The sequence below is a fragment of the Streptomyces sp. NPDC054961 genome, assembly GCF_053609145.1.
This window is the reverse complement of sequence record NZ_JBSGWY010000015.1, coordinates 89770-145706: the sequence shown is the minus strand read 5'-3', so window position 1 is coordinate 145706 and position 55937 is coordinate 89770. Positions and strand designations below refer to the sequence as shown.

Sequence of the window (55937 nt, the reverse complement as noted above, 5' to 3'; positions counted from 1 at the left end):
CTCATGCTCCGGAGCGTCCACGATCACCCGGACGGCCGCAACAGGACGGTTCCCGCCGTCCGTGCCCTCCGTCACGGTCCCCTCCCCGGCCGCGGTCCACAAGGTGGCCGCGGATTCCATGTCCACCCCGATGGCGCCGGTGGCGCGCAGCTGCGCGCGCTCCTGGCCCCGGACGACGTGGTCGGATCCGGTCAGCACACCGAGGTGCACCGTCCGGCCGGGTACGGCCCGGGCCAGCGCCTCGGCCAGCAGAGCGGTACCGGCGCAGGCGACTGTGCCGCGCGGGTCCCGGGTCTCCTCGGCGACGATCAGGTCGCCGGGGCGCATGCCGGGCAGCAGCCCGGCGCAGAATCCGGTGGCGAGCACCGCGGCCCCGCGCAGTCCTGGTGCGTCCAGGGCCCGGCCGACGGCGCGGTCGGCCGCGCGCGGGCCCATGCCGGTGCGCAGGACCTCGTACCGCTCGGGCGCGCCCGCCCCGCGGCCGCTGCGCAGGGCCGCCCGCTCGATGCGCAGCGCGCAGGCGATCAGCAGCGGCGCGGCCCGTCCGGGCCCGGGACCGGACGGAGAGCCGGAGGCGGACGCGGAGCCGGATGCGGAGCCGGGGCCCGGACCGGGGTCCGGACCGGAGCCGGTGCCGGGGTCCGGGCGCATCAGGCCTCCTCGGCGGCCGCGCACACGGCCCGGTCCGCGTACCGGCCGTCGGGGCCGAACGGCTCTCCGTAGAGGTAGCGCCCGAGCGCGGTGAGCGGGAACACCTGCCGGTAGAGGTGGTAGTTGATGGAGAAGTCCCAGGGGAAGCCGGTCCCGGTGAAGTACGGCTCGTCCCAGGTGCCGTCCCCGCACTGGGTCTCGACGAGGTACGCGATCCCGCGCCGGACGGCGCCGCTCTCGCGCTCCCCCGCCGACAGCAGGGCCATCAGCGCCCAGGCCGTCTGCGAAGCGGTGGAGGCGCCCTTCCCGGCCCAGGACGGGTCCTTGTAGGAGCGCTGGTCCTCGCCCCACCCGCCGTCCTCGTTCTGTACGGATTCCAGCCAGCCCACGGCCCGCCGGATCGCGGGGTGCGAACGGGCGAAGCCGGCGGCGGTCAGGGCCGGGATCACCGAGCCGGTCCCGTAGATGTAGTTGGTGCCCCAACGGCCGAACCAGCCGCCGTTCGCGTCCTGTTCGGCGAGCAGCCAGGCGATCCCGCGCCGGGTGCGCGCGTCGCCCGCCTTGCCCTCGACGGCGAGCATCTCCACGACGTGGGCGGTGACGTCGGCCGAGGGCGGGTCGATGACCTCGCCGAAATCGCAGAAGGGCAGCCGGTTGGGGAGGGGGCTGGTGTTGTCGGCGTCGAAGGCGCCCCAGGCGCCGTTCTTCGACTGCATCCCGAGGTTCCAGGACACGCCGCGGGCGATGGCCCCCTCGACGCGCGCCGGATCGGGGTGTTTGACCCGGCGCAGGGCGAGCACGACCTCGGCGGTGTCGTCGATGTCGGGGTAGTTGTCGTTGTGGAACTCGAACGCCCAGCCTCCCGGGGCCAGTCCGGGCCGGCGCACGGCCCAGTCGCCGGTGCGGACGATCTCCTCGCCGAGCATCCAGTCGGCGGCCTTGACCAGGGCCGGGTGGTCGGGGCGCAGCCCCGCGTCGGCCAGCGCGATGGCGGCCAGGCAGGTGTCCCACACCGGGGACTGGCAGGCCTCGATCATGCGGGCGCCGTCCGCGCGCCAGACGGCGAACCGGTCCAGGGACTCCAGTCCGGCCCGCATCACCGGGTGCCCGAGGTCGTAGCCGAGCAGGTGCAGGGCGATGACGGAGTACACGGCGGGTGGCTGGATCCCGCCCCAGCAGCCGTCGTTCTCCTGGCGCTCCACGATCCAGCGGCCGGCGCTCGCCATCGCCGCCTTGCGCAGCGCGCGCGGGGCGAACCGGCGGTAGACGTGCAGGGCCTTGTCCATCCGCTGGAAGGCGCCGCCCCAACTGGTCACCGGGTCGAGCCGCTTGGCCGGGTACGGGTCGCGCGCGTCGGCGTGGAGCTCGTCCAGCGCGAAGGGGGCGGGGCGGACCGGGCGCAGGGCGGAGACCACGGTGAGCGGGACGATGGTCTGGCGGGCCCAGCAGCCGAAGTCGTAGATGTTCAGCGGTACCCAGGGCGGCAGGAAGACCAGCTCGGGCGGGAGTTCGGGCAGGTGGTCCCAGCTCCACCAGCCGAACAGCGCCAGCCAGATGCGGGTGAAGACGCGGGCGGCGGCGATCCCCCCGTGGGCCCGGATCCACGCGGAGGCGCGGGCCATGTGCGGGGCGTCGGGCGCGTCCCCGGCCAGGCGCAGGGCCAGGTAGGCCTCGATGGTGGCGGACAGGTCGGGGGGGCCTCCGTGGAACGTGGCCCAGGTGCCGTCGTCCTGCTGCTCGCCGCGGATGAACAGGCCCGCGGCCCGGGTGGTGGCCTCGTCGCGGATCCCGAGGAACTGCCTCAGCAGCAGGTCCTCCGCGTCCATGGTGACGTTGGTCTCCAGGTCGCCCTTCCACCAGCCGGCCTCGTCCTGCCGGGCGAGCAGGTCGCGCACGGCGCGTGCGGTGGCTTCGTGGACGCCGGGCGGCCCCTGGGCCGCACTGTCGTCCGGGTCGGTGCCGCGCGCATCGGCTCCGCCGTCGGTCGTCGCTGTCATGGCTTTCCCCTATGCGTGCAGTGTCCTCTGCTGTCCTGGGGTTCGCCGTCGGCCGGTACTACGGGATGGCAGTACCGGCCGGCGACTCGCGATTCATATCTGCGAGCGGGTGGCGGTCACCTCTTGCGCACGACGACGAAGTCGGCGAGGGCCACCAGCTGCTCACGCACCCGCTGGTCCATGTCCACGTCGTCGAGGGCCTTGATCGCGACGGCGTGCTGGCGGCGTGCCTCGTCGGCGGTCCACTGGCGGCCGCCGGCGGCCTCGATGAGCGCGGCGCGGGCCGCGAACTCCTCCTCGGAGAAGTTCTCGAAGTCGTTGCTCTTGGCGTCGGCCGCGAGCAGTTCGGCCAGCTCCTCGCAGGCCGGTCCGCCGGCCGCGAGGGCGGCGACGACGGGCAGCGACTTCTTGCGCTGGCGCAGGTCGCTCCAGGTCTGCTTGCCGGTGGACTCCGGGTCGCCCCAGATGCCGAGGAGGTCGTCGACGGCCTGGAAGGCGAGGCCGAGGTGGTAGCCGTACTCCTCCAGCTTGTCGGCCGTGCGGTCGTCCGCGCCGCCGAGCACGGCGCCGATGGAGACGGCACAGGCGAGCAGGGCGCCGGTCTTGTTGCCCTCCATCTCCAGGCATTCCTCGACGCTGACGCGCTCGCGGTGCTCGTAGGAGATGTCCTGCGCCTGGCCGTCGATGAGCTTGCGGCTGGCGGTGGTCAGCCGGCGGGCGGCCCGGCCGGCCTCGACGGTCCCCAGCTCCAGGAGCACCTCGTTGGCGAGGGCGAAGAGCGCGTCGCCGACGAGGATCGCGAGGGCCGGTCCGTGGACCTTCCACACCGTGTCGCGGTGGCGGCGCTGCTCGTCGCCGTCCATCAGGTCGTCGTGGAGCAGCGAGAAGTTGTGCACGAGCTCGACCGCGACGGCCCCCGGGATGCCCACCTCGGCCGCGGCGCCCGCGGCTTCGGCGGAGAGCAGCGCGAGGGCGGGGCGGACGGCCTTGCCGCCGTCGCCGTCCGCCGGGTTGCCCAGTGCGTCGATCCAGCCGAAGTGGTAGGCGGCGACGGTGTCCATGGGCGCGGCGAGCCGGTCCACGGCGGCGCGGAGCACGGGCGTCGAGAGCGTGCGGCCGCGCTCGAGGAGGGCGAGCGTGTCCGCCTTCTCCCCGCCGGCCGGGCCCGTACTGGCGTCCGTGTACTCGACGGCCGGATTCCCCGGATTCACTGGTTCTCCTCTGGTTCCTGTACGTACGGCGGTGCGTGCTGCGGTGCCGCGTGTCGCGGTGCTGCGTGCTGCTGTGTGGCCGGTGCTGTCGGCCACGGTGGTGCCGGTCGTGGTCATACCGCCTCCTGCAAGGGGTGTTCGCGGTGGCGGCCCAGCATGGTGAGTGCGGCATGAGCCGCGCTCAGTCCGCTGCGGACGGCGCTCTCCATGGTCGCGGGCCAACCGGTCGCGGTCCATGCACCGGCGAGGTAGAACCCCGGCGTGTCGGTCCGCGCGCCGGGGCGCAGGCGTCCGACGCCGGGGGTGGGGGCGAAGGTCGCGGTGCGCTCCCGGGTGACGAAGAAGTCCCGTACCTTGGCGCCGCGCGCGGCGGGGAGCAGCCGTTCCAGTTCGGGCAGGTACTTCCCGCGCAGCACCGAGACGGGTTCGTCGATGTCCTCGTGGGCGACGGACTGGGACAGGGCCAGGTACTGGCCGCCGTCGGGGAGTCCGGAGGAGTCGGTGCGGTCGAAGACCCACTGGACCGGGGAGCCGAGGGCCGCGAAGAACGGCGCCTTGAGCACCTTGCGGTCGTAGACGACGTGCACGTTGAGGATCGGCGCGGTGCCGATGTCCAGGAGCTTGTCGGGGTCGGCGAGGGCGCCGGCGGGCAGCAGGCCGTGCGCCTCGCGCTGGGGCACGGCGAGGACCACGACGGCGGCGTCGAGGGATTCGCCTTCCGTGCCGACCCGCCAGCCGCCTTCCGCGGTACGGGAGATGTCGGTGACCCGGGTGCGCAGTGCGGTCCGTACGCCGGCCGCGTCGAGGGCCTTGCGGGCGAGGGTGTCGTGCAGGTCGCCCAGGGGTACGCGGGCCCAGCCGATGTCGGCCGCGCCGTTCTCGGAGAGCAGGCCGGTCTTGAAGACCATGGCGGCCAGGCCCAGCGAGGACTGCTCGGCGGTGGCGTTGAGGGTGGCGATGCCGACGAGGTCCCACAGCGCTTCGATGGTGCGCGGGGACTGCCCGTAGCGGCCGAGCCAGGTCGCGAAGTCCAGGCCGTCGAGCGCCGGGTCGGCGGGGTCGAGGCGGCGCAGGGCGAGGGCGGCGCGTCCGACGCTCGCCCGTTCGGCGAGCGAGAGGTGCGGGTAGCGGGCCAGCGAGCCGGCCAGGTGCAGGGGGACGGGCAGGACGCTGCGGCGCAGCCGGCCCAGGCGCGGTCCGCCGGGGTGGGCCACGTCGAGCACGGGCACGTCGAGGCGGTCCTGGAGGGGCGCCAGGGCGGCGGCGTCGATCCGGTCGAGGAACCACCGGTAGGCGGTGCAGCAGCGCAGGTAGACGTGCTGGCCGTTGTCCACGGTGAGGTCGCCGCGCTTGAAGGAGAAGGCGAGGCCGCCGAGCCGGGGCCGGCCTTCCAGCAGGGTCACCCGCAGCCCCGCGTCGGCGAGTTCCAGCGCGGTGGTGACGCCCGCGAGTCCGCCGCCGACGACCACGGCGTGGTTGGCGGTCATCCGTCCTCCTCCTCGGTCACCGCGACAGGTGTCACCGCGAAGGACGCGGTGGCCGCGCGGGGGGTTGCTCCGGTGCGCCGCGCGGCCGTGTCCGGCCCGTTCGGCCGGCCGGCCGCGGGCATCAGAGCCGCCGCCTGGTGCTCTGGCGTGAGATGGTCCGCGCGTCGAGTCCGGACAGCCCGCGGACGGCCACGTACGCCTTCTCGTGCGGCGGCAGCGAGACGCGGCCGCGGAGCACGGCCTCGGGCTCGCGCTCGATGCGGTCGAGGAGGCGCCGGTAGATGCCGGCCATGGCGGCGACACAGGCGCCGCTGCGCCGGTCGAGCATGGGCAGCAGCCGGTAGCCCTCGACGAACAGGGCCCGCGCGCGCCGGACTTCGTGGTGGACGAGCCCGGCGAAGTCGGCTCCGGCGGGCATCCGCTCGCTGCGGAACCCCTCCGAGCAGCCGAACTTGGCGAGGTCCTCGGCGGGCAGGTAGGTGCGCCCGTTGGCCGCGTCCTCGGTCACGTCCCGGAGGATGTTGGTGAGTTGCAGCGCGAGGCCGAGGGTGTCGGCGTACTCCCCGGCGCGGGCCGCGTCGTGCGCCCCCGGGGCGGTGCCGAACACGCCGAGCGAGAGCCGGCCGATGGCCCCGGCCACGCAGCGGCAGTAGACCTTGAGGTCCTCCCAGGTCTCGTACTCCTGGCCGCGCACGTCCATCAGGACGCCGTCGATGAGTTCGTCGAGCCCTTCGAGCGGGATCGGGAAGCGGCGGGCGGCGTGGGCGAGGGCGACGGCGACCGGGTCGGTGTCGTCCTCGTCGATCTTCCCGGCGCGGATCCGGTCGAGCAGGGTGCGGGTCTCCTCGAGCCGGACCAGCTTGACCTCGGGCGGCAGCGCACCGTCGCCGATGTCGTCGACCCGCCGGGAGAGGGCGTAGAGCGCCGACATGGCCTGCCGCTTCTCCACGGGCAGGAGCCGGATGCCGTAGGCGAAGTTGCGCGCCTGCGCGCCGGTGACGGCCTCGCAGTAGCTGTAGGCCGCAGAGACCGGTGCGGACATTGCGGACGGAGCGCCGGGTGCGGACGCGTGTGTGGGGCCCTCCACGGTCGGGCTCACCCCTTTCTCGGCGCTGTGCGCAGTACGGCGGCCACCTCGCGGAGCAGGCCGCTCCTGGTGGGCTTGGGCGGGCCGGGAAGTACGTCGAAGCCGGCGGCGGTGACGGCGCGCAGGGCGGCACGTCCGCCTCCGACGAAGCCGGCGAGCAGCAGCCGGAGCCTTCCGTGGACACTGCCGACGAGCGGTGTGCCCTCGTTCAGGAGGTCCCGGGCGCGCTCGGTCTCGAAGGCGATCAGGGAGCGTACGGACGCTCCGGCGGACGGGGCGGCGAGATCGGTCTCGCTCACGCGGAACCGGTGCATGTCCTCGCCCGGGAGGTAGATCCGGTCCCGGCCGAGGTCCTCCGCGACGTCCTGGAGGTGTTCGGCGATCTGCAGGGCGGTGCAGATCGCGTCGGAGCGGCGGATCCGCTCGGGGGTGCTGGTGCCGGTGAGTTCGAGGACGAGGCGGCCGACCGGGTTCGCGGAGAGCTCGCAGTAGCCGAGGAGGTCCCCGTACGTCGCGTAGCGCGTGATCCGCTGGTCCTGGCGGTTGGCCTCGATGAGCCCGAGGAAGGGCTCGACGCTGAGCGCGTGGCTCCGCACGACGGGCTGCAGGGCCAGCATCAGGGGGTGGCGCGGGGGGCCGTCGGTGCCGCCGAAGACGCGGTGCAGGTCGGCCTCGAAGGCGTCGAGCATGGCGAGCCGGTCGTCCGCGGCGGCCGGGTCGAGGCCGAGCAGGACGGCGTCGCGGCCGCCGGGGGCGAGATCGCCGTCGCCGATGTCGTCCACCAGGCGGGCATAGCCGTAGACCGCTTGCAGGCCCTCGCGCCAGGCGCGGGGCAGGAAGACGGGGGCGACGGGGAAGTTCTCGTCGCGGGCCTTGCCGAGGGTGGCGCTCGCCTCGGCTCCGCGGATGTCCGCGAGGACGGGGGCGATGGCGGCCGCGTGCGGCCGGGGGCCGGCGCCGTGCGCCCGGGTCACCACCCGCCGCCCGTGGCGGGAACGGCCGTCGTGCCTGGGGGCCGGAGAATTCCCGTAGCCATTGCCGTCACATCTCCCGTTCTACACTGCCGACCCAATACATCCTATTTCGGACACGCCCCGGATTTCCCCCCGGGTCGACTCAGGCTATTCACCTGTGGTGAAACGTCCCCTCTTGCCCGCGATTGGGGACTGGCCCAGCTTACGCTGTACAACGCCGCGACGGCTCGACGGGTATTCGGTTCCCCGCTGATGTCGCCCCGCGAGGGGCGCGCCGGGCATGCGGCGGCCCCCGCCGCTCGACGCTGCGGGGGCCGCCGGTGAAGATCGGTCAGCTGGTGGCCTTCTCGTAGGCCTGGACGACTTCCTCGGTGGGGCCGTCCATCAGGAGTTCGCCGCGCTCCAGCCACAGCACCCGGTCACAGGTGTCGCGGATGGACTTGTTGTTGTGGCTCACCAGGAAAACGGTTCCGGCGCTCTTGCGCAGTTCCCGGATGCGCTCCTCGGAACGCACCTGGAACTTCCGGTCGCCGGTGGCCAGCGCCTCGTCGATCATCAGGACGTCGTGGTCCTTCGCCGCGGCGATGGAGAAACGCAGGCGCGCCGCCATGCCGGAGGAGTAGGTGCGCATCGGCAGCGAGATGAAGTCACCCTTCTCGTTGATGCCCGAGAAGTCGACGATGCTCTCGTACCGCTCCTTGATCTGCTCGCGGCTCATGCCCATCGCGAGACCGCCGAGGACCACGTTGCGCTCGCCGGTGAGGTCGTTCATCAGCGCCGCGTTCACGCCCAGCAGCGAGGGCTGGCCGTCCGTGTAGACCTTGCCCGCCTCGCAGGGCAGCAGCCCGGCGATGGCGCGCAGCAGCGTCGACTTGCCCGAGCCGTTGGAGCCGATGACTCCGATGGCCTCGCCGCGGTACGCCGTGAAGGAGACCCCGCGCACGGCGTGGACGCGCCGGACACCCGGTGCGTCCCCCTTGCCCCGGCGGACTATCTTGCTCAGCGCCGCCGTGGCACTGCCCTTGCCCGAGCTGCCGGTGTTGACGCGGTAGACGATGTGCACGTCGTCGGCGATGACGGTGGGGACGTGCCCCCGGTTGTTCTCAGCCACGGCCGTAACGCTCCTCAGCCTTCCAGAAGTACACGAAGCCGCCGAGACCGATCAGCACGGCCCAGCCGACGGCGAAGGCCCAGACGTGCGGCGGCAGGTTCTCGCGGCCGTACGAGTCGATGAGCGCGAAGCGGACCAGGTCCATGTAGATCGCGGCCGGGTTCCACTGCAGCACGTCCGCGATCCACTCGGGCTTGCCCTTGAGCATCTCGCTGATCGAGAACATGACGCCGGAGGCGTACATCCACGTACGCGTCACGAACGGCATGAGCTGGGCGAGGTCGGGGGTCTTGGAACCCATCCGCCCGAAGATCAGCGCGAGACCGGTGTTGAAGGCGAACTGGAGGATCAGCGCCGGGATCACCAGGAGCCAGGACGCGCTGGGGTAGTTCCCGAAGGCGATCGTGACCACGAACACGACGATCATCGAGAACAGCAGCTGCTGGAGCTGCTGCAGCGAGAAGGAGATCGGCAGGGAGGCGCGCGGGAAGTGCAGCGCGCGGACCAGGCCGATGTTGCCCGGGATCGCCCGGACACCCGCCATCAGCGAACTCTGCGTGAAGGTGAAGACGAAGACGCCGATCACCAGGAAGGGGATGTAGGCGTCCTTGTCGATGCCGCGGCCGGCATCCAGGATCAGGCCGAAGATCAGGTAGTAGACCAGCGCGTTGAGCAGTGGGGTCGCCACCTGCCAGATCTGGCCGAGCTTCGCCTGGCTGTACTGCGCCACCAGCTTCGCCCGGGAGAAGGCGATGATGAAGTGGCGCCGGTCCCACAGCTGGCGCACGTATTCGGCCAGACCCGGCCGGGCGCCGCTGACGGACAGGCCGTACTTCCTGGCGAGCTCCGCGGGGCTCAGCCCCGCGTCGTCGGACGGCGACTTGCTCGTGGCGAGGGCGCCGTCCTGGGTTGTGTCACTCACAAGATGAAACTTTCCGTCTTCATGATGCGGCAGAAGGTGGCATCGGGCCTGAGGCACTCGGATCGTGATCGCGCCATGTTCTCAGACGCGAGCGGGTCAGATGACAGGCGGTCGGCCCAGCCGGGTCAGTCGCCAGACCGTACGCCACTTCATGGGGCGCCGGGGACCACAGGAGGTGGTCCACCCCTCCTTGAACCCGCCGAACCAGGCCTTGAGCGCCGGCGCGGACGGCCTGCGCAGGAGCGTCAGCAGGAGCCAGACGCCCACGTAGACGGGGACCAGCGGAGCGGGGAGGTTGCGGCGGGCCAGCCACACCCGGTTGCGGGCCACCATACGGTGATAGACCGCGTGCCGGGAGGGCGCCGTCGTGGGATGCAGCAGCACCATGTCCGCGCGGTAGTCGATCTGCCAGCCGGCGTCGAGCGCCCGCCAGGCCAGATCGGTCTCCTCGTGGGCGTAGAAGAACTCCCCCGGCAGGTCTCCGACCTGCTCGAACACCTTCGTGCGGACGGCGTTGGCGCCGCCCAGGAAGGTGGTCACGCGCGAGGAGCGCAGGGGGTCGGAGGCGCGCAGCCGCGGTACGTGCCGGCGCTGGGTCTCGCCGGTGTCCGGATCGGCGATCCGGAAACTGACGATCCCGAGCTCCGGGTCCTCCGCGAAGGCCTGCCGGCACAGCTCGGCGGTGTCGGCGCGCTCCAGGAGCCCGTCGTCGTCGAGGAAGAGCAGGGCGTCCACCTCGCGGCCGCCGGGGCCGAAGGCCTCGATGCCGACGTTGCGCCCGCCCGGGATGCCCAGGTTCTCGGGCAGCTCGACGGCGCGCACGCCCTCGGGCAGCCCGGTGAGCCGCACTCCCTGGCCCACCACCGCGACCTCGACCGGGTCGCCGTCCTGCCGGGCCACCGAGTCGAGGAGCGCCTTGAGCTCGTCGGGCCGGTTGCCCATGGTGATGATGACGGCGCCCAGCCGCATCGGCGTCGTCACTTGAGCCTGCTGGAGGCCAGGATCGACACCAGGTGCAGCACGGTCTGGAGCATCGCGATGCCGGCCAGTACGGCGACCCCGACGCGGGACCAGTACAGGTCGCCCTGGACCTCGTCCACGATGGCCAGCACCAGGATGAGCATCGAGGCCTCGATGCCGAGGATCAGGCGGTGGAACTTGAGCGCGGCGGCGGCCCGGCGGGCGAACGCCATGCCCTTCGCGCGCGGCTCGGCGGCCGCGTCCTTGACCACGGGCTTGCCGGCCTGGTGGCGGGCGACGCCGACCAGGTCGGTCTCGGCCTTGATCAGGATGGCGCCGAGCGCGGCCAGGGTGCCCAGGAAGGCCCACAGCCAGTCGACGCCACCGGGGCCCCACAGGTCGGCGGCGCGCAGGCCGAAGCCGACCAGGACCGCCGCGTCGCAGAGGTAGGCGCCGACCCGGTCCAGGTACACGCCGGAGAGCGAGAACTGCCTCTTCCAGCGGGCGACCTCGCCGTCGACGCAGTCGAGCAGCAGGTACATCTGGACCGCCACGACGCCGAGGACGGCACCGAGGACGCCCGGCACCAGCAGCGCCGGGAGGGCGAGGACTCCGGCGAGGGTCATCAGGTAGGTCAGCTGGTTCGGCGTGACCTTGGTGGTGACCAGGTAGCGGGTGATGCGCAGGGAGATCTCGCGCATGTAGAGGCGCCCGCCCCAGTGCTCGCCGCTGACCCGGTCCTTCACGCCCGCCGGGTGCACGACGGGCCTCAGTTCAGCTACGGATGGTCTTGGCATAGTCGGCGTAAGCGTCCCTGATCTCGGCTGCGGACAAGTTGAGGTGCTCCAGGATCGTGAAACGTCCCGGACGGGTCTGGGGGGCGTACTCGACGGCCGCGACGAACTCGTCCACGCTGAACCCGATCTCTTCGGGCAGCACGGGCAGTCCGTGGCGGCGCAGGACCCGGACGAAGAGCCCGGAGTGCTCGGCGGCGCCGCGCAGGTGCATGGCGAAGGCCGCGCCGAGGCCCACCTGCTCGCCGTGGAGCGCGGAGCGCCCGGGGTAGAGCAGGTCGAAGGCGTGGCTGATCTCGTGGCAGGCGCCGGACGACGGGCGGGTGTCCCCGCTGATCGACATGGCGATGCCGGAGAGGACGAGCGCTTCGGACAGCACGGTGAGGAACGCGTCGTCGCCGACCCCGCCGGGGTGGCGCAGTACGGACTCGCCGGCGGTGCGGGCCATGGCGGCGGCCAGGCCGTCGACGGGCTCGCCGTTGAGGCGGTGCGAGAGTTCCCAGTCGGCGATGGCCGAGATGTTCGAGATCGCGTCGCCGATGCCGGCGCGGACGAACCGTGCCGGGGCCTCCTTGATGACATCGAGGTCGATGACCATCGCGATCGGCATGGGGACGCCGTAGGAGCCCCGCCCGTTGTCGTTGTCCAGGATGGACACCGGCGAGCAGATGCCGTCGTGGGACAGGTTGGTGGCGACGGCCACCATGGGCAGCCCGACCCGCGCCGCGGCGTACTTCGCCACGTCGATGATCTTTCCGCCGCCCAGGCCGACGACGGCGTCGTAGCGACGGCCCTTTATGTCGTCGGCCAGCTTGACCGCTGAGTCGATGGTGCCGTCCACGACCGGGTACCAGTCCGCGTGCGGCAGGACGGGCTCCAGCTTGGTGCGCAGCACCTGGCCGGAGCCCCCGCTGATCGCGATGGCGAGCTTGCCGGACGCGGAGATGCGCTGGTCGGCCAGGAGGCCGGCCAGATCGTCCATCGCCCCTCGGCTGATGTCGACGACAACAGGCGAGGGGATCAGCCGCGTCAGTACAGGCATGCGATCGTCCGGCCCTTGGCGAGGTCGTCGTGGTTGTCGATCTCGACCCACTTGACGTCGCCGATGGGAGCCACGTCGATGGTGAAGCCGTCGTTGACGAGCTGCTGGTAGCCGTCCTCGTAGTAGAGGTCGGGGTCGCGCTCGAAGGTGGTCTTCAGCGCCTCGGCCAGCGCCTCGGCGGCCTCCGGCTCGATCAGGGTGACGCCGATGTACTCGCCGGTCGCGGTCGCGGGGTCCATCAGCTTGGTGATCCGCTGAACGCCCTTCTCGCCGTCGGTGATGACCTTCATCTCCTCGTCGGCCAGCTGCTTGACCGTGTCGAGGGCGAGGATGATCTTCTGGCCCTCGCCGCGGGCGGCGAGCAGGGTCTTCTCGACGGAGACGGGGTGGACGGTGTCGCCGTTGGCGAGGATCACGCCCTGCTTCAGGACGTCACGGGCGCACCACAGGGAGTAGGCGTTGTTCCACTCCTCGGCCTTGTCGTTGTCGATCAGCGTGATCTTGACGCCGTACTTGGCCTCCAGGGCCTCCCGGCGCTCGTACACGGCTTCCTTGCGGTAGCCGACGACGATGGCGACCTCGGTGAGGCCGACCTCGGCGAAGTTGCCGAGCGTCAGGTCGAGGACCGTGATGCTCGCCTCGTCGCCTTCGGGGCCGACGGGCACGAGGGCCTTGGGCAGGGTGTCGGTGTAGGGACGCAGGCGGCGTCCGGCACCGGCAGCGAGGACGAGGCCGATCATGCTGGTTCTCCTTCGTCATGTACGGCGGGTGCCCCGGAGGAAACCCAGAAGCGGATGCTCTCCACGAGCACCACCAGTGCCACGAACACGGCCAGGGCCGTGAGCGCGACGGGGAAGTCGTTGGCGCGCGACGCCAGGACGGCGGCCAGGACCGCGGTCAGCAGCACCCGGCCCTCGTGCCCGCCGGCCGTCCGCACCAGCCAGCGCGGAGGCGCGCCGGTGCCACCGCGGATGCGGTACACCGTGTCGTAGTGATGGTAGGCGACCGCCGCGACCAGTCCGAATGCCGCCGGAAGGGCCCCGGGGACGTCCGCCTTGGCGGCGAGGATCAGGACGGTCGTGTACTCGGCGGCCCGGAAGACGGGCGGCACGAGCCAGTCGAGGGCGCCCTTGAGGGGAGCCATGACGGCGCCGCCGGCGAAGAAGGCGTAGATCCCGGCCGCGACGACGAAGGTCCAGCTGCCGAAGGGGAGCTGCCAGGCGCCGAAGAGGAGCTGCGCCGAGGCCAGCACCGCGAGCCCGAGGGCACCCGGCGACTTGGCCCGGACGCGGATCAGTGCCCCGCTGACCAGCTCGGCGACGGGACCCGAGTCGGTGAGGTCCGCGAGCGCCCGGGCGGCCCGGTCGGTGCGGGTGGCCTTGCGGGTCAGCGAGCGCAGGACCCGGCCGGCGGTGGTGTAGAGCGCGCCGAAGGCGCAGCCGACGAGGAGGGCGTAGAAGACGATCCGGGGGGTGGCCACGGCGGTCAGCACCGCGATCATGGCCCAGCGCTCGCCGATCGGAAGGATGATCATCCGTCGTACCCACACCGTCCAGCCGACGCTGTCCAGCTTGTCGGACAGGGCTGCCGTGGGACTCGTATTCGCCGTGGCGTCGTGGTTGGCCTCGTTGAAGGAGAAGTCCACGACGTGGCGGCAGGTCATCAGGATCATCGCGCCGAGCGCGAGGGCCCAGACGTCGTCGCCGTCGCGCGCCGCGCCGAGCGCGAGGCCCGCGTAGAAGGAGTACTCCTTGGCGCGGTCGAAGGTCGCGTCGAGCCAGGCGCCCATCGTCGAGTACTGGAGCGCGTAGCGGGCCACCTGCCCGTCCACGCAGTCCAGCACGAAGGAGACGAGGAGCAGCACACCGGCCGCGACGTAGCCCCCGCGCTCGCCGGTGGCGGCGCACCCGGCCGCTATCAGCGCGGTGATCAGGGAGGCGGTGGTGATCTGGTTCGGGGTCAGGCCGCGGCGCGCGCACCAGCGGGCGATGTAGCGCGAGTACGGGCTGATGAAGAAGGTGGTGAAGAACCCGTCGCGGGACTTCACGGCGGTGCGCAGCCGCACGGCCTCGCCGTCCACGGCGGCGACGGCGGCGGTCGCGGCCGCGCGCTCGGCGGCGGTCGCGGGGACGGCGGCCACGAGGGTGCCCAGGTCCGGGCGCTGGACGGCCGTGCCGGCGGCCTCGACGGCGGCGGCGAGCCGGTCCGGTTCGGGGCCGGCGGACGCGCCGGGGGGCTCGGCGGCCCGGCCCGCGGCCCGGCCGGAAGCCCGGTCGGGCGCCTGGCCGGAGACCCGGTCGAGGACCTCCTCGGCGGCCCGGTCGAGGGCCGCGCGGGCGCCCGGCTGGACGGCGAAGGCGCCGGTGACGGCGCAGGCCTCGAACCGCGGGTCGGTCAGCGCGAGCCGGAGCGCGTGCGTGTGCCCCACGAAGGCGCTGTCCACGACGGCCACCCGCTGGTCGGCGGGTACGAGGGCCAGTGCGGCGGCGGTCTCCCGCGGGGTGGCGGCGGGGCGGACGTCGAAGCCGAGGGAGCTCAGCTCGTCGGCGAGCGGTGATCCGGGCACCGGCGGGCCGGTAAGGATGACGGTCGGCAGACGAACTCACTCCTTGCGGTAACACGGAACGCGCGCCCAGGGGGGCAGCGGCACGTCGGCAGAGGCTATCGGATGAACGGAAGCTGGGATTCACCACCCGTTTGCGCCCCGATGAGCCAAGGAATCCAGGGCCGGGGGTCCTGTCGCGATCATCATTGACGAGAACTCCGGGGGACTCAAACCGCCCCGGTGCTAGGGTGCTCGCAGACGCGTACGAGTGCCGTCAATACGTTGCATATCGTGCGGTATCAGGCCGAACGAGGAAGAGGTGGGTTGATGACCGTCGCAGAGGTCGCGGCCATGGGCGGCGACGAACTCCGGTACGTCCCCACTTCCTCCCGGGCATCCGGCCCGGCCTGATCCCACCGGTCCCGCCCCGCGTCCAGGACCGGCGGGCGGGCGGGCCACGGTCCGGCCGGAGCCCCCGTTCAAGGGTTCACGTTGACCGACACCACCGGTACCACCGAAACCAACGGCAGCACCGAGACCAACTCCAGCACCGACGACACCTCCTTCTTCGACGCCTTCATGGAGCTGCACCGAGGGCTGCCCCGGCAGTCCCCCGGCTCCGGGGCGACCACCCGCCGCCTCCTCTCCCTGTGCGGACCGCTGCCCGAGCGGCCGCGCGTCCTCGACCTGGGCTGCGGACCGGGTGCCAGCGCCCTGCTGCTCGCCGCCGAGGCGGGCGGGCCGGGTGCCGCCCCCGAGGTCACCGCCGTCGACCTGTACGACGGCTTCCTCGACGAGCTCCGCGCCGCCGCCGCGGCACGCGGGCTGGCCGGCCGCGTCCGCGCCGTCAAGGCGGACATGGGCGAGCTCCCCTATCCGGATGGTTCCTTCGACCTCGTCTGGGCCGAGGGTTCCGCCTACAACATCGGCTTCGCCGCGGCGCTCACCCGGTGGAAGCCGCTCCTCGCTCCCGGCGGCACCCTCGTCCTGAGCGAGTGCGAGTGGACCGTCCCGGACCCCTCCGCCGGGGTCCGCGCCTTCTGGGACCCGCACTACGCGCTGCGCTCCACCGCCCGCAACCTCGCCGCCGTCCAGGCGGCCGGGTACCGGGTGCTCGCCGTCCACCGCCAGCCCGACTCCGACTGGGCGGCCTACTACGGCCCGCTCGGCGAGCGGGCTGCCGCCGCCCCGGAGCCCGCCGGACCGCAGGCCGCGGCCGCGCTGGCCTTCGTGCGCGAGGAGATCGACGTACGGGAGCGGTACGGGCACGAGTACGGGTACACCGCCTACGTCCTGCGCCCGGTAACGGCCGGCGACGCGGGCCCCTGGCCCACCCGGCCGGAGACCGGGGCGGACGCGGCCGCCGTGCACGCGCTGCACGCGGCGGCCTTCGGGACGCCCGCCGAGGCGGACCTGGTGGACGCGCTGCGGGCGGACGGCTCCTGGCTGCCCGGCCTCTCCTACGTGGCCGAGGGCCCGGACGGGTCGGTCGCGGCGCACGCCCTGCTGACCCGGTGCCGGGTGGACGGGGCTCCCGCGCTCGCGCTCGCCCCGGTGTCCACAGCTCCCGCGCTCCAGCGCTCGGGCGCCGGCAGCGCGGTCGTGCGCGCGCTGCTCGCGGCGGCGGCGGAGGGCGGCGAGGCGCTGGTGCTCGTCCTCGGGCATCCGTCGTACTACGCGCGCTTCGGCTTCGTACCGGCTTCGCGCTTCGGGATCCGGGCGCCCTTCGACGTGCCGGACGAAGCGATGATGGCGCTGGTGCTGGACGACTCGGCGCCGCTCCCGCGGGGCACGGTCTCCTACCCGGCCCCCTTCGGCGTCTGACGCCCGGCCTCCGCCGGGCGCTCTGCCCCCCGTCGCTTATCACGCGACGGGGGGCAGACATGCTCGGATCGCCGAAGTGGGGACAAACCCCTTCCGTACGGCAGACTGAAGGCCGAAGTCCGAAGCGAAGGATGGGTATGCCGACCACACCAGCCACCGCCGCGAACGGCGCGACCACCGGCACCGGCGCTCAAGAACCGATCATGCTCGAACTGGTCGACGAGTCAGGCAACACCATCGGCACGGCGGAGAAACTCTCCGCCCACCAGGCGCCCGGTCAGCTGCACCGCGCGTTCTCCGTGTTCCTCTTCGACGAGAAGGGCCGGCTGCTGCTCCAGCGGCGCGCCCTCGGGAAGTACCACTCCCCCGGAGTCTGGTCGAACACGTGTTGCGGTCACCCCTACCCCGGAGAGTCGCCGTTCGCGGCCGCCGCCCGGCGGACCCACGAGGAGCTGGGGCTCTCGCCCTCGCTGCTCGCCGAGGCGGGGACGGTGCGCTACAACCACCCGGACCCCGCGTCGGGGCTGGTCGAGCAGGAGTTCAACCACCTGTTCGTGGGACTCGCGCAGTCGACGCCGCGGCCGGATCCGGAGGAGATCGGGGACACCGCCTTCGTGACCGCCGGGGAGCTGGCCGAGCGGCACGCGGAGGATCCGTTCTCGGCGTGGTTCATGACGGTGCTGGACGCGGCCCGGCCCGCGATCCGCGAGCTGACGGGCGACGCGGCGGGCTGGTAGCCCGGCCCCGCGTACCCCGTGCCCCGTCGATCCGGACCCCGTACCCGCGGGGAGCGGGAGCGGGCGTACGGGGTTCAGACCGCCGGAACCGGCGGGGCGCAGGCGGCGGGTGCGACGAGCGGCAGGGCCGCCCAGATCACCTTGCCGCCCGTCGAGGTGTGCTCGACGTCGCAGACCCCGCCGGCCTCCCGCGTGACCTCCCGGACGAGGAGCAGGCCCCGGCCGCCGGTCTGGCCGAAATCGGCCTCCAGAGCCTTGGGCCGGTAGGGGTGGTTGTCCTCGACGGCCACCCGCACCCACTCCCGGCCGATGGCGACCTCCACCGCGACCTCCGGGGAGAGCAGGGCCGCGTGCCGGACCGAGTTCGTCACCAGTTCGGAGACGATCAGCAGCAGGGAGTAGACCAGGTCCCGGTCGGCCGGCACCCCCTGGCGGCCGAGCAGGTCACGGACCGCACGACGTGCCTGCGGAACGGATTCTTCTACTGCGGGAGCCGTGAATCTCCACACTCCCTCGTAAGCGAGGGGAGCTGCCGCGCCCTCCGGCTCGCCCCCCATGACTGGCGGGACGCTCCCGCTGACATCCATCTTCCGGCCCCCGTCTTCGCGCTCGATCGTCTCCACGCGTCCAGAGTGGGGACCGGACCGGTGCGGACCGGACCGCTGACCAGAAGTCAGCGTCAATCGGACACCTTTTGACCGTTGGCGTATGACGGAGTCAGTTGTTGGTCGGTTCCTGATCTTCCGGCCGGTGCTTCTCGGCCGTCTGGCGCATCGTGCCCCTCTCCCCCGTCGCCGAGCCCGCAGCCACCGGCTCCCCGTCGTCCCTGACCAGACCCAGGATGCGGCGCGCGCCCAGGCCCACCGCGATCAGGCTCAGACCGTCGAACAGCAGGGCGAGGGAGAAGAAGGTTCCGATCACGTACAGACTGTTGCCGGGCCAGTTGGAGAGGATCAGCAGGCCCAGCAGGATGCCGAAGGCGCCCTGCACCAAGGTCAGCCCGAAATGCGTACCGCGCACCACGAGGCCGCCCACCAGCCGGAACACCCCGCCGGTGAGGAACAGCAGCGCGGCGAACATGGTGAGCGCCTCGGCGCTCGCCTCCGGGCGGCGCAGGATCACGAAACCGGCCGCGATGTTGATCGCGGCGACGATGACGGCGAGCCAGAAGTAATTGCTCTTGCGGGACTGGAAGGCCTGCAGCAGGCCCACCACCCCGCCGGCCAGCAGGAGCCAGCCGAAGAGGAACATCGTGGTCAGGGTGGCGAAGGCGGTGTAGACGAGGCCCAGGAGCCCGGCGAGCACCAGCAGCACTCCGAGCAGGGCCATCACCCCGAAGCCGCGGCTGACCTTCTTCTTCTCGCCCTGACCCTGGGGACCTGTGCGGTCCGCGGGCCCGGTACGGTCTGCGCCCATCAACGCGCCACCTTTCGCACCCCCCGACGGACTCCCCTGCTCCTCTGGATCTCTTGATCATAGGTTTGCCGGTCCGGGATAGCATCCGGCGCATGGACGCAGCCCCGGGCGCAGCCCTCCTCTCCTCGGTCGCCGACGGCGTCGCCACCGTCGTGATCTCCCATCCCGCCAAGCGCAACGCCATGACGGCGGCGATGTGGCGGGGGCTGCCGGGGCTGCTGGCGGAACTCGCGGCCGACCCCGCCGTACGGGTGCTGGTCCTGACCGGGGCCGGCGAAACCTTCTGCGCGGGGGCGGACATCTCCTCCCTCGCCGGGGACGACGACCCGCAGGCCCTGGCCGTCGCGGCGGAGGAGGCCCTGGCCGCCTTCCCCAAACCCACGCTCGCGGCGATCCGCGGCTTCTGCGTGGGCGGCGGCAGCCAGCTGGCGGCCGCCTGCGACCTGCGCTTCGCGGAGGAAGGCGCCTCCTTCGGCGTGACGCCGGCGAAGCTGGGCATCGTGTACCCGGCCTCGTCCACCCGGCGGCTCGCCGCACTGGTGGGCCCTTCGGCCGCCAAGTACCTGCTCTTCTCGGCCGAGTTGATAGACGCCGACCGGGCGTTGCGCACGGGCCTCCTGGACGAGCTGCTGGCGCCCGGTGAACTGGCCAAGCGGGTCGCGGAGTTCACCCGGATCCTGGTCACCCGCTCGCAGCTCACCCAGGCTTCGGCGAAGGAGTTCGCGGACGGCCGCACGGACCGGGACGCGTACTGGGCGGCTCAGGCCGCCGGGAGCGGCGACATCGCGGAGGGTGTCGCCGCGTTCCTGGAGCGGCGCCCGCCCTCCTTCACCTGGACTCCGCCCGGGGGGTGAACTCGCGCAGCCGCGCGACGATTTCGGCCGGCGCCTTCTCCGGAGAGCCCGCGTCGTAGGGCGGCTGCGGATCGTACTCGGTCATCAGCTGCACGGTCTGCGCGTACTCGTCCCCGGCGATGCGGCCGAGCAGCGCGAGCCCCATGTCGATCCCCGAGGACACCCCGGCGGCGGTCACGTACTTCCCGTCGAAGACGACCCGCTCCCCGGTGGGCTCCGCTCCGAACGGGGGCAGCCGGTCCAGGTACAGCCAGTGGCTGGTGGCCCGGCGCCCTTCGAGCAGGCCGGCGGCGGCGAGCAGCGTGGAGCCGGTGCAGACCGAGGTGGTCCAGGTGGTGGTGGCGTCGACGGTCCGCAGCCAGTCGAGGACGACGGGGTTCTTCATCTGCGCGTCGGAGGCCGGGCCCCCGGGCACGATGACGACGTCCGGCCGCGTCACCTCGTCGAGCCCCTTGTCCGCGACGAGCGCGAGCGAGCCGTTGTCGGTCCGCACGGGCCCCGGCCGTTCGGAGACGAAGACGATCTCGGCCCCCTGGAGCCGGCCGAGGGTGTCGAAGGGCCCGATGGCGTCGAGGGCGGTGAATCCGTCGTAGAGCAGTACGGCGATCTGCATGGCTCCTCCGGAGCGTGGTCGGGAGGGACCGGGCCGTGGACCCGGCCCCCGGACCCCGGGCGGTGGCCCGGGGTGCGTCGTGGGACGGAGAGAAGGACAAGGGGACGGACAGGGGTTCCCCGGAGCGGCGGACGGCAAGCCGGAAACGCGGCACACGGAGCACACCGAGCACTCCGAGCACACCGGACGAGCGGCCGGTCCCGACGCGGCACCAGCGCGGCACTAGCGGGGCACGCCGAACCTCCGGCGGTACTCGGCCGGCGACTGGCCCAGTGTTCTGACGAAGGCCCGGCGCAGGGCCTCCGGGTTTCCGTAGCCGCACGCCCGCGAGATCTGGGCGACGCCCTCGACGCCCTCCTCCAGCAGCCGCCGCGCGTGCTCCACCCGCACCCGCTCCACGTAACGCCCCGGCGTCACCCCGGTCTCCGCCTGGAAGGCGCGCGCGAAGTGCCTCGGCGACAGCGCGGCCCGCGCCGCCAGCGCCTGCACGCCGAGGTCCTCCGCCGGATGCTCGGTGATCCAGTGCTGCACGTCCCGCAGCGGCTCCCGCCGCGCCGTCTGCGCCGCGAGCTGCGCGCTGAACTGTGCCTGGTTGCCGGGCCTGCGCAGGAAGACCACCAGGTGCCGGGCGATCGACAGGGCGAGCTCCCGCCCGTGGTCCTCCTCCACCAGCGCCAGCGCGAGGTCGATCCCCGCGGTGACCCCGGCCGAGGTGGCCACCGGCCCGTCCCGGACGTAGATCGGATCCGGTTCGACGGTGACGGCCGGATAGTCCCGGGCCATCTGCTCGCACACGTACCAGTGGGTCGTCGCGCGCCGCCCGTCCAGCAGACCGGCCTCGGCGAGGAGCAGTCCCCCGGTGCACACGGACACCAGACGCTGCGCGCCGCCCCCGTACGCGCGCAGCCAGCCGGTGAGCCCGGGGTCGAAGTCCCCCGAGAAGCGGCCGCCGGGCACGAGCAGGGTGGTGCCGGCGCCCGGCCGCTCGCTCTCGAGGTCCCCGTCCGGGGTCAGGGAGAGCCCGCTGCTCGTGCGGATCGGCGTACCGCCGGGCGAGACGGTCCGGATCGCGTACCGGGCCGGGCCCGGGTGGCGGTCGGCGCCGCAGAACACCTCCAGCGGCCCCGTGACGTCGAGGCTCTGGACTCCGTCGTAGAGGAGGACGAGCACGTTGCGCAGTGGCATGACGTCATCGTGTGACACCCGGCGCCATGGCCGCAATGACGGGCTTCCCACCTATCCGGCCACCGCCTGCCCCGGCGCGGCCGCGCCCCGGCCGCGGTGCGATCATGTCGGGGCCCCGGGCTCCCGGGGCCCGACACCCGCTGTTTCCCCGCCCCGGAGCCTGCCCTGAACGGCCTCGCCGCCACGTGCCTGGCCGCCGCCCTGCTGCTCGGGGTGCTGGCCTTCGCCGTCGTCCGCCCGCGTGGTCTGCCGGAGGCGGCCGCCGCCGTGCCCGCGGCCGGTCTGCTCGTCGCGCTCGGCGTCGTACCGGCGGCCGACGCGTGGGCGCAGCTGCGCGAGCTGCTGCCGGTGGTCGGATTCCTCGCCGTGATCCTGGCGCTCGCCCGGCTCTGCGCGGACGAGGGCCTGTTCCGGGCGGCCGGGGCCGCGGTGGCCCGGCGCGCCGCGGGGCGCGGGCCCGGGGCGCTGCTCGGCGGGGTGTTCTGCGTGGCCTCGGTGGTCACCGCCGTGCTGAGCCTCGACGCGACGGTGGTGCTGCTGACCCCGGTGGTGCTGGCGACGGCCGCCCGGCTGGGGGCCGGGCCGCGGCCGCACGTCTACGCCACCGCGCACCTCGCGAATTCGGCCTCGCTCCTGCTGCCCGTCTCCAACCTCACCAACCTGCTCGCCTTCGCCGCGAGCGGTCTGACCTTCACCCGGTTCGCGACGCTGATGGCGCTGCCGTGGGTGGCGGCGGTCGCGGTGGAGTACGCGGTGTTCCGCCGTTTCTTCCGGACCGAGCTGGCCGCCGCGCCCGCGCACTCGCCCGAGGCCGGGGAGGCGGCGCCGCTGCCCCGGTTCGCGGCGGGCGTGCTCGCGCTGACCCTGGCCGGCTTCGCGCTCGCCTCCTTCGCGGGAGCGAGCCCGGCCTGGGCGGCGCTCGCGGGCACGCTCGTCCTGGCCGTACGGGCGCTGCGGCGCCGGGAGACCACGCCGGTGCGGATCCTCACCTCGGCGGCGCCGGCCTTCTGCCTGTTCGTCCTGGCCCTGGGGGTGGTGGTCCGGGCGGTCGTGGACCACGGGCTCGGGGACGGGCTGGAGCGGGTGACGCCGGCCGGGGACTCGCTGCCGGCGCTGCTCGCGGCGGCAGCCGTCGCCGCCGTACTGGCCAACCTGATCAACAACCTGCCCGCGGTGCTCGCGCTGCTCCCGGTGGTGTCCGCGGGCGGCGCGGGGCCCGTCCTGGCCGTGCTGATCGGGGTGAACATCGGTCCGAACCTGACCTACGCGGGGTCCCTGGCCACGCTGCTGTGGCGGCGGATCCTGCACGCGGACGGGTACGCGGGCGTCACGCTCGGGGGCTTCACCCGGCTCGGCCTGCTGACCACGGTCCCGGCCCTCGGCGCCGCGGTGACGGCCCTGTGGGCGGCCCTTCGCCTCGGCGGTGCCTGACCGCGCGGGCCGGTGGCCGCTGCGCGCCGGCCCCGGAACCCGCGGGGGCGGGGCGCGGATAGGATCGGGGCATCATGACTGCAACCCTCGTCGCCAAGAACCTCACCGCCGCGCACGGTGAGCGCACGCTCTTCGCCGATCTCGGCCTCGTCGTCGCACCCGGCGACGTGATCGGCCTCGTCGGCGTCAACGGCGCCGGGAAGTCCACCCTGCTGCGGATGCTCGCCGGGCTGGACGCCCCCGAGACCGGCGAGGTGCGCCTGTCCCCGCCCGGCGCCGCCGTCGGGCACCTCCCCCAGGAGCCCGAGCGGCGCCCCGGCGAGTCGATCCGCGCGTTCCTGGCCCGGCGCACCGGCGTGGCCGCCGCGCAGGCCGAGCTCGACGCGGCGACGCAGGGCCTCGTGGACGGCACTGCGGGCGCGGACGACGCGTACGCGGACGCCCTCGACCGGTGGCTGAACCTCGGCGGCGCCGACCTCGACGAGCGGGCCCAGGAGGTCGCGGACGACCTCGGGCTGTCCGTCGGCCTCGACCTGCCGATGACCGCGCTGTCCGGCGGACAGGCGGCCCGCGCCGGACTCGCCTCGCTCCTGCTGTCCCGCTACGACGTCTTCCTGCTCGACGAGCCGACCAACGACCTCGACCTCGACGGTCTGGAGCGCCTCGAGCAGTTCGTGAAGGGGCTGCGCGCCGGCACGGTGGTCATCAGCCACGACCGCGAGTTCCTGACCCGCACCGTCACCAAGGTGCTCGAACTGGACCTGGCCCAGCAGCAGATCAACCTCTACGGCGGCGGCTACGACGCCTATCTGGAGGAGCGCGAGCGGGCCCGCGACCACGCCCGCGAGGAGTACGACGAGTACTCCGACAAGCGGTCCGCGCTGGAGGGCCGGGCCGCGATGCAGCGCGGCTGGATGGACAAGGGCGTCAAGAACGCCCGCCGCAAGGCCACCGACAACGACAAGATCGGCAAGAAGTTCCGCAGCGAGGCGAGCGAGAAGCAGGCCTCCAAGGCCCGCCAGACGCAGCGCGCGATCGAGCGGCTCGAAGTGGTCGACGAGCCGCGCAAGGAGTGGGAGCTGCGCATGGAGATCGCGGCGGCGCCGCGCTCCGGCTCGGTGGTCGCCACCCTGCGCGAAGCGGCCGTCCAGCGCGGGGACTTCGTCTTCGGCCCGGCCAGCCTGCAGATCGACTGGGCGGACCGGGTCGCGATCACCGGCGCCAACGGGGCCGGAAAGTCGACCCTGTTGGCGGTGCTCCTCGGCCGCCTGGCCCCGGACTCCGGCGCCGCCACCCTCGGCTCGGGCGTCCTGGTCGGCGAAGTCGACCAGGCCCGTGGGCTGTTCCTCGGCGATGAGCCGCTGCTGGAGGCCTTCTGCGCGGCGGTTCCCGACACGGAACCGGCCGAAGTGCGCACCCTGCTGGCGAAGTTCGGCCTCAAGGCGGCCCATGTGACCCGCCCGGCGGCCACCCTCTCCCCGGGCGAGCGCACCCGCGCGGCCCTGGCGCTGCTGCAGGGCCGCGGGGTGAACCTGCTGGTCCTGGACGAGCCGACGAACCACCTGGACCTGCCGGCGATCGAGCAGCTGGAGTCCGCCCTGGAGGCCTACGAGGGCACCCTGCTCCTCGTCACGCACGACCGCCGGATGCTCGACGCGGTCCAGGTGACCCGCCGCCTGGAAGTCGCGGACGGCAAGGTCACCGAGCTCTGAGCCCGGGCGGCCGCCCGCGCCGCGGCCGCCCTCGGGCCCGCCCGAACGGCCGCCCGAACGCCCGCCCGGATCCCCGGCCGAACGCCCGCCTAGACTCCCGTTCATGGACGGACGGGGGGCCGAGGTGCCCTGGCACGTGCTCGAAGGCGTGCCGGAGGGGCGGGAGAGGGTCCCGGGTCTGCTGCGCGGACTGGTGACGCCGGGACGACGGCGCACCTCCTGGGCGAAGCTGGAGGCGCTGATCGGGTGGCAGCGCGACGAGCCGCTCTTCCCGCGGGTGACGTCCCGCCTGTTCGAGCTGCTTCCGAGGCTCGACGAGCGCCGGCGGATCCTGGTCCTCGCGTACCTGGCCCGGCGCGCCTGGCTCGTCTGTGACCGTTCCGTCGGCGTGCACCGCCCCGCCTTCCTCGCCTTCACGACCAGCGGGCACCACGTGGTCCCGCTGGTCTCGGACCGGTCGGCGGAGGTACGGACCCGGGCGGCCTGGGCGCTGCGCGAGCTCCGGCGGAACGATCCGGCGACCCTGGACGCGCTCCGGCGGCAGGCGGCCGAGGAGCGCGACCCCACCGCGCTGGTGGCCCAACTGCTCGCGGTGGGAGCCCTGTCGGGATCCGGCGCCCCGGAGGCGGGAACCGCGCGGTGGGCGCGTCCCTGGCTGGACCACCGGCACGTCCAGGTCCGGCTGGCGGCCGCACGGGCCGTGCTCCAGACGGCTGCTCCCGGTGACGCGCGCGGGACGGGCCGCCGCGTGGCCGAGGCCTTCGCCGAGATCGGGAACGGCGCCCTTTCGGAGGTGCCGTGGTGGCCCGCCGGCTACGGGCCGATCGGGCGCTTCGCGGAGCTGCTCACGGCTCAGCCGCAGGAGGCCCGGGCCATGGTGGACGGCCTCGCCCGGCACCGGGACCCGCGCCTGCGACGGGAGGCGGTGGCTGCGGCGGGCAGGCAGCTGCGCCACGGGCGGATCCCGTCGGCCCGCCTGTGGGAGACGGTCGCCGCGGGGCTGGAGGACGATGCCGAGGTCGCCGACGAGGCGGCGGCGGTCTTCGCCCGGGGCGGGAACGCCGCGGCACCGTACGCGGACCGGCTCGTCCGCTTCGTCGAGGGGTTCGGACTCCGGGCCCCCACCACGTCCGGCAACCACGCGGTCCTGGCGCTGGCCGGCATGGGGGACGACCGGGCGACCGCCTGGTACCGGGAGCGCTTCGGACACTTCCGCACGCCGGTCGGGTCACCACCCGAGCGGTGGGCGCCGGCCTTGCTCCCGGGCTTCCGGGAGCGGCTCGCCGCGGACCCCGGGGCCCGCGGGGTCCCCGAGGTCCTGGAGATCCTCACCCGGTGGGGTCCGGCCGCGGCTCCGGCGGTACCCGAGCTGTCCGGGCTGCTGGAGACCGCGCTCGCCCGGCCGGCGGCCGAGGCGCTGGGACGGATCGGGCCGGCCGCGTCGGCCGCCGGGGACGTACTCGCCGGGCTGGCCCGGGGCGGTACGGGCCCGTGGGGTCCCGACCAGCACACCGGTCGCCCGCCGAAGCCGTGGCAGGGCGCCCAGACCGCGGCCTGGGCGCACTGGCGGGTCACCGGCGATCCCGAGCTGGCGCTGCGGCTCTGCGAAGCGGCGGCCCAGGCGGGACCGGGGCGCCCAGTGCTGCGCTACCTCGCCGATCTGGGGCCCCTGGCCGCGCCGTACGCCGACGCCGTCCACGCCCTGCTCGGCTGCCCCGGCGAGTGGACCAGGGTCGGCGCGGCCGAGGCGTGGTGGGGCATCACCGGCGAGGCGGCCCCCGCCCTGGCGGCCCTGCTGCCCGAACTGCGACCGCTGAACGAGCACCTCGTCCCCCCGCTGGTCCTGCGGACGGTGCGGGCCCTGGGCGCGATCGGCCGGCCGGCGGCCGCGGCCCTGCCCGCGCTCCACGCGGTGATCGCCTCGGAGCGCCGCTACGGCGCGGACATCCTCCGGGACGAGGAGCTGTGCCGGACCGCGCGGGAGGCGCTGGAGCGCGTCGAAGGCCCCTGACGGCGCCCGGCGGCACGGGGCACCACCGGTCCACGCGCCGGTCCACGCGCCGGTCCCCGCCCCGGTCCCGCTCCGCTAGCGCGCGTCCGCCGGGGGACGGCGGGTGCGGGCCATCGTGCGGGCCACGAAGGTGCGCGGGAGATGGCGGGCGGCGAGCGCGTACGCCTGGTAGCGCCGGCCGGTGATGCTCACCGGGCGGCGCCTCGCCAGGTCCTTCAGGGCCCGGGCCACCACGTCGGCCGGCTCCAGCCACACCGCGTCGCTCAGCGCGCTGACGTCCATCCCGGCGCGCTCCTGGAACTCGGTGCGGGTGAAACCGGGTACCACCGCCAGCACGCGCACCCCGTACGGCTCCATGTCGACGCGCAGCGACTCGCTGAAGGCCGTGACCCAGGCCTTCGCGGCCCCGTAGGTCCCGGTCGGCAGGAGGCCCGCGACCGAGGAGACGTTGAGCACGGCGCCCCGGCGGCGCTCGCGCAGGCCCGGGAGGACGGCGTGGGTGAGCCGGAGCGGGACCTTGACCAGCAGGTCGAGCATCCGCTCCTCGTCCTCGACGGGGCTGTACGGGAACGGCGCGGGCAGGCCGAAGCCGGCGTTGTTGACCAGGATGTCGACGGGCCTGGCCCGGTCGGCGAGCCGCTCGACGACGATCCCGAGGCTGTCGGGGTCGAGGAGGTCGGCGGGCAACACCTCGCAGACGGCGCCGAATTCCCGGCCGAGCTCTCCGGCGACGGTTTCGAGGCGGGCCTTGTCGCGGGCGACGAGGACGAGGTCGCAGCCCTTGGCGGCGAAGCCCCGGGCGAAGGCGGCGCCGAGCCCGGCGCTGGCTCCTGTGATCAGTACGGTGGTCAAGAGACGTTCACTTCCTGGCGGTCGAGCACGCGGTGCGGTGGATCCTGCTCACGGGGTGAAGGCGGTGACGGCCGGCGAGGCGTAGGCCTGGGCGACGTCCACGAGGAAGCGGGCCTCGCTCTCCAGGCGGTCGTCCCCGTCCGAGGACGTGATGGCGTCGGGCAGTTCCAACGCGCTGACCTCGCCGCCCTGTTGCGAGATCCCGGCCAGCTTCGCCGTTCGCGCCTCCTTCAGCACGCAGGCCAGCGCGGCCGCGGAGCGCCGCGGTTCGGGAACCCCGCTGCCCGCGACGTGGCTGCGCGCCAGCTCCGGCAGGCCCGGGGCCACGTACTCCCCCAGGATCAAGATGGCGTCGCGGGTCTCGATGACCTTGCGGTAGACGAGCAGGTTGCGCGGGACCGGCGGCCACAGCAGTTCCAGCACCCGGCCGGCGCGCGGCTTGTTGAGGGCCACGTGCGGGACGGCGTGGACCAGGTCGCGCCACAGCGGCCAGAGCCGCCAGGCGGTGGCGATGTCGGTGGCGGTGCCCCGGACGGTGAAGAGCGTCGGGACCAGGATCGCGGCGGCGCGCAGGAACCCGTGGGCGTTCATCAGCAGCGGGTTGGCGGGCATCGCCCAGGTGGCGCCGAAGAGCGCCTTGAGCAGGTACACGAACCAGAACACTCCGGCGAGCGCGGTGCCGAGGCCGAACAATCGCAGTCCGGCGGCCAGTCCCCGGCTCTCGGTGCGGCAGCCGTAGCGCCAGCAGACGGACACGCAGATGGTGTTGGCGAGCAGGTGCGCGGAGATCAGCACCAGCCAGTACGCGAGGGAGGGCACCGGATCGCCGGCCGGCGGGATCGTGTGCGTGCCGTGCTCCGGGGCCGCCGCGTCGAGTACGACGAGGACCGCCAGCCAGACCACCGTGCCGATGCCGGAAGCCATCTGGAGGCGGCGGCCGCGGGTCGCGGCGGCCACGAAGTAGAGCACCGCGCCCGCCGAGAGGACGCCGATGAGGTTGCGGACCAGCCCGATGGTGTGCGCGTAGCCGGGGTCGCGGCCCATGGCGTAGGCGACGACGTCGGGCAGGTTCAGGGTCATCGCGGCGGCGGCCGTCGCGACGGCGAGCCACAGGCCGCGCTGGTGCCGGGAGCGCAGGGCTCCGGGGGCCCGGAGCAGGACGGCGATCCAGAGGCAGACGACGCTGGGGACGGCGAGGGCGTCACCGAAGGCGGTGAGGTCAGAAGCCATGGCGGCCGTGCCCCCGTCCCCGCCACTCGTAGCCCATCGCGGATTCCAGCCGGGCGAGGGTGTCCGGGGCTTCGGTGCCGTGGGCGGGGTGCGGGCCGGTGGTCGCCGTGCGGATGCGGATCATGCTGGCGAGCATCTCCGCCTCCTGCTCCTGGCGGGTGGTGTAGTTGGTGCGCCCGAGGACGGTGGGGACCTGTCCGTCGCTCCCGTCGGGCTCCTCCGCGTCCAGCGAATGGTGCCCGAAGAGGATGTGGCCGATCTCGTGGAGCACGATGTGCTCCTGGTGCAGCGGGGTGGTCTGGGCCTCGTAGAAGACGAAGTCGATGCTGGCGGTCCCGACCCACAGTCCGCACACCCCGGACTCGGCGGCCTCCTTCGGCAACGGGTGGAGCCGGATGGGGCGGCCTCGCTGCTCGGCTATCCGGTCGCACAGTCCGTCGAGCGAGAACGGATGCGCCAGCTCAAGACGACCGAGAATCGCCTCGCACCGTTTGCGCAGACTGGGTTGCGGGTGGCGCATGTGTTCCCTCTTCGGAGCCTTTCTCGGGCAGCGTCGATAGGTGTGCGTGGGCAGGGGCATGACGTCCTTAGCCTTCAAAGCGACCTCGGGAGTGCGGTCCTGAGGGGAAACACGGACGCCCGTTCGCCGAAGGACGAACGGGCGTTCCACCATGCCTACAGATCTTGCAAGGGAGTTGGCAAGGTATGTCCCCATGTAAGGTGCCTATTCGGCCAACCCGTCACGCCCTGCCACGACGTGCTAGCGCTTGCGGCCTGACTGACCGTCGGGACCGCTGAGCCCGGCACGGCGCAGGGCGTCGGCCATCGCGCTGTTGGCGGGGGCCGCCGCACCACCGCGCTGGCTGCCCTGGCGCTGGCCGCCCTGACCACCCTGGCGCTGGCCCCTGCCACCGTCACGGGAGCCGCCCTGTCCGCCCTGTCCGCCCTGCCCGCCCTGCCCGCCCTGCCCGCCCGCAGCGCCGCGCTGCTGAGGCGGCCGGCCGCCGCCGCGCCGCTCACCGCGCTCACCGCGCTCGCCGCCCCGCTCCTCGCGCTGCCCGGGCGCCCCGGCGCCCCCGCGCTCGGCCTCGTCCTCCAGCCGCAGCGTCAGGGAGATCCGCTTGCGCGGGATGTCCACGTCCATGACCTTCACGCGGACGATGTCGCCCGGCTTGACCACGTCCCGCGGGTCCTTGACGAAGTTCTTCGACAGCGCCGAGACGTGCGCCAGCCCGTCCTGGTGGACGCCGATGTCGATGAAGGCGCCGAAGGCCGCCACGTTCGTGACCACGCCCTCCAGGATCATCCCGGGGGCCAGGTCGCCGATCTTCTCGACCCCCTCCTTGAAGGTGGCCGTCTTGAACGCGGGACGCGGGTCGCGACCCGGCTTCTCCAGTTCCCGCAGGATGTCGCCGACCGTCGGCAGACCGAAGGCCTCGGTGACGAACTGCTCCGGCCGCAGCGAGCGCAGCACACCGGTGTTGCCGATCAGGGCCGCCACCTCGCTGCCCGCCGTCTTGCCCATGGCACGGACCACCGGGTACGCCTCGGGGTGCACGCTGGAGCTGTCCAGCGGGTCGTCCCCGCCGCGGATGCGCAGGAAGCCCGCGCACTGCTCGTACGCCTTCGGACCGAGCCTGGCCACTCCCTTGAGACCCTTGCGGTTACGGAAGGGGCCGTTGGCGTCGCGGTGCGCGACGATGTTCTCGGCGAGGCCGCCGCTGATCCCCGACACCCGCGAAAGCAGCGGCGCGGAGGCGGTGTTGACGTCCACGCCGACGCCGTTCACACAGTCCTCGACGACCGCGTCGAGCGAACGCGAGAGCTTCACCTCGGACAGGTCGTGCTGGTACTGGCCGACGCCGATCGACTTCGGGTCGATCTTGACCAGTTCGGCGAGCGGGTCCTGGAGGCGTCGCGCGATCGAGACCGCGCCGCGCAACGTCACGTCCATGTCCGGGAGTTCCTGCGAGGCGAAGGCGGACGCCGAGTACACGGAGGCGCCGGCCTCCGAGACCATCACCTTGGTCAGGTTCAGTTCGGGGTGGCGGGTGATGAGGTCCCCGGCGAGCTTGTCGGTCTCGCGGGAGGCGGTGCCGTTGCCGATGGCGACGAGCTCGACCGCGTGCTCCTTGGCCAGGCGGGCCAGCTTGGCGAGGGCCTCGTCCCATTTGTTGGCCGGTACGTGCGGGTAGATCACGTCGGTGGCGACGACCTTGCCGGTGGCGTCCACGACGGCGACCTTCACACCGGTGCGGAAACCGGGGTCCAGGCCGAGCGTCGCGCGGGTCCCGGCGGGGGCGGCGAGCAGCAGGTCGCGCAGGTTGGACGCGAAGACCCGTACGGCCTCGTCCTCGGCGGCTGCGCGCAGCCGCATCCGCAGGTCGATGCCGAGGTGCACCTGGATCTTCGTGCGCCAGGCCCAGCGGACGGTGTCCGCGAGCCACTTGTCGCCGGGGCGCCCGCGGTCGTTGATGCCGAAGCGGCGCGCGACCATCCCCTCGTAGGTGGAGGGCCCGGGGACCTCGCTCGGCTCCTCCGGCTCCAGGGTGAGGTCGAGGACGTCCTCCTTCTCGCCGCGGAGCATGGCGAGGACGCGGTGCGAGGGCAGCGCGGTGAAGGGCTCGGTGAAGTCGAAGTAGTCGGCGAACTTGGCGCCCGCCTCCTCCTTGCCGTCGCGGACCTTGGCGGCGAGCCGGCCGCGGCCCCACATGCGCTCGCGCAGTTCACCGATGAGGTCGGCGTCCTCGCCGAACTTCTCGGTGAGGATGGCGCGGGCGCCCTCCAGGGCGGCGGCCGGGTCGGCCACGCCCTTGCCGGCGTCGACGAACCCGGCCGCCCGGGAGGCCGGTTCCACCGACGGGTCGGCGAGCAGGACGTCGGCGAGCGGCTCCAGGCCCGCCTCGCGGGCGATCTGCGCCTTGGTGCGGCGCTTGGGCTTGAAGGGGAGGTAGATGTCCTCCAGCCGGGCCTTGGTGTCGGCCGCGACGATCCGGGCCTCCAGCTCGGCGTCGAGCTTGCCCTGCTCCCGGAGGGAGTCGAGGATCGCCGAGCGCCGGTCCTCCAGCTCGCGCAGATAGCGCAGCCGCTCCTCCAGGGTGCGCAGCTGGGCGTCGTCGAGCATCTCGGTCGCTTCCTTGCGGTAGCGCGCGATGAACGGCACGGTGGAGCCGCCGTCGAGCAGCTCGACGGCGGACTTGACCTGCCGCTCCCGTACGCCGAGCTCCTCGGCGATCCTGCCTTCGATGGACATCGTCACTGCGGTCCCGCCTGCCTTCGTACGTATACGTGACGCCGCGTGGTGCGAACTGCGTGCTGCGTCGGAAGGCTGCCAATTGTGGCAGGTGGCGGCGGCGGACGGCGGGAGCCTGTCCGTCCGGGGTCTCAGGCCTTGCCCAGCAGGTCCCCGGGGAAGGCTCCGGCCGTGACCGCCTTCACCGTGAGGCCGCCGCCGATCTCGGCGATCCGGGCGAGTCCGGCTTCGCCGAGGTGCTCGTACGGGGCCGCGTCCAGGCGGTCGGTCTCCTCCTCCAGCGCCTCGCGCAGCGCCGCGCCCTCGGCGGTGAGTTCGCCCGCGGCGTTCAGGACGCCGCGGTCGCGCAGTCGCCCGGTGGCGGCGTCGAGGTCGGACTGCTCCCAGCCGCGGATGGCCTTGAGGTATTTCGGGGTCATGCCGTGACCGGTGGCCGTGTGGCTGATCAGGGCCTCGACCGGGTCCAGGCCGACGACGAGCAGGGCGGCGAGGTGGCCGTCCCCGCGGTGCTCGCGCAGGAGGGTCGTGGCGTGCCACAGCTTGAGGTGCGGCTCTTCGGGTACGGGGAGGTCCGCGTGGGCGGAGTAGAGGGTGCGGGCGTGCCGGGTGCAGGCCTCGGTGGCGCGCATCGCCAGCTCGGCGGCCTCGGCGACCTCGGGAGACCCGATGGTCTCGGCGCCGAGGAGCCGGCGCAGTGTGGTGTCGACCGCCCGCATCCGGGCGTCGAGGACCTGCTGGGGGTCTGCGGTGTCCCAGACGGCGGGCAGGTGCTGGGCGACCAGGTCGTGGCGGTAGTTGTAGAAGGTGGAGGTGACCGCGCCGGCGCCGACGGCGCCCATGGCTGCGGACCGGGAGGCGAGGTTGACGGCGCGGGGATCGGTGATCCCGAGGGCGGTGAATTCCTTGTCGAGGTCGGGCGAGAAGTAGACGGTGGCGTGCAGCGGGTTGATCGCTCCGTGCCAGCAGTGGCGGGCGGCGTGCTTCGGAAGAGTCATGCGGGCAGGCTAACGACTGTTTGGTATGCGGTGAAGGGCGGCCCCGGTAGTGGGGAGGCGCCTTCCGGCTACGGCCCGGCTCGGGACGGGCGTTTTTCAGACGCATGGCGATCATGTGACAGCAGGGGCCATGGACATGACGCGGGGTCCCGCGCGTGAATACGGTCGAACGGAAGCCACTCCCCTACCACTTGGAGTCCAAGGTGCACCGCAAAGTCATCGCCCCGAGCGTGCTCGCCGCTTCCCTCCTGCTGGTGATCCCGGCGTCTGCGGCGAGTTCCGTTCCCGGCGCCCCGGGTATCGGCGACCCTTATTACCCGGCCAGCGGCAACGGCGGCTACGACGTCTCCCACTACGACCTGCGCCTGCAGTACCAGCCGACGACCGACCTGCTGGAGGGCACCGCCACCCTCCTCACCACCGCGACGCAGGACCTGTCCCGCTTCAACCTCGACTTCGGCCTGGCCGTCAGCGAGATCCGGGTCAACGGCGTCAAGGCGAAGTTCGCCCGGTCCGGCACCCAGGAGCTGGAGGTCACCCCGGCCACCCCGCTCCAGCGCGGGCGCGCGTCGAGCGTGGTCGTGAAGTACGCCGGCAAGCCCTCGGAGTTCAAGGTCGACGGCTGGTCGGCCTGGCAGCGCACCCCGGACGGCGGCATCGCCGCCCAGGAGCCCGACTCGGCCGCCTGGTGGTTCCCGAGCAACGACCACCCGCTCGACAAGGCCACCTTCGACATCTCGGTGAACGTGCCCGACGGCACCCAGGCCATCAGCAACGGCGTCCTCCAGTCGCAGAGTTCGCGGCTCGGCTGGACCCGGTACAACTGGCGCTCGAACAAGCCTCAGGCCACCTACCTGGCCACCCTCGCCGTCGGCAAGTTCGACATCACCACCGACAAGACGGCGAGCGGGCTGCCGATCCTCAACGCGTACAGCAAGGACCTCGGCGACAACGCGGGCGCGGCGCGCGCGAGCGTGGAGCGGACCGGGGAGGTCGCCGAGTGGCTGGAGGGGGTCTTCGGCCCGTACCCCTTCAACGCGCTGGGCGGCTACGTGCCGAACGTGCCCAGCGGATTCGCGCTGGAGACCCAGACCCGGCCGTTCTACAGCCCCCGCCAGTTCGCGAACGGCGCGAACGTCTCGGTGGTCGTGCACGAGCTGGCCCACCAGTGGTACGGCGACAGCGTGTCCGTCGACGGCTGGAAGGACATCTGGGTCAACGAGGGCTTCGCCCGCTACAGCCAGTGGCTGTGGTCGGAGAAGGAGGGCGAGGGCACGGCCCAGGAGCTCGCGGACTGGACGTACGCGTCGCGGCCGGCCGAGGACCCGTTCTGGCAGGTCAAGCCGGGTGACCCGGGGGCGGAGAACCAGTTCCACGGGGCGGTCTACGACCGTGGGGCGATCGCCCTCCAGGCGTTGCGCAACGAGATCGGCGACGAGAAGTTCTTCCAGATCCTCAAGGGCTGGCCGACCGAGCGCGCCTACGGCAACGCCAAGGTCGGGGACTTCGTCCGCTACGCCGAGAAGGTCTCGGCCAAGCCCCTCGCCCAGCTCTTCGAGACCTGGCTCTACACCCCGGGCAAGCCGGCCTTCGCCCCGCCGGCGGCCGCCGGTGCGCCGGGCGCCCGCTCCCTCGGGTCTCCGGCCGGGCCGGCCGCCGAGCCGAAGTCCTGGAAGAAGATCGCGGCGACGAACTCCGTCCACGACCACCACTGACGGACACGGCCGCGGGCCGGCCGGACCGCCCTGCGGGGCTCCGCGCGCCGGCGCCCCCTCAGCGGGCGCCGGCGCGCCGGCGCGCCCGCGCCGCGCGGGCGATCGGGAGGTAGCGCAGCCGCTCCGGCAGGAGGGGTACCAGGACGCGTACGGCCGTGCTCAGCAGGCGCAGCCGGCGCTCCTGGGCCGGGGTCCACCGCAGGCCGATGGCGGCACGGGCCTCAGGCGGCATGTAGCCGACGGTGACGAAGGCCCGGAAGTGCAGGAACGCCGGCCGGAGCACCGGCCAGGCGAGCCGCAGCAGGAGGCGCACCGGCAGCGTGCCGCCCTCGGGCCGGGGCAGCGGGGTGTCGGTGGCGACGAGCTCGAGGGCGACCTTGGTGGGCTCGATCTCCTCGGCCAGCATCCTGCGGTAGTAGGGCCAGTACTCCTCGATGGTCTGCGGCATGTCCCGGTCGTGGAGGCCGAGGATGCGGCCGACCTGGAGCCACTCGCGGTAGAGCTGCCGCTCCTGGGCGGGGGTGAAGCGGCGCAGCAGGTAGCGCCCGGCGTAGAGGTAGACGGGGAAGCCGGTCGCGTGCACCCACGCGTAGCAGGCGGGGTCGAGCGAGTGGTAGCGCCGCCCCCTGGTGTCGGTGCCCTGGATGTCCTTGTGCAGCCTGCGCACCCGGCGGCCCTCGGCGACGGCGTCCGCCCCGCCGTACACCCACAGCTGGACGGAGCGCAGGGAGCGCTCGCCGCGGCCCCAGGGGTCGGTGCGGAAGACGGAGTACTGGTCGACCCCGGCCCCGATCGCGGGGTGCGCGACCTGCAGGGTGAAGGCCGCGGGCAGCATGAGCAGTCCCCGGACGTCCCCGGCGATGGTCCAGAGCACTCCGCCCGGCGGCGGGGGCTCGGGGTCGGTCCGGCCCTCGGCCGTCGGCCTCGCGGTCGTGGTCATGCGTACGCCCCCAGATGTCGGTCTCCGTTCCTCCAGTATGGACGCGAACCGGCCACTCCTCGCCGTCCCGCGGGGCGGCGACCGGCCGCCCCGCGGCGGGCGCCCGGGCCTGCCGGAGTCCGATGTCCTCACCCCGGACAGAAAGTCGTGTCACGGGTGTTACCCCGAAGTAACCTCGGCTGCTTGGATGGCGGAGCCGATCTTCCCCCCACGAACGAGGGAACCCCCCATGCCGTTCAGCCAGCCCCGCAAGGCCCGGTCCGCCGCGGCCGTCGTCGCCGCGATCGCCGTCGGAGCGCTCGCCGCCACCACGACCCCGGCCGCGACCGCCGCCGAGGCCTCCGCCGCGCCGCGGCTCAGCGTCCTGACGTACAACACGTTCCTGATGAGCAAGAACCTGTACCCGAACTGGGGCCAGGACCACCGTGCGGCGCAGATCCCCAAGGCCTCCTTCTTCCAGGGCCACGACGTGGTCGTGGTCCAGGAGGCCTTCGACAACGGCGCCTCGGACGCGCTGAAGGCCAACGCCTCCGCGCAGTACCCGTACCAGACCCCGGTCGTGGGGCGCAGCAAGAGCGGCTGGGACGCGACGGGCGGCGCGTACTCCTCCACCACCCCGGAGGACGGCGGCGTCGCGATCCTCAGCAAGTGGCCGGTCCTGCGCAAGGAGCAGGTCGTCTACAAGGACGCCTGCGGCGCCGACTGGTGGTCCAACAAGGGCTTCGCCTACGTCGTCCTGGACGTCAACGGCGCCAAGGTCCACGTGGTGGGCACCCACGCCCAGTCCACCGACCCGGGCTGCGGTGCGGGCGAGGCGGCGGACATGCGCGCCCGCCAGTTCCGCACGATCGACGCCTTCCTCGACGGCAAGAACATCCCGGCGAACGAACAGGTCATCGTGGCGGGCGACATGAACGTCGACTCGCGCAGCGCGGAGTACGCCTCCATGCTGGCCGACGCCGACCTGGCGGGCTCCGACACCCGCACGGGGCACCCGTACTCCTTCGACACCGCGCTGAACTCGATCGCGAACTACCGCTACCCGACGGACCCGCGCGAGGACCTGGACTACGTGCTCTACCGCAAGGGCAACGCCCGCCCGGCGAACTGGGAGAACAACGTGGTCAAGGAGCAGTCGGCGCCCTGGACCGTCTCCAGCTGGGGCACGTCCTACACGTACACCAACCTCTCCGACCACTACCCGCTGATCGGGCGCTGATCCACCTGCCGGGGCGTGTAGTTGAACGCTACCTTCTGTTCAACACGGGGCGGGCCGGCCAGTGGTACGGCGCCTCCTGACCGCACAGCACAACGCCCCCTCCCGCCCTGCGGGCGAGAGGGGGCGATTTTGTCATTTCCCCGTCACCGAACGGGAGTAGCGTTCTGGGTGTCTAGGTCAGAACGGAGTCCAGTATGCCCGCGCAGCAAGACACCGCACCCGCCAACCAGACGTTTGCCCAGCGCGCCCGCACCGCGAGAGACCGGACAGGGCTCACCCGCCCCGTCGCCGCCGGCCTCGTCGGTCGCTCGGCCGAGTGGGTCAAGGGAATCGAAACAGGCGCCATCGGGATGCCCCGTCTCCCCATGCTCATCCGCCTCGCCACGGTCTACGAATGCGACGTCGCCGACCTCACCGGTGACGACCGCATCAGCGCGGCCACGTACACGAAGGCCGCGCACGCCGATCTCCCCGCCATCAAGCGGGCCTTGACCACCTACCGGCTCGTCCCGGGCGACTCCCAGCCCGAGTCGGCCGAGGTGCTGCAAGCCCGCGTGCGGCAGGCCTGGAAGCTGTGGCACGGCACCGGCGACCACCGCTCCCGGATCGCGATGCTCCTGCCCGACCTGCTCGTCGACACCCAGCACGCCGTCCGCGCCCTGGACGGGCCCAGCCGTCGCCAAGCCCTCATTGCCCAGGCCCAGACCTACCATCTTGCACAGCTGTTCCTGGCGTTCCAGCCCACGCCGGAGCTGGTCATGATGACCGGTGACCGGTCGATGGCCGCAGCGCAGGAGGCCGACAGTCCTCGAGCCATCGCCGGAGCCGCCTGGTACATGAACCACGTGTACCGCGACGCCAACGAGGCCGCGGAGGCCCGCGTCGAGCTGGCTGAGCAGGCTTCCGCGCTGCTACGGCAGGACAACGAGGAGGACTTGGCGCGCTGGGGCCTGCTCCAGCTCGCGGTTGCGCTGTCCTTCGCGAAGGTGGGCAGGGCTGGTGACGCCTGGCGGTACTGGGACCGCGCGGCGGACGCTGCCCGACGGCTCGGCGAGAGCTACGCGCATCCGTGGCTGATCTTCGGGGACGGGGTGGTCTCCGCGTACGCGCTGACCATGCACAACGACTTGGTGCAGCCCGGCAAGGCCCTGGATGTCGCGGACGCCCTCGACTTGGACACGGTCCCGTCGGCTACCCGCCGCGCCTACCACTTCGTGGAGATGGCCCGCGCGCACGGCCTGCGGGACGAAGGCGTCGCCCAGGTCGCTCTGCTACAGAAGGCGTTCAAGACGTCACCGGAGACGGTCCGCTTCAACATGCACACCCGCATGGTGCTGCCCGAGCTCGCCAAGACCGGGCCCCGCGCGGTCCGGAGCGACGCACGAGAACTCGCCCTCGAACTGGGCGTACCGATGTGACCACGGAGAGGTAGGAACCTTACCCCTCGGCGAGGGGGTAGGAACTCCACCCCTCGCCCCTGCTGACCTGCCCTACCGTCGTCTCACCACCCGCTGATGACGGTAGGGAGCACCCCCGAATGAACCCCGGCGAGACGCAGACGGCCGAGGAGCTCGCGGCGCGGGCCCTGGCGCCTTACGACCAGCGGCCCGACGCCGAGGGCGTGGCGCACCTGATCGACGACCTGATCAGCGCCGGGCAGAACCTCCACGCCGCGGTGTCCCGGATCCCGGGGGCCCAGCGCACCGAACGCGCGGGCGCCGCGCTGATCGAATGGTCGTACTTCGTCGACGCGGGCCCGCTGGGCCACGGCGACCACGCGAACTGGAACCACGCCCGCGGCCTCGCCCGCATCATCCGGATCATGGTGTCGACGGTCGTTGAGCACCGCCCGGCCGGCGCCCGGTGAACGAGCCCGTCCGGCAGCTGCTCTACGTGGCGAGCGTGCTCGGTCTCCTCGCGGCCATCGTCATCGGCACAGCCCGCTGAACCGCACCTCCCCCGAGCTCGCCGGAGCTCGCCGGAGCTCGCCGGAGCTCGCCGGACGGTACCGGATCCGCTCAGCCGGCCCCCTTCGAGCGCTCCCGCTCGCTCGCGAAGTCCTGGAAGATGCTCGAAGGCGGCCGGCTCGGTGAGGTACACAGCTCCTACGAAGCCTCGTGTGGCTGCTCGTACAGCCCCTCGATCAGGGCCCCGTACTTCTCCCGGATCACCCGGCGGCGCAGCTTCAGCGAGGGCGTCAGCTCCCCCGAATCCGGGCCCCATTCCTCGGTCAGCAGCCGGTAGCGCTTGATCTGCTCGGTCCGGTTGAGCCGCGCGTTGGCCGCCCCGACGGCGCGGTCGACCTCCTCCCGCACGGCCGGGTGCGCGGCCAGCTCGCCGGGCGTGGCGGCCTCGATCCCGTGCGCCGCGGCCCAGGCCGGGGCCAGTTCCGGGTCCAGGACCAGGAGGGCGACGAGGTAGGAGCGGCCGTCGCCGTGCACCAGCGCCTGCCCGATCAGCGGGTGTTCCTTGACGGTGTTCTCCACCAGGGCCGGCGAGACGTTCTTGCCGTTCGAGGTGATGATCAGTTCCTTCTTCCGGTCGGTCAGCCAGAGGAACCCGTCCTCGTCGAGCCGGCCGACGTCCCCCGTCGGGAACCAGCCCTCGTCGTCGCAGGCGCTCTCCACCGACCCGTCGGGGAGCAGGTAGCCGCCGAAGACCGTCTCCCCGCGCGTGAGGATCTCCCCGTCGGCGGCGAGCCTGAGCTCCAGCCCGTCGATCGGGCGGCCCACCGAACCCAGCCGGAAACCGTCCGGGCTGTTGACCGTGCACACCCCCGAGGTCTCGGTCAGCCCCCAGGCGTCCATGATCGTGATCCCCCAGCCCGCCCAGAAGCGGACCACGTCGATCGGCATCGGCGCGGTGGCGCTCGCCGTCCAGACCAGCCGGTCCAGCCCCGCCAGCGAGAGCAGGGGGTCCAGCACCCGGTCCTTCGCGACGGCGTACGAGGCTTCGAGCGCGGCCGGAAGCTCTTCCCCGCGCTCCTGGTGGGCCGCACGGGCCCGCGCCACGTCGTTCGCCGCCCCGATGGCGCGGCGCTGCTCCTCGGGCAGCCGCTCGAGCACCGCCCGTACGGAGGCGGCCAGCTTCTCCCACACCCGGGGGACGCCGAAGAACTGCACGGGGTGCAGCTCGCGCACCGCGACCGACACGGCGGCCGGATCGGCGCACAGCCGGACGTGGGCGGCCCGCAGCAGCGGCAGGTAGATGCCGAGGACGCGCTCGGCGATGTGCGCGAAGGGCAGGTAGCAGACGTGCTCGGCGTGCTCGGGCAGATCCACGTGCCGGTCGAGCCGGACGGCCTGGAGCATGACGTTGCGGTGGGTGAGGCGGACGCCCTTGGGGTCGCCGGTGGTGCCCGAGGTGTAGACGACGGTCAGCGGGTCCTCGGGGCGGATCTCGCGCGCGGCCTTCTCGAAGGCCTCGGGACGGTGCAGGCGGGCGCCGCTCGCGCGCAGGGAGCCGTAGGTGCGGTGCGGGCCCGCCTCCGCGGCCTCGGCCACGACGAGCCGCTCCAGGGGGACCTGCGGGTCGGACAGCAGCGGCTCCCACCGGGCGAGTTCCCGGGCCCCCTCGACCACGGCGACCCTGGCCCGGCTGTGGCGGGCTATGTGGGCTATCTGCCCGGGCGCGGAGGTCCCGTACACGGTGACGGGCACGGCGCCGAGGTGGACGAGCGCGAGGTCCGTGAGCCAGTGCTCGGGGCGGTTGCCCATCATCAGCAGGACGTGCTCGCCGCGCTCCACGCCCAGGGCGGCGTAGCCGGAGGCGAGGACGGACACGGTCCGGCGGACGTCCGCCCAGCTGAGGGTGGACCAGCCCGCGCCCTCGCGCCACGAGAGGGCGGGCAGGTCCGCGTACTCGGCGGCGTTGCGCGCCAGCAGGTCGGGGAGGGTGAGCTCGTCGAGAGGGGCGGGCAGTCGCAGTTTCGTGGTCATGGGCAGCTCCTGGCCGTTTCACATCGTTGGTGCGACAGCAATACTGTTGAACCGCGGTACACGATCTGTGCCGAGCGAAGACGTGCTGATCAGAGAGCGAGGCGGAGCGCACATGACCACCCAGGCACCCGAGCCGGCGCTCACCGTCGACGAACTGGCGGCCAGGGCGGGCGTGACCGTCCGCACCGTACGGTTCTACAGCACCCGCGGGCTTTTGCCCCCTCCCGTGATCGGACCCCGTCGGGTGGGGCACTACGGGCCCGAGCACCTCTCCCGGCTGGCGCTCATCGAGGAGTTGCAGCACCAGGGCATGACCCTGTCCGCCATCGAGCGGTACCTCGACGCGCTGCCCGACGACCTGAGCGCCCACGATCTGGCGATCCACCGCGCGCTGGTGGCCACTTGGGCCCCGGACGCCGCGCTGGAGTCCTCGCTCGCCGAGCTGGAGAAGCGGGCCGGCCGGACCCTGACGGAGGCCGACCTGCGGCGGCTGACGGCGATGAACGTGCTGGCTCCGGCCGCGGAGGGCTACCGGGTGGACGTGGGGCTGCTGCGGCTCGGGGTCGCCCTGCTCGACGTGCCGATCGCCCACGAGACGATCCTGGCCGCCCGCACGGTCCTGCTGGAGCACGCGCGCACGGCCGCACACCAGTTGACCGCGCTCTTCCGCGACGAGGTGTGGGGCCCGTTCACCGAGGGCGAGAGCGATCCGGAGCGGGTCGAGGCCATGAAGGCGCTGTCCGCGCACATGCAGCCGATGGTGGTTCAGGCGCTGGTGACGGCCTTCCAGCGCTCGCTGAAGGAGGAACTGCGCGCCGCCTTCGTCCCGGAGGCGGAGTAGGTTCGCCCCATGGCGACGATCTACAAGACGACGATGACCCCCGGCAAGCTGGAACTCGTCACTGCCTGGCTGCCGACGCGGCCGTGGTACGTGGCCACGGGGCACCCGCCCGCCCTGGCCCGGTCGGGCGGCTTCCGGCTCGACGATCCGCAGGGCGAGGTGGGCATGGAGTTCATGGTGCTCACCGACACCTCGGGCGGACGGGAGACCACCTACCACGTGCCCCTCACCTACCGCGGCGCCCCGCTCGGCGCCATCGGGGACGCGGGGGACGCAGGGGGCGCGGGCGACGCCGGAGCGGGCCTCGTGGGGACCTCCGAGCACGGTGTGCTCGGCACGCGGTGGATCTACGACGGCGCCCACGACCCGGTGCTCGTGGACCGGTTGCTCGCCCTGCTGCAGGGCCGCGCCGTCGCACAGCACCAGACCGCGAGCGACACCCCGGACCCGTCCGTCACCGCGTGGTACGGCGGCGAACTCCCGTCGGCGCTCTCGCCCGGACCTCTGGAGGTCTCCCACACGGCGCGGGGCACGGACGTGCTCGTGGCGGGCGGGCGGCGCTCACCGTGACGCGCGTACTGCGGGCCCACGACGAGGACCTTCGCGAAGGCGCGGACGCGCACGAGGCCTCGTCCGCCTCCGCCGGGACCCTCGGCCGGCTCACCGCCGGCTGGACCACGCCGGACGGCGCCGGACACCGGGGCCCGTTCGCGACGTTGCACGCCATCGGGCGTCCTCCGCACACCACGGCCTGACCCCTCCCGCGCGGTCCCGGGGCTCGCCGGCCCCGGGACCGCGCGGCGGACGGGTCAGTCGGCGTACGTCTCGCCGCGCTCGGCCTTCTCCACCAGCGAGGCGGGCGGGGTGAACCGCTCGCCGTACTGGGCGGCCAGCTCACGGGCCCGGGCGACGAAGCCGGGCAGGCCGCCCTCGTAGCCGTTGATGTACTGGATCACGCCACCGGTCCAGGCCGGGAAGCCGATGCCCATGATCGAGCCGATGTTGGCGTCGGCGTACGAGGTCAGGACGCCCTCGTCGAAGCAGCGGACGGTGTCCAGCGCCTCGGAGAAGAGCATCCGCTCCTTCATGTCCTCGAACGGGATCTCGACGTGTCCGTCCCCTGCGGCCTTGGTGAAGTGCTCGCGCAGCCCCGGCCAGAGGCCCGCGCGCTTGCCGCCCTCGTCGTACGCGTAGAAACCGCCGCCGCCGCTGCGCCCGGGGCGCCCGAACTCGTCGACCATGCGGTCGATGACGGTGTCGGCGGGGTGCTCCGACCAGGGACGGCCCTCGGCCTCGAAGGCCTTGCGGGTCTCGTTGCGGATCTTGCGGGGCAGGGTGAGCGTCAACTCGTCCATCAGGGAGAGGACCTTGGCCGGGTACCCGGCCTGGGCCGCGGCCTGCTCGACGGAGGCGGGCTCGATGCCCTCGCCGACCATCGCGACGCCCTCGTTGATGAACTGGCCGATGACGCGCGAGGTGAAGAAGCCGCGCGAGTCGTTGACCACGATCGGGGTCTTGTTGATCTGCCGTACGAGGTCGAAGGCGCGGGCGACGGCCTCGTCGCCGGTCCGCTCACCCTTGATGATCTCCACCAGCGGCATCTTGTCGACGGGCGAGAAGAAGTGCAGTCCGATGAAGTCGGCGGGACGCGCAACCCCTTCCGCCAGGCCCGTGATGGGCAGCGTGGAGGTGTTGGAGCAGAGCAGCGCGTCGGGAGTGAGGAACTCCTGGATCTCCTGGAACACCTTGTGCTTGAGGGCGGTGTCCTCGAAGACGGCCTCGATGACGGCGTCGCAGCCCGTGAGGTCGGCCGGGTCGGCGGTCGGGGTGATCCGGGCCAGCAGTTCGGTGCGCTGGGCCTCGGTCGTACGGCCGCGCGACAGCGCCTTGTCCAGCAGCTTCTCGGAGTAGGCCTTGCCCTTCGCGGCGGCCTCGGGGGTCACGTCCTTCAGCACGACCTCGATGCCCGCGCGGGCACAGGAGTAGGCGATTCCGGCGCCCATCATGCCGGCGCCGAGGACGGCGACCTTGGTGACCTTGCGGGGCGCCACACCCTGGGGGCGGCTGCGGCCGGCGTTGACGGCCTGGAGGTCGAAGAAGAACGCCTGGATCATGTTCTTGGCGGTCTGCCCGGTGACCAGCTCGGTGAAGTAGCGGGCCTCGATGGTCAGCGCGGTCTCGAAGTCCACCTGGGAGCCTTCGACGGCGCAGGCCAGGATGTTGCGCGGCGCCGGGTAGGGGGCGCCGGCGAGCTGCTTCTTCAAGTTGGCCGGGAAGGCCGGGAGGTTGGCGGCGAAGCGCGGGTTGGACGGGGTGCCACCGGGGATCCGGTAGCCCTTGACGTCCCACGGCTGCTGCGAGACCGGGTTCGCGTCGATGAAGGCGCGGGCCTTGGCGAGCATCTCCTCGGGCGTGGCGGCCAGTTCGTGGACCAGACCGTTGTCCAGGGCGCGCTGGGGGCTGTACTGGGTCCCCTGGAGCAGCACCTTGAGCAGCGCGTCGGCGATGCCCATGAGGCGGACGGTGCGGGTGACGCCGCCGCCGGCCGGGAGCAGGCCGAGGGTGACCTCGGGCAGGCCGATCTTCGAGCCGGGCGCATCGAGGGCGACGCGGTGGTGGGAGGCCAGGCAGATCTCGTAACCGCCGCCCAGGGCCGCGCCGTTGATCGCGGCGACCACGGGCTTGCCGAGGGTCTCGATGCGGCGCAGCGAGCTCTTGATCGCGGTGCCGGTGTCGAAGGCGAGCTGCGCGTCCTCGGGGCGCAGCCGGATCATGTCCTTGAGGTCTCCGCCCGCGAAGAAGGTCTTCTTGGCGGAGGTGAAGATGATGCCGCGGATGGCATCCTTCTCGGCCTCGGCCCGGTCCGCGATCGCCGCGATGGAGTCCTTGAAGGCCTGGTTCATCGTGTTGGCGGACTGGTCGGGGTCGTCCAGGACGAGGGTGACGACTCCGGTGTCGTCCTGTTCCCAGCGGATCGTGGTGGACTCGCTCATTTTCGCTACTTCCGTGTCGGCCGTGTCAGGGAGGTGGTCTGGGATACCGGGACGGGTCAGAGGCGTTCGACGACGGTCGCGACGCCCATGCCGCCACCGACGCAGAGGGTGACGAGCCCGTAGCGCTTGTCCTGGCGCTCCAGTTCGTCGACGACCGTGCCGAGGATCATCGCGCCGGTGGCGCCGAGCGGGTGGCCGAGCGCGATGGCGCCGCCGTTGACGTTGACCTTGTCGAGGGAGACGCCCATGTCCTTGACGAAGCGGAGCACGACGCCGGCGAAGGCCTCGTTGATCTCGATCAGGTCGATGTCGTCGATGGTCAGCCCGGCCTTGGCGAGGGCCTTGCGGGTGGCCGGGGCGGGGCCGGTGAGCATGATGGTGGGCTCGGAGCCGGAGACGGCGGCCGAGACGATCCGGGCGCGGGGCGTGAGCCCGTTGCGGGCGCCGGCCTCGCGGGAGCCGATCGCGACGAGCGAGGCGCCGTCGACGATGCCGGAGGAGTTGCCCGCGTGGTGGACGTGGTCGATCTTCTCGACCCAGTGGTACTTCTGCAGCGCGACGGCGTCGAATCCGCCGAGGTCGCCGATGTCCGCGAAGGACGGCTTCAGCTTGGCCAGGGTGTCGGCGGTGGTGCCGGGGCGGACGAACTCGTCGTGGTCCAGGACGACCAGGCCGTTGCGGTCGGTGACCGGGACGACGGACTTGGCGAAGCGGCCGTCCTTGATGGCCGCGGCGGCGCGTTCCTGCGACAGGGCGGCGTACTCGTCCACGTCGCGCCGGGAGAATCCCTCGATCGTGGCGATCAGGTCGGCGCCGATGCCCTGCGGGACGAAGCCGGTGTCCCAGTTGGTCATCGGGTCGTTGAACCAGGCTCCGCCGTCCGAGGCCATCGGGACGCGGGACATGGACTCGACGCCGCCGGCGAGGACCAGGTCCTCCCAGCCGGAGCGGACCTTGGCGGCGGCCAGGTTGACGGCTTCCAGTCCGGACGCGCAGAAGCGGTTCTCCTGGAGGCCCGCGACGGTGTCCGGCAGACCGGCGGCGATGGCCGCGATCCGGGCGATGTCGGAGCCCTGGTCGCCGACCGGGCCGACGACGCCGAGCACGATGTCGTCGATGGTGGCGGGGTCCAGGCCGGGGTTGCGCTCGCGCAGGGCGTGGATGAGGCCGACGACGAGGTCGATCGGCTTGGTGCCGTGCAGGGAGCCATTGGCCTTGCCGCGGCCGCGGGGGGTGCGGATCGCGTCGTATACGTAAGCTTCGGTGCTCACTGGTCAAGCCTTTCGGAGGTGCGGAGGCGGATCGGGCGAGTTCGGACGAGGGGGGCGCGGCGTGACCGGGGCCGGGAGCCTGAGGCCCGGCGCCCGGGTGCTAGCCGAGCAGGGAGCGGCCGATGATCTCCTTCATGATCTCGGTCGTACCGCCGTAAATGGTCTGGATCCGGCCGTCGGTGAAGGCCCGCGCGACCCGGTATTCGGTCATGTAGCCGTAGCCGCCGTGCAGTTGCAGGCAGCGGTCGGCGACCCGCTTCTGGAGCTCGGTGGCCCACCACTTGGCCATCGAGGCGTGGACGTGGTCCAGCTCCCCGTTGGCATGGTCGGTGATGCAGCGGTCGAGGAACGTACGCGTGACCGCGCACTCGGTGGCCATCTCCGCGATCTCGAACCGGATGTGCTGGAGCTTGGAGAGCGGCCGCCCGAAGGCCTCGCGCTCCTTCACGTACTGCGTGGTGATCTCCAGCAGGTACTCGGCGGCGGCGATGCCCGCCATCGCGATGCCCATCCGCTCCTGCGCGAGATTGGTCATCAGGTGGACGAAGGCCCCGTTCAGCTCGCCGAGCAGGTTCTCCTTCGGGACGCGCACGTCGTTGAAGAAGAGCTCGGCGGTGTCCTGCGCCTTCTGGCCGATCTTGTCGAGGTTGCGGCCTCGCTCGAAGCCCTCGGTGCCGCGCTCCACGACCAGCAGCGACATCCCGTGCGCCCCGCCCTCGGGCGTGGTCTTCGCGACCACGATCACGAGGTCGGCGAGGATCCCGTTCGAGATGAAGGTCTTGGAGCCGTTGAGCACCCAGTGGTCGCCCGCGTCCTCGGCGGTGGTCCTGATGCCCTGGAGGTCGGAGCCCGCGCCCGGCTCGGTCATCGCGATGGCGGTGATGATCTCGCCGGAGCAGAATCCGGGCAGCCAGCGGCGCTTCTGCTCCTCGGTCGCCAGCGACGTCAGGTACGGCCCGATGATGTCGTTGTGCAGGCCGATCGCGAGCCCGGCGGCGCCCGCCCGGGTGAACTCCTCGGCGATGACCGCCGCGTACCGGAAGTCGGTGTTGCCGCCGCCCCCGTACTCCTCCGGGACGGCCAGGCCGAGCAGCCCCTGGCGGCCGGCGGCGCGCCAGGCCTCGCGGCTGACGATGCCGTCCTTCTCCCACTGCTCGTAGTGCGGCAGCACCTCCTTGGTGAGGAAGGTGCGGACGGTCTCGCGGAACGCCTCGTGGTCGGCGTCGAAGAGCTGGCGTTTCATTGCAGGGGCCCCCTAGAGCCAGTTCTTGACGGTTTCGACGAGCCGGGCCGGCTCGGGGCCGACGGGCGTGACGTTGAGCATGGTCACCCCGGCGGCCCGGAAGGCCTCGACGCGCTCGCGCACGTAGCCCTCCGGCCCGCACAGGGTGGTGAGTTCGCACAGTTCGTCCGGGACGGCGGCCGCGGCCGCGCGCTGGTGGCCGGAGAGGTAGAGCTCCTGGATCTCGCGGGCGGCGTCCCCGTACCCGTAGGCCACGGCCAGGTCGTTGTAGAAGTTCTTGCCGACCGCGCCCATGCCGCCGACGTACAGGGCGATCTGCGGCCGCGCGAGCTCCCGTACGGCCGCCGCGTCCGGGCCGATGGCCAGGAGCCCGCCCGCCACGGTCCGCAGCGGGCCGAGTCCCGGCGCGCGCAGCGCGGCGCCCTGCGCGAGCGCGCTCCCCCACACGGCGTCGGCCTTCTCCGGCACGAAGAGGGTGGGGAGCCAGCCGTCGGCGATCTCGGCCGTCATCCGCACGTTCGCCGGGCCCAGCGAGGCCACGTAGACGGGGATGTCCGCGCGGACCGGCCGGGTCAGCATCTTCAACGGCTTGCCGTGCCGGCCGCCCTTGTCCGGCGGCAGCGGCATGTCGGTGATGCCGTGGTGGTCGATGGTCTCGCGGCGCCAGATGCGCCGGCACAGCTCGACCGTCTCGCGGGTCCGGCCGATCGGCTTGTCGTACGGCTTCCCGTGCCAGCCCTCGACCACCTGCGGGCCCGACGCGCCGAGGCCGAGCAGCGCCCGGCCGCCGGACATCGCGTCCAGGCCCGCCGCCGTCTGGGCGATGAGCGCGGGCGTGCGCGAATAGACGTTGAGGATGGCGGAGCCGATCTTCATCCGCTCGGTGCGGGCCGCCAGGTATCCCATGATCGTCGGGGAGTCGAAGCCCCAGGCCTCGGCGACCCACACCGCGTCGAGGCCGGCCGCCTCCAGCGCGGCCGCCTGGTCGGCGGCCCGGCGCGGGTCCCCGGCGTAGTCCAGCAGCATGGACAGTTCCATCAGCCCTCCTTCCCCAGCAGCGCCGGTACGCCCCAGTCGGCCGCGACCGACTCCGTGTGCGCGCCGGGCAGCGCCGGGCCGCTCACGACGGCGGCGGGGGTCGCGGAGAAGCGGGGCGCGGGGGCCGGCTGGGTGATCCCGCCGAAGTCGCTGAAGGTGGCGCGGGCGGCGAGGTGCGGGTGGTGCGGGGCCTCGCGCAGCGAGAGCACGGGCGCCACGCAGGCGTCGGTGCCCTCGAAGACGGCCGTCCACTCCTCGCGGGTACGGGTCTTGAAGCGCGCGGCGACGGCCTCGCGGAGCTCGCCCCAGCGGGCCAGGTCCTTGCGGGCGGGGGCCTGGTCCGCGATGCCGAGCAGCTCCACGAAGGTGTCGTAGAACTGCTGTTCCAGCGCGCCGACCGCCATGTACTGGCCGTCGGAGGTCTCGTAGGTGCCGTAGAAGGGGCAGCCGCCGTCGAGGAGGTTGGCTCCGCGCCGGTCCTGCCAGCCGCCGGCCGCCACCATGCCGTGGATCATGGCGGTGAGATGGGCGGTCCCGTCGACGATGGCCGCGTCGACCACCTGGCCGGCGCCGCCCGGGGTGCGGGCATGCTGGAGGGCGGCGAGGACTCCGATGACGAGGTAGAGCGAACCGCCCGCGTAGTCCCCCACCAGGTTGGCGGGGACGGCCGGGGCCTCGCCCGCACGGCCGATCATGCCGAGGGCGCCGGTGACGGCGATGTACGCGATGTCGTGCCCGGCGGTGTGGGCGAGCGGCCCTTCCTGCCCCCAGCCGGTCATCCGGCCGTACACGAGCTTCGGGTTGCGGGCGTGACAGTCGGCCGGGCCGACGCCGAGCCGCTCGGCGACCCCGGGGCGGAAGCCCTCGATGAGCACGTCGGCGCGCTCGACCAGGTCGAGCACCCGGGCGGGGCCCTCGGCGGACTTGAGGTCGATGAGGACGGAGCGCTTGTTGCGATTGGTGATGTCGAAGGCGGGGTTGACCGCGAGTGCGCCGCCTCCGGGGCGGTCGACGCGGACGACGTCGGCCCCGAGGTCGGCGAGGACCATGGCGGCGAACGGGCCCGGCCCGATGCCGGCCAGCTCGACAACGCGCACGCCCGCGAGCGGGCCGCTGCCGCGGGCCGTCGCATCGCCGCCCGCGCGGCCGCTCCCGCTGCCGTGCTCGCTGTCGGGCGCGTTCCCTGTCACTGCCATCGAGCCCCCAGGATCCCGTGGCACCCCTGCGGCCACTGTGTGACACAACTGATGTAACACCAGTGATGCTAGGAACCTGTTCCACTCAGCACAAGAGCAAGCGCTTAGCCGGTTGGCCCGTTTCGCTCGGCGATCCGGGCGTCGAGCTCCTTGAGATGCCGCTTGAGGGCGACGGTCCGGTAGCTCTCCTCCACCCATTCGCACAGCACCTCGGCGGAGGGCGCCCCCTTCTCCCCCAAGGGCACGGAGACCCAGCCGGCCCTCCCCAGTCCGTAGCCGGTCGGCTCCGCGCCGGGAGCGGTCATCGCATGACCGTGCAACGCCTCGTCCTTGAGCTTGACGGAGAGCCCGGGCGGCTGCGGGCCGTCCGCGTTGCCGAGGAAGACGAAGATCTTCTTGTTGACCTTCACCACACGGTCCTCGGGGCCCCACGGGAACTCCTCCCCGGCCTCGGGCAGCCCCAGGGCGTACGCCCGGACCGCTTCCCACTTGCGCACCGCTGCCTTCATCGACGCAACGCCTCCCATGCGTACGGGTCACACCGGCTCATGCCGACGGTTCGCCCCTCGAGGGGACCGTCCCTCCTCACGCTAACGCCGGCCGCCGACACCCGGCCGACGACACCCGGCCCGCGACCCCGGCCGGCGACTCGACCGCGACGCCCCGGCGCCCGGCGGCAGAGAACCGACCCCCGGCAGGGGCTTGCCGCGGCGGCCGTCCGTGGCGGGTCTCCGACGGCGCGGGGGGGGCGGGCCGTACAGGACCGCCGCGCCCCTTACCCTCGGTCACACCCGCCCGCGCGGAACGCCCGTACGGGCGCTAGCCTCAGCCACCACCGACACCGACACACCTTGCGAGGCCGCCGATGAACGCAGATGCCCGACACGAACCGCGCACCGCGGAACGGGAGTACGACATCGTGCTGTTCGGCGCGACCGGGTTCGTCGGGGCGCTGACCGCCGAGTACCTCGCCGCCCACGCCCCCGCCGGCTGCCGCTGGGCCCTCGCGGGCCGCGACCTCGCGAAGCTGGAGCGGCTGCGCGAACGGCTGGCCGCCACCGCTCCGGGCTGCGCGGACCTGCCGTTGCTGCGCGCCGACGCCCAGGACGCCGGGGCACTGCGCGAACTGGCCGCCTCCACCCGGGTGCTGGCCACGACCGTGGGCCCGTACGTCTGGTACGGGGCCGAGCTGGTCGCGGCCTGCGCCGCGACGGGCACCGACTACCTGGACCTCACCGGCGAGCCCGAGTTCGTGGACCGGATATACGTGGACCACGACGCGCGGGCCCGCGAGAGCGGTGCCCGGATCGTCCACGCCTGCGGGTTCGACTCCGTCCCGGCCGACCTCGGCGCCTACTTCACCGTCGGCCGGCTGCCGGCCGGGGTGCCGCTCCGCGTGGACGGGTTCATGCGCTCCAACGCCGTCTTCTCGGGCGGCACCCTGACCACGGCGCTGACCGCCATGGGCCGCGGACCGCAGCTCCTGGCCGCCGGCCGCGCACGCCGCCTGCACGAGCCGCGACTGCTGGGCCGGCGGGTACGGGGACCCGTGGGCGCACCGCGCTACAGCCGGGAGACCGGGACCTGGGCGCTGCCGCTGCCCACGCTGGACCCCAGGATCGTGGCCCGGTCGGCGGCCGCGCTGGAGCGGTACGGTCCGGACTTCCGCTACCGGCACTACGCCTCCGTGCGGCACCTGCCCGTAGCGCTCGGCGGTGCGGCGGCGGTCGGCGCGACCGCCGTGCTCGCACAGATCCCGCCGGTGCGGCAATGGCTCGCGGACCGCTGGGAGCCCGGACGCGGCCCGGACGCGGAGCGGCGGGCGCGCAGTTGGTTCAGCGTCCGGTTCGTGGGCGAGGGCGGGGGCCGCCGCGTCTTCACCGAGGTCTCCGGCGGCGACCCGGGTTACGGGGAGACCGCGAAGATGCTGGCGGAGTCGGCGCTCTGCCTCGCCTACGACGCCCTGCCCGGGCGCTCCGGCCAGCTGACCACCGCGGTGGCCATGGGCGACGCCCTGCTGGACCGGCTCCAGAAGGCGGGCATCCGCTTCCGGGTGGCGGCCGAGGACTGATCACCGGCCGGCGCTGCGCCCACCCGCGCCGGCCCCCGCGCCCCTGGCCGGGCCACCGCCCGCACCGGCGGCCGGCCGGCGGTCACCGCCCTAGACGGTGGCCTCGCGCAGCGCCCGCCGGCACAACGAGTCGGCGTGCCGGGTGGTCTCCGGGATGCGGAAGCGGGGGCTGAGCGCGAGGGCGTGGGCGCAGGCGTTGTCCAGCGACACGCGGTGCCCGACCGACACGTAGACGGGCTTGATCCCGTCCTGCGTGCGCAGCGCCCGCCCGACGACCTCCCCGTCGGCCGCGCGCAGCGGGGCGGCGTCACCGCGCCGGGCGCCCGGTTCCTCGTAGGTGAAGGTGAACGGGTTCTTCGCGACGCCGATGGCGGGCAGCCCGGTGACCACGCCGAGGTGGCAGGCGAGGCCGAAGCGGCGGGGGTGGGCGAGCCCGTAGCCGTCGCAGACGACGAGGCCGGGCGTGACGCTCAGCGCCTCCAGCGCGGCGAGCACGGTCGGCAGCTCGCGGAAGGCGAGCAGTCCGGGCACGTAGGGGAAGCTGACGCGCCCGACGGAGGTGGCTTCCTCGACCACCTGGAGGGTGGCGGCGTCCAGCACGACGGCCGCGGCGGCGACCAGGTCGCGCTCGTCGTCGTAGGCGACGTCCACCCCGGCGATCAGCCCCGTACCGGGCGGCGGCCCGGCTTCGCTCACCACCACGCGTCCGCGCAGCTCGTCTTGTATCGCCTTGGCTTCGGCCTCGTCGGCGGGGGTCTTCGCGCTCGTCATAGTGGAGCGAGAGTAGCCTGACGATCATGTTCGTCATGGAGCTCACCTACACCGCGCCCGTCGAAGCCGTCGAAGAAGAGATGGACGCCCACATCGCGTGGCTGGACGGCTACTACGCGGCCGGCATCTTCCTCGCCTCGGGCCGCAAGGTCCCGCGCGACGGCGGCATGATCCTGGCCGGCGGGGTATCCCGCGCGGAGATCGAAAAGATCGCCTCGGAGGACCCCTTCACCCTGGCCGGCGTCTGCGCCTACCGCATCACGGAGTTCCTCGCGACGAAGACGTCGTCGGACCTCTCGACGGTCCGCGAGAACCCGGGGGCGTAGGGGGTTCTGACGGCGGGCCGCGGGCGACGGAGCGAAGGTGGGGTTGAGCTGGGCCGGGCTGGGCTGCGGGTGGGCCTGGGCTGCGTTCGTGGGCGGGGTCACCGTGGCCTGGGCTGTGGCCTGTCAACGCACCCGCCAGACCGCAGCGAAGGCCCCCCCCCGCCCCACCGTCAACGCCCCCACCCACCCGCAGCCCAACCCAGCCCCACCCAGCCCGCACCCTCACCCCCCACCCCTCACCCCTCACCCCTCACCCGAACAGCGCACCCCGCCGCAGTCTCACGGCCGCCTTGCGCCTGTGGAGTGAGCGGGAACCAGCCTTACTGTGGCCGCTCCGGAGCCCGTGGGGAGGGCCGCAGGGCCCGTGGCCACTGCCACCCTGTTCGATCACACAGATGGATTCAGGCCATTCGGTGACACAGCTCACGCAATCGCGTGTGCACGGATTCGCCGAATTCAGCGTCTATCCCGTTGCCGGACACCACCCCAGTCTCCGGCGAGAGATCCGCCGCAAGGGAGCGAGCCTTGATCACTGTCATCGAGCAGGCCGTGCAGGCCCGACTGGTTGCCACCGCGCCGAAGGTCGACACCGTCCCGGTCACGTTCTGCTACGACCGATCGGACCCCTTCGCCGTTCGCATGGCGTTCCCCGCCCCCGCCACCCTGGAAGGCGTCGAGGTCTCGTGGACCTTCTCGCGCGAACTCCTGGAGGTCGGGCTCGACCGGCCGGCAGGCTACGGGGACGTGCGGGTGCGCCCGTACGACGCCGACCGGACCACCGTCGAGTTCCACGCCCCCGAAGGGGTCGCGATCGTACTGATGGTGACCGCCGAGCTGCACCGCTTCCTGGAGCGCGTCTCCACGATCGTGCCACCGGGCCTGGAGCACCTCTACCTCGACGTGGACCAGAGCCTCGCCGAACTGATGCGCGACTCCTGCTGACCCTCCCGGTCACGGCCCCTCCCCCTCGCCCCCATCCCCCTCGCCCTAATTCGTTTGCGAGCGGCTTCGACCGCCCGTAGCTTCGTAGACGCCCCATTGCCGTCGAAACGGAGTAGGACATTGCTCGTCTGAGGTCCGAGACACCGACCCCCGTCATCCTTCACACCCGAGTACGTACGCGCCTTGACGCCTACGCGCTCTCACCGCATCACCGACGGCCGGCTGTCTCCCCCGCGTTGCACGCACCGTTCACGCAACCTGGAGGCCTCCATGAGCCCTGCTCCCACCTTCGTCACCTGCTCCGCCCTGTCCTTCGAATGGCCTGACGGAACACCCGTCTTCGACGACTTCCATCTGTCCGTCGGCCCCGGACGTACCGGCCTGATCGGGCTCAACGGCTGCGGAAAGTCCACCCTGCTCAAACTCATCGCGGGTGAACTGTCGCCGTCGGAAGGCCAGTTGAACACAGCCGGCAGCGTCGGCTATCTCCCGCAGACCGTCACCCTCGACACCGCGCTGCGCGTCGACGAGGCACTCGGGATCCGCGCCGCCCGGACCGCTCTGCACGCCATCGAGGCGGGCGAGGCCACCGAGGCGAACTTCGCCGCCGTCGGCGACGACTGGGACGTGGAGGAGCGGGCCCTCGCCACGCTCGACCAGCTCGGACTCTCCCGGATCGGACTGGACCGTACCGTCGGTCAACTGTCGGGCGGAGAAGGCGTATTGCTGCGCCTGGCCGCCCTCTTGCTGGCCCGGCCGGACGTCCTGCTCCTGGACGAGCCCACCAACAACCTCGACCTGCGGGCCCGCCGGCGGCTGTACGCGGCCGTCGAATCCTGGTCCGGGGTGATGCTCCTGGTCAGCCACGACCGGGAACTGCTGGAGCGCGTCGACCAGATCGCCGATCTGCGGGACGGCGAAGTGCGCTGGTACGGCGGCAACTTCACGGACTACGAGGACCTGCTCGCGGCCGAGCAGGAGTCGGCCGAGCGGATGGTCCGGGTCGCGGAGGCCGACGTACAGCGCCAGAAGCGCGAACTGGCCGACGCGCAAGTGAAACTGGCCCGGCGCAAGCGATACGGACAGAAGATGTTCGAGAACAAGCGCGAGCCCAAGATCGTCATGGGTGCCCGCAAGCGCGCGGCGCAGGAGTCGGCTGGCAAGCACCGCATCATGCACGCCGAGAAGCTGGCCCAGGCCAAGGAACGCCTCGACCAGGCGGCCGACGCGGTGCGCGACGATGCCGAGATCCGGATCGAACTCCCCGCCACCCAGGTCCCGCCGGGCCGCCGCGTACTCACCCTGCGCGATCTGCGCCTGGCCCACGGCGCGTCGGTCGCGGGCGAGTGGGAGCTGCGCGGCCCGGAGCGGATCGCACTGGTGGGCCGCAACGGCTCCGGCAAGACGACCTTGCTCCGGACGATCGCGGGAGAACTGGAGGCGGCGTCCGGGGAGTCGGCGACGCACGTGCCGACGCGGTTCCTGCCGCAGCGTCTCGACGTACTGGACGACGACCGCTCGGTGGTGGAGAACGTGGCGCGCTTCGCCCCGCACGCCACGAACAACCTGATCCGCGCGCGGCTCGCCCATTTCCTGTTCCGGGGCGCACGGGCGGACCGGCCCGCCGGCACCCTCTCGGGCGGCGAACGGTTCCGGGCCACGCTGGCGGCACTGTTGCTGTCGGAGCCCGCTCCGCAGTTGCTGATGCTGGACGAGCCGACGAACAACCTGGACCTGGCGAGCGCGGGCCAGTTGACGGACGCGCTGGACTCCTACGAGGGCGCGCTCGTGGTGGCCAGCCACGACGTGCCGTTCCTGGAGTCGATCGGCATCACGCGGTGGCTGCTCCTCGACGGCGAGCTCCGCCCGACCACGGCGGAGGAGGTCCGGGAGTCGCTCTGGCACGAGTGAGACGGCGGGCCCGGCCCTCGAGGCGGCATCCGCCGAGGGGGCGCCCGTCGGGACGCCTCTCACCGGGACGGTGAGCACCTCGGTGCCACAGAGGCCGGCCGTGCCGGACAGGCAGGGACGGGGCCGTCCCGCGCCCCGCCCGGCGGCCCGCTCCATGCGCACCGCCGGGCGAGGCTACGGAGTAGCTCGGCTCCGCCGTCCGGGCGGGTCCCCACCGGAACGCGGGGACCGACCGCCGGCCACGAAGAGCCATCCCGCCGGACCGGGAGCAGCGCGCGGAGCGCGCCCGTGCGGCGGTGCTCGTCATTCCGTTCACCGTCGGCGGCGTCGCCGGATCCCGTCGGTCCTTCACGAACGCCATGGCGGCGACCGGCGAGCCGGACGCCAGACAGCTGGACGCTTCGCACGGCTCGAGGGCGCCGGATTCGCAGATGAATCCGCTCCGCCACCGTGGGGCGCCGGAGCGGCCGCGCCCGCCGGCCCTGCCCGTCACCGGCTCCCGCGGCGTCGTCCACGCCATCGCGCGGACCCCCTGTCCGGCGGCCGGGGGGGGGGGGGGCGCCGGGGGGGGGGGGCCCCGGGGGGGGGGCGGCGCCGGGCGCGCGGCGCCCGCCAGGCGCCCCGCACC

Annotated in this window: 48 protein-coding genes (1 of these 48 running past the window's edge); 17 read left to right on the top strand and 31 right to left on the bottom strand. The window is 72.9% G+C overall.

Annotated features, from left to right (window positions below; translation table 11 throughout):
* From ACWF9Z_RS16455 to ACWF9Z_RS16395, 13 genes are all read right to left on the bottom strand, one after another.
* A protein-coding gene (locus ACWF9Z_RS16455; protein ID WP_453602685.1) for a phosphorylase family protein crosses the window boundary here: on the bottom strand, nucleotides 1–651 show its 5' portion. 111 nt of this gene lie to the left of the window's left edge; the window shows 651 of its 762 coding nt (coding positions 1–651); it begins with the start codon at nucleotides 649–651; the stop codon falls past the left edge of the window.
* Entirely contained in the window at nucleotides 651–2648 is a 1998-nt protein-coding gene (gene shc / locus ACWF9Z_RS16450; protein ID WP_453602683.1) for a squalene--hopene cyclase, read from the bottom strand. The genes ACWF9Z_RS16455 and shc overlap by 1 nt, the downstream gene beginning before the upstream one ends.
* Nucleotides 2649–2764: 116 nt before the next feature.
* The gene (locus ACWF9Z_RS16445) at nucleotides 2765–3859 is read right to left on the bottom strand and encodes a polyprenyl synthetase family protein (RefSeq protein WP_453602681.1); all 1095 of its coding nucleotides are present in this window, start codon (nucleotides 3857–3859) and stop codon (nucleotides 2765–2767) included.
* Between the two features lie 113 nt (nucleotides 3860–3972).
* Nucleotides 3973–5346 (bottom strand): hydroxysqualene dehydroxylase HpnE, encoded by a 1374-nt coding sequence (hpnE, locus tag ACWF9Z_RS16440; protein WP_453602679.1) that lies wholly within the window; start codon nucleotides 5344–5346, stop codon nucleotides 3973–3975.
* 121 nt (nucleotides 5347–5467) lie between these two features.
* Nucleotides 5468–6388: a presqualene diphosphate synthase HpnD gene (gene hpnD / locus ACWF9Z_RS16435; protein WP_453602677.1), complete on the bottom strand. Its 921-nt coding sequence runs from the start codon at nucleotides 6386–6388 to the stop codon at nucleotides 5468–5470.
* A gap of 53 nt (nucleotides 6389–6441) precedes the next feature.
* A complete protein-coding gene (gene hpnC / locus ACWF9Z_RS16430; RefSeq protein WP_453602720.1) occupies nucleotides 6442–7362 on the bottom strand; it encodes a squalene synthase HpnC in 921 nt (306 codons plus the stop codon).
* 376 nt (nucleotides 7363–7738) lie between these two features.
* On the bottom strand, nucleotides 7739–8518 hold the full coding sequence (locus tag ACWF9Z_RS16425) for an ABC transporter ATP-binding protein (protein ID WP_453602675.1): 780 nt from the start codon (nucleotides 8516–8518) through the stop codon (nucleotides 7739–7741).
* The gene (locus ACWF9Z_RS16420; RefSeq protein ID WP_453602674.1) at nucleotides 8511–9440 is read right to left on the bottom strand and encodes an ABC transporter permease; all 930 of its coding nucleotides are present in this window, start codon (nucleotides 9438–9440) and stop codon (nucleotides 8511–8513) included. Before ACWF9Z_RS16420 ends, ACWF9Z_RS16425 begins: the two co-directional genes overlap by 8 nt.
* A 96-nt stretch (nucleotides 9441–9536) precedes the next feature.
* On the bottom strand, nucleotides 9537–10409 hold the full coding sequence (locus tag ACWF9Z_RS16415) for a glycosyltransferase family 2 protein (RefSeq protein ID WP_453602718.1): 873 nt from the start codon (nucleotides 10407–10409) through the stop codon (nucleotides 9537–9539).
* A gap of 8 nt (nucleotides 10410–10417) precedes the next feature.
* Nucleotides 10418–11197 (bottom strand): CDP-alcohol phosphatidyltransferase family protein, encoded by a 780-nt coding sequence (locus tag ACWF9Z_RS16410; RefSeq protein ID WP_453602672.1) that lies wholly within the window; start codon nucleotides 11195–11197, stop codon nucleotides 10418–10420.
* Nucleotides 11175–12236 (bottom strand): iron-containing alcohol dehydrogenase family protein, encoded by a 1062-nt coding sequence (locus ACWF9Z_RS16405; protein ID WP_453602670.1) that lies wholly within the window; start codon nucleotides 12234–12236, stop codon nucleotides 11175–11177. The genes ACWF9Z_RS16410 and ACWF9Z_RS16405 overlap by 23 nt, the downstream gene beginning before the upstream one ends.
* Nucleotides 12224–12976: a phosphocholine cytidylyltransferase family protein gene (locus ACWF9Z_RS16400; protein WP_453602668.1), complete on the bottom strand. Its 753-nt coding sequence runs from the start codon at nucleotides 12974–12976 to the stop codon at nucleotides 12224–12226. Before ACWF9Z_RS16400 ends, ACWF9Z_RS16405 begins: the two co-directional genes overlap by 13 nt.
* Complete coding sequence (locus ACWF9Z_RS16395; RefSeq protein ID WP_453602716.1) at nucleotides 12973–14832, bottom strand: DUF5941 domain-containing protein; 1860 nt, start codon at nucleotides 14830–14832, stop codon at nucleotides 12973–12975. The genes ACWF9Z_RS16400 and ACWF9Z_RS16395 overlap by 4 nt, the downstream gene beginning before the upstream one ends.
* 528 nt (nucleotides 14833–15360) lie before the next feature.
* Between ACWF9Z_RS16395 and ACWF9Z_RS16390 the strand changes: the two genes are divergently transcribed.
* Nucleotides 15361–16605, top strand: coding sequence for a methyltransferase domain-containing protein (locus tag ACWF9Z_RS16390; protein WP_453602714.1), 1245 nt, complete (start codon nucleotides 15361–15363; stop codon nucleotides 16603–16605).
* Nucleotides 16606–16742: 137 nt separating this feature from the next.
* Complete coding sequence (idi, locus tag ACWF9Z_RS16385; RefSeq protein ID WP_453602666.1) at nucleotides 16743–17342, top strand: isopentenyl-diphosphate Delta-isomerase; 600 nt, start codon at nucleotides 16743–16745, stop codon at nucleotides 17340–17342.
* A 74-nt stretch (nucleotides 17343–17416) separates the two neighbouring features.
* On the opposite strand, the gene ACWF9Z_RS16380 is transcribed toward idi, so the two are convergent.
* Both ACWF9Z_RS16380 and ACWF9Z_RS16375 read right to left on the bottom strand, forming a co-directional pair.
* Nucleotides 17417–17929: an ATP-binding protein gene (locus ACWF9Z_RS16380; protein ID WP_453602712.1), complete on the bottom strand. Its 513-nt coding sequence runs from the start codon at nucleotides 17927–17929 to the stop codon at nucleotides 17417–17419.
* A gap of 130 nt (nucleotides 17930–18059) precedes the next feature.
* Complete coding sequence (locus tag ACWF9Z_RS16375) at nucleotides 18060–18671, bottom strand: HdeD family acid-resistance protein (protein ID WP_453602710.1); 612 nt, start codon at nucleotides 18669–18671, stop codon at nucleotides 18060–18062.
* 179 nt (nucleotides 18672–18850) lie between these two features.
* On the opposite strand from ACWF9Z_RS16375, the gene ACWF9Z_RS16370 reads away from it, so the two are divergent.
* A complete protein-coding gene (locus tag ACWF9Z_RS16370) occupies nucleotides 18851–19612 on the top strand; it encodes an enoyl-CoA hydratase/isomerase family protein (protein ID WP_453602664.1) in 762 nt (253 codons plus the stop codon).
* On the opposite strand, the gene ACWF9Z_RS16365 is transcribed toward ACWF9Z_RS16370, so the two are convergent.
* Together ACWF9Z_RS16365 and ACWF9Z_RS16360 are read right to left on the bottom strand one after the other, a co-directional pair.
* Complete coding sequence (locus ACWF9Z_RS16365) at nucleotides 19587–20225, bottom strand: DJ-1/PfpI family protein (protein ID WP_453602662.1); 639 nt, start codon at nucleotides 20223–20225, stop codon at nucleotides 19587–19589. The genes ACWF9Z_RS16370 and ACWF9Z_RS16365 overlap by 26 nt on opposite strands.
* A gap of 222 nt (nucleotides 20226–20447) precedes the next feature.
* Nucleotides 20448–21410 (bottom strand): GlxA family transcriptional regulator, encoded by a 963-nt coding sequence (locus ACWF9Z_RS16360; protein ID WP_453602660.1) that lies wholly within the window; start codon nucleotides 21408–21410, stop codon nucleotides 20448–20450.
* Between the two features lie 165 nt (nucleotides 21411–21575).
* Between ACWF9Z_RS16360 and ACWF9Z_RS16355 the strand changes: the two genes are divergently transcribed.
* The 3 genes from ACWF9Z_RS16355 (at nucleotide 21576) to ACWF9Z_RS16345 (ending at nucleotide 26564) form a co-directional block, all read left to right on the top strand.
* Entirely contained in the window at nucleotides 21576–22841 is a 1266-nt protein-coding gene (locus ACWF9Z_RS16355; RefSeq protein WP_453602709.1) for an SLC13 family permease, read from the top strand.
* Between the two features lie 74 nt (nucleotides 22842–22915).
* Nucleotides 22916–24553 (top strand): ABC-F family ATP-binding cassette domain-containing protein, encoded by a 1638-nt coding sequence (locus ACWF9Z_RS16350; protein ID WP_453602658.1) that lies wholly within the window; start codon nucleotides 22916–22918, stop codon nucleotides 24551–24553.
* Nucleotides 24554–24656: 103 nt separating this feature from the next.
* The gene (locus ACWF9Z_RS16345) at nucleotides 24657–26564 is read left to right on the top strand and encodes a hypothetical protein (RefSeq protein ID WP_453602656.1); all 1908 of its coding nucleotides are present in this window, start codon (nucleotides 24657–24659) and stop codon (nucleotides 26562–26564) included.
* A 75-nt stretch (nucleotides 26565–26639) separates the two neighbouring features.
* Here ACWF9Z_RS16345 and ACWF9Z_RS16340 read toward each other — a convergent pair whose 3' ends face one another.
* The 5 genes from ACWF9Z_RS16340 to ACWF9Z_RS16320 all read right to left on the bottom strand — a co-directional run bounded on the left by ACWF9Z_RS16340 (nucleotide 26640) and on the right by ACWF9Z_RS16320 (nucleotide 32894).
* Nucleotides 26640–27416 (bottom strand): SDR family NAD(P)-dependent oxidoreductase, encoded by a 777-nt coding sequence (locus tag ACWF9Z_RS16340; protein WP_453602654.1) that lies wholly within the window; start codon nucleotides 27414–27416, stop codon nucleotides 26640–26642.
* 48 nt (nucleotides 27417–27464) lie between these two features.
* Nucleotides 27465–28646 carry an MAB_1171c family putative transporter gene (locus tag ACWF9Z_RS16335; RefSeq protein ID WP_453602652.1) on the bottom strand — a complete coding sequence of 394 codons (1182 nt, stop codon included), beginning with the start codon at nucleotides 28644–28646 and terminating at the stop codon, nucleotides 27465–27467.
* Nucleotides 28636–29166, bottom strand: a complete 531-nt coding sequence (locus ACWF9Z_RS16330; RefSeq protein WP_453602650.1) for a hypothetical protein — start codon at nucleotides 29164–29166, stop codon at nucleotides 28636–28638. The genes ACWF9Z_RS16335 and ACWF9Z_RS16330 overlap by 11 nt, the downstream gene beginning before the upstream one ends.
* 240 nt (nucleotides 29167–29406) lie before the next feature.
* A complete protein-coding gene (locus tag ACWF9Z_RS16325) occupies nucleotides 29407–31905 on the bottom strand; it encodes a Tex family protein (RefSeq protein WP_453602649.1) in 2499 nt (832 codons plus the stop codon).
* 125 nt (nucleotides 31906–32030) lie between these two features.
* Nucleotides 32031–32894, bottom strand: a complete 864-nt coding sequence (locus ACWF9Z_RS16320) for an SCO6745 family protein (RefSeq protein ID WP_453602647.1) — start codon at nucleotides 32892–32894, stop codon at nucleotides 32031–32033.
* Between the two features lie 203 nt (nucleotides 32895–33097).
* Between ACWF9Z_RS16320 and ACWF9Z_RS16315 the strand changes: the two genes are divergently transcribed.
* Nucleotides 33098–34609, top strand: a complete 1512-nt coding sequence (locus tag ACWF9Z_RS16315) for a M1 family metallopeptidase (protein ID WP_453602645.1) — start codon at nucleotides 33098–33100, stop codon at nucleotides 34607–34609.
* Nucleotides 34610–34667: 58 nt separating this feature from the next.
* Here the strand turns inward: ACWF9Z_RS16315 and ACWF9Z_RS16310 are convergent, their stop codons facing one another.
* The gene (locus tag ACWF9Z_RS16310) at nucleotides 34668–35549 is read right to left on the bottom strand and encodes an oxygenase MpaB family protein (protein ID WP_453602643.1); all 882 of its coding nucleotides are present in this window, start codon (nucleotides 35547–35549) and stop codon (nucleotides 34668–34670) included.
* A gap of 229 nt (nucleotides 35550–35778) precedes the next feature.
* On the opposite strand from ACWF9Z_RS16310, the gene sph reads away from it, so the two are divergent.
* The 3 genes from sph (at nucleotide 35779) to ACWF9Z_RS16295 (ending at nucleotide 38635) form a co-directional block, all read left to right on the top strand.
* The gene (sph, locus tag ACWF9Z_RS16305; RefSeq protein WP_453602641.1) at nucleotides 35779–36768 is read left to right on the top strand and encodes a sphingomyelin phosphodiesterase; all 990 of its coding nucleotides are present in this window, start codon (nucleotides 35779–35781) and stop codon (nucleotides 36766–36768) included.
* Between the two features lie 194 nt (nucleotides 36769–36962).
* The gene (locus ACWF9Z_RS16300; protein ID WP_453602639.1) at nucleotides 36963–38186 is read left to right on the top strand and encodes a helix-turn-helix domain-containing protein; all 1224 of its coding nucleotides are present in this window, start codon (nucleotides 36963–36965) and stop codon (nucleotides 38184–38186) included.
* Nucleotides 38187–38305: 119 nt separating this feature from the next.
* A complete protein-coding gene (locus tag ACWF9Z_RS16295) occupies nucleotides 38306–38635 on the top strand; it encodes a DUF6415 family natural product biosynthesis protein (RefSeq protein ID WP_453602638.1) in 330 nt (109 codons plus the stop codon).
* Between the two features lie 238 nt (nucleotides 38636–38873).
* Here ACWF9Z_RS16295 and ACWF9Z_RS16290 read toward each other — a convergent pair whose 3' ends face one another.
* Complete coding sequence (locus tag ACWF9Z_RS16290; protein ID WP_453602636.1) at nucleotides 38874–40706, bottom strand: AMP-dependent synthetase/ligase; 1833 nt, start codon at nucleotides 40704–40706, stop codon at nucleotides 38874–38876.
* A 112-nt stretch (nucleotides 40707–40818) separates the two neighbouring features.
* On the opposite strand from ACWF9Z_RS16290, the gene ACWF9Z_RS16285 reads away from it, so the two are divergent.
* Genes ACWF9Z_RS16285 through ACWF9Z_RS16275 form a run of 3 tightly spaced genes read left to right on the top strand, consistent with a single transcriptional unit; the run spans nucleotide 40819 to nucleotide 42302 of the window.
* Nucleotides 40819–41547 (top strand): MerR family transcriptional regulator, encoded by a 729-nt coding sequence (locus ACWF9Z_RS16285; RefSeq protein ID WP_453602634.1) that lies wholly within the window; start codon nucleotides 40819–40821, stop codon nucleotides 41545–41547.
* 9 nt (nucleotides 41548–41556) lie between these two features.
* The gene (locus tag ACWF9Z_RS16280) at nucleotides 41557–42117 is read left to right on the top strand and encodes a maltokinase N-terminal cap-like domain-containing protein (RefSeq protein WP_453602632.1); all 561 of its coding nucleotides are present in this window, start codon (nucleotides 41557–41559) and stop codon (nucleotides 42115–42117) included.
* Nucleotides 42114–42302, top strand: a complete 189-nt coding sequence (locus ACWF9Z_RS16275; protein ID WP_453602630.1) for a hypothetical protein — start codon at nucleotides 42114–42116, stop codon at nucleotides 42300–42302. The genes ACWF9Z_RS16280 and ACWF9Z_RS16275 overlap by 4 nt, the downstream gene beginning before the upstream one ends.
* 54 nt (nucleotides 42303–42356) lie before the next feature.
* Here ACWF9Z_RS16275 and ACWF9Z_RS16270 read toward each other — a convergent pair whose 3' ends face one another.
* The 6 genes from ACWF9Z_RS16270 to ACWF9Z_RS16245 all read right to left on the bottom strand — a co-directional run bounded on the left by ACWF9Z_RS16270 (nucleotide 42357) and on the right by ACWF9Z_RS16245 (nucleotide 49797).
* Entirely contained in the window at nucleotides 42357–44540 is a 2184-nt protein-coding gene (locus ACWF9Z_RS16270) for a 3-hydroxyacyl-CoA dehydrogenase NAD-binding domain-containing protein (protein ID WP_453602628.1), read from the bottom strand.
* Nucleotides 44541–44596: 56 nt separating this feature from the next.
* A complete protein-coding gene (locus ACWF9Z_RS16265; RefSeq protein ID WP_453602626.1) occupies nucleotides 44597–45811 on the bottom strand; it encodes an acetyl-CoA C-acetyltransferase in 1215 nt (404 codons plus the stop codon).
* 100 nt (nucleotides 45812–45911) lie between these two features.
* Nucleotides 45912–47054 carry an acyl-CoA dehydrogenase family protein gene (locus ACWF9Z_RS16260; RefSeq protein ID WP_453602624.1) on the bottom strand — a complete coding sequence of 381 codons (1143 nt, stop codon included), beginning with the start codon at nucleotides 47052–47054 and terminating at the stop codon, nucleotides 45912–45914.
* A 12-nt stretch (nucleotides 47055–47066) separates the two neighbouring features.
* The gene (locus tag ACWF9Z_RS16255) at nucleotides 47067–48092 is read right to left on the bottom strand and encodes an LLM class F420-dependent oxidoreductase (protein ID WP_453602622.1); all 1026 of its coding nucleotides are present in this window, start codon (nucleotides 48090–48092) and stop codon (nucleotides 47067–47069) included.
* On the bottom strand, nucleotides 48092–49348 hold the full coding sequence (locus tag ACWF9Z_RS16250) for a CaiB/BaiF CoA transferase family protein (RefSeq protein WP_453602620.1): 1257 nt from the start codon (nucleotides 49346–49348) through the stop codon (nucleotides 48092–48094). Before ACWF9Z_RS16250 ends, ACWF9Z_RS16255 begins: the two co-directional genes overlap by 1 nt.
* A gap of 44 nt (nucleotides 49349–49392) precedes the next feature.
* On the bottom strand, nucleotides 49393–49797 hold the full coding sequence (locus ACWF9Z_RS16245; protein WP_453602618.1) for an MmcQ/YjbR family DNA-binding protein: 405 nt from the start codon (nucleotides 49795–49797) through the stop codon (nucleotides 49393–49395).
* A gap of 356 nt (nucleotides 49798–50153) precedes the next feature.
* Between ACWF9Z_RS16245 and ACWF9Z_RS16240 the strand changes: the two genes are divergently transcribed.
* Nucleotides 50154–51359, top strand: a complete 1206-nt coding sequence (locus ACWF9Z_RS16240; protein WP_453602616.1) for a saccharopine dehydrogenase family protein — start codon at nucleotides 50154–50156, stop codon at nucleotides 51357–51359.
* Between the two features lie 90 nt (nucleotides 51360–51449).
* Here the strand turns inward: ACWF9Z_RS16240 and ACWF9Z_RS16235 are convergent, their stop codons facing one another.
* The gene (locus ACWF9Z_RS16235) at nucleotides 51450–52130 is read right to left on the bottom strand and encodes an endonuclease V (RefSeq protein ID WP_453602614.1); all 681 of its coding nucleotides are present in this window, start codon (nucleotides 52128–52130) and stop codon (nucleotides 51450–51452) included.
* Between the two features lie 26 nt (nucleotides 52131–52156).
* Here ACWF9Z_RS16235 and ACWF9Z_RS16230 point away from each other — a divergent pair, with 26 nt between their 5' ends.
* From ACWF9Z_RS16230 to ACWF9Z_RS16220, 3 genes are all read left to right on the top strand, one after another.
* Nucleotides 52157–52456: a YciI family protein gene (locus ACWF9Z_RS16230; RefSeq protein ID WP_453602612.1), complete on the top strand. Its 300-nt coding sequence runs from the start codon at nucleotides 52157–52159 to the stop codon at nucleotides 52454–52456.
* A gap of 525 nt (nucleotides 52457–52981) precedes the next feature.
* Nucleotides 52982–53398 carry an SsgA family sporulation/cell division regulator gene (locus tag ACWF9Z_RS16225; protein WP_453602610.1) on the top strand — a complete coding sequence of 139 codons (417 nt, stop codon included), beginning with the start codon at nucleotides 52982–52984 and terminating at the stop codon, nucleotides 53396–53398.
* Nucleotides 53399–53668: 270 nt separating this feature from the next.
* Entirely contained in the window at nucleotides 53669–55309 is a 1641-nt protein-coding gene (locus tag ACWF9Z_RS16220; RefSeq protein ID WP_453602609.1) for an ABC-F family ATP-binding cassette domain-containing protein, read from the top strand.
* The last annotated feature ends 628 nt before the right edge of the window (nucleotides 55310–55937 follow it).

Excerpts from the sequence above, each read along its gene's own strand:
- shc (WP_453602683.1), bottom strand. The coding sequence starts at position 2,648 with ATGACAGCGACGACCGACGGCGGAGCCGATGCGCGCGGCACCGACCCG.
- hpnE (WP_453602679.1), bottom strand. The coding sequence starts at position 5,346 with ATGACCGCCAACCACGCCGTGGTCGTCGGCGGCGGACTCGCGGGCGTC.
- hpnD (WP_453602677.1), bottom strand. The coding sequence starts at position 6,388 with ATGTCCGCACCGGTCTCTGCGGCCTACAGCTACTGCGAGGCCGTCACC.
- ACWF9Z_RS16415 (WP_453602718.1), bottom strand. The coding sequence starts at position 10,409 with ATGCGGCTGGGCGCCGTCATCATCACCATGGGCAACCGGCCCGACGAG.
- ACWF9Z_RS16410 (WP_453602672.1), bottom strand. The coding sequence starts at position 11,197 with ATGCCAAGACCATCCGTAGCTGAACTGAGGCCCGTCGTGCACCCGGCG.
- ACWF9Z_RS16405 (WP_453602670.1), bottom strand. The coding sequence starts at position 12,236 with ATGCCTGTACTGACGCGGCTGATCCCCTCGCCTGTTGTCGTCGACATC.
- ACWF9Z_RS16400 (WP_453602668.1), bottom strand. The coding sequence starts at position 12,976 with ATGATCGGCCTCGTCCTCGCTGCCGGTGCCGGACGCCGCCTGCGTCCC.
- ACWF9Z_RS16390 (WP_453602714.1), top strand. The coding sequence starts at position 15,361 with ATGGAGCTGCACCGAGGGCTGCCCCGGCAGTCCCCCGGCTCCGGGGCG.
- idi (WP_453602666.1), top strand. The coding sequence starts at position 16,743 with ATGCCGACCACACCAGCCACCGCCGCGAACGGCGCGACCACCGGCACC.
- ACWF9Z_RS16380 (WP_453602712.1), bottom strand. The coding sequence starts at position 17,929 with ATGGATGTCAGCGGGAGCGTCCCGCCAGTCATGGGGGGCGAGCCGGAG.
- ACWF9Z_RS16375 (WP_453602710.1), bottom strand. The coding sequence starts at position 18,671 with ATGGCCCTGCTCGGAGTGCTGCTGGTGCTCGCCGGGCTCCTGGGCCTC.
- ACWF9Z_RS16370 (WP_453602664.1), top strand. The coding sequence starts at position 18,851 with ATGGACGCAGCCCCGGGCGCAGCCCTCCTCTCCTCGGTCGCCGACGGC.
- ACWF9Z_RS16365 (WP_453602662.1), bottom strand. The coding sequence starts at position 20,225 with ATGCAGATCGCCGTACTGCTCTACGACGGATTCACCGCCCTCGACGCC.
- ACWF9Z_RS16360 (WP_453602660.1), bottom strand. The coding sequence starts at position 21,410 with ATGCCACTGCGCAACGTGCTCGTCCTCCTCTACGACGGAGTCCAGAGC.
- ACWF9Z_RS16350 (WP_453602658.1), top strand. The coding sequence starts at position 22,916 with ATGACTGCAACCCTCGTCGCCAAGAACCTCACCGCCGCGCACGGTGAG.
- ACWF9Z_RS16345 (WP_453602656.1), top strand. The coding sequence starts at position 24,657 with ATGGACGGACGGGGGGCCGAGGTGCCCTGGCACGTGCTCGAAGGCGTG.
- ACWF9Z_RS16335 (WP_453602652.1), bottom strand. The coding sequence starts at position 28,646 with ATGGCTTCTGACCTCACCGCCTTCGGTGACGCCCTCGCCGTCCCCAGC.
- ACWF9Z_RS16330 (WP_453602650.1), bottom strand. The coding sequence starts at position 29,166 with ATGCGCCACCCGCAACCCAGTCTGCGCAAACGGTGCGAGGCGATTCTC.
- ACWF9Z_RS16320 (WP_453602647.1), bottom strand. The coding sequence starts at position 32,894 with ATGACTCTTCCGAAGCACGCCGCCCGCCACTGCTGGCACGGAGCGATC.
- ACWF9Z_RS16310 (WP_453602643.1), bottom strand. The coding sequence starts at position 35,549 with ATGACCACGACCGCGAGGCCGACGGCCGAGGGCCGGACCGACCCCGAG.
- sph (WP_453602641.1), top strand. The coding sequence starts at position 35,779 with ATGCCGTTCAGCCAGCCCCGCAAGGCCCGGTCCGCCGCGGCCGTCGTC.
- ACWF9Z_RS16300 (WP_453602639.1), top strand. The coding sequence starts at position 36,963 with ATGCCCGCGCAGCAAGACACCGCACCCGCCAACCAGACGTTTGCCCAG.
- ACWF9Z_RS16295 (WP_453602638.1), top strand. The coding sequence starts at position 38,306 with ATGAACCCCGGCGAGACGCAGACGGCCGAGGAGCTCGCGGCGCGGGCC.
- ACWF9Z_RS16290 (WP_453602636.1), bottom strand. The coding sequence starts at position 40,706 with ATGACCACGAAACTGCGACTGCCCGCCCCTCTCGACGAGCTCACCCTC.
- ACWF9Z_RS16285 (WP_453602634.1), top strand. The coding sequence starts at position 40,819 with ATGACCACCCAGGCACCCGAGCCGGCGCTCACCGTCGACGAACTGGCG.
- ACWF9Z_RS16280 (WP_453602632.1), top strand. The coding sequence starts at position 41,557 with ATGGCGACGATCTACAAGACGACGATGACCCCCGGCAAGCTGGAACTC.
- ACWF9Z_RS16270 (WP_453602628.1), bottom strand. The coding sequence starts at position 44,540 with ATGAGCGAGTCCACCACGATCCGCTGGGAACAGGACGACACCGGAGTC.
- ACWF9Z_RS16260 (WP_453602624.1), bottom strand. The coding sequence starts at position 47,054 with ATGAAACGCCAGCTCTTCGACGCCGACCACGAGGCGTTCCGCGAGACC.
- ACWF9Z_RS16255 (WP_453602622.1), bottom strand. The coding sequence starts at position 48,092 with ATGGAACTGTCCATGCTGCTGGACTACGCCGGGGACCCGCGCCGGGCC.
- ACWF9Z_RS16245 (WP_453602618.1), bottom strand. The coding sequence starts at position 49,797 with ATGAAGGCAGCGGTGCGCAAGTGGGAAGCGGTCCGGGCGTACGCCCTG.
- ACWF9Z_RS16240 (WP_453602616.1), top strand. The coding sequence starts at position 50,154 with ATGAACGCAGATGCCCGACACGAACCGCGCACCGCGGAACGGGAGTAC.
- ACWF9Z_RS16235 (WP_453602614.1), bottom strand. The coding sequence starts at position 52,130 with ATGACGAGCGCGAAGACCCCCGCCGACGAGGCCGAAGCCAAGGCGATA.
- ACWF9Z_RS16230 (WP_453602612.1), top strand. The coding sequence starts at position 52,157 with ATGTTCGTCATGGAGCTCACCTACACCGCGCCCGTCGAAGCCGTCGAA.
- ACWF9Z_RS16220 (WP_453602609.1), top strand. The coding sequence starts at position 53,669 with ATGAGCCCTGCTCCCACCTTCGTCACCTGCTCCGCCCTGTCCTTCGAA.